This is a genomic window from Micromonospora sp. Mcm103, from assembly GCF_024519755.1.
Taxonomy (GTDB): Bacteria; Actinomycetota; Actinomycetes; order Mycobacteriales; family Micromonosporaceae; genus Micromonospora; species Micromonospora aurantiaca.
In genome coordinates this window covers 460,727-507,500 of record NZ_JALJRJ010000001.1, presented here as the reverse complement: position 1 = coordinate 507,500, position 46,774 = coordinate 460,727, and the positions used below count along the sequence as shown (strand labels likewise).

The following is a 46,774-nucleotide window of genomic DNA, read 5'->3' as shown; positions in this document are numbered from 1 at the left end:
GATCGAGAACGAGCTGGACCGGATCGACATCCTCTACGGCTTCGGCGTACGCCAGATGGGCATCGCGTACAGCCAGGCGAACATGCTCGGTTCCGGCCTCTCCGAGGACCGCGACGGCGGGCTGACGCACTTCGGCCGGCGTGCGGTGGACCGGATGAACAAGCTCGGCATCGCCATCGACATCTCGCACTCCGGCGACCAGACGTCGCTGGACGTGATCGAGGCCAGCCGGGTGCCGGTGTTCATCACCCACGCCGGTGCCCGCTCGGTCTGGAACACCCCCCGGATGAAGCCGGACGAGGTGATCCGGGCCTGTGCCGAGCGGGGTGGCGTGATCGGCATCGAGGCCGCTCCGCACACCACCCTCTCGGGCGACCACCCGCACCACTCGATCGAGTCGGTGATGGACCACTTCACCTACTGCGTGGAGTTGGTCGGCATCGACCACGTCGCGTTCGGTCCGGACACCAACTTCGGTGACCACGTCGGACTGCACGACAGCTTTACCCAGCACCTGGCGATCGGAAAGGCCCACGGCGTGGTGGACCACCCTCGGGTTCCGTACGTGAGTGGCATGGAGAACCCGGCGGAGTGCTTCAGCAACATCGTCGGGTGGTTGGTCACGCACGGTTACTCCGACGAGGAGATCGCCAAGGTCATCGGCGGCAACATCATCCGGGTTCTTCAGGAGGTTTGGTGAACAAGACAGTCAAGGGTCGGTGGCGGCTCGCTGTCGCGCTCGGCGTGGCGGCCACGCTCGGTGTCTCCGGCTGCGGCCTGAACGAGGAGACGTCCTCCTCCAGTGGTTCGTCGTCGGACTCGGTGCTGCGGATCGGCACCACCACCGACGTGAGCAACTTCAACCCGCTCCAGTCGCTGAGCAAGACGGACTCGTGGATCCTCAACGCGATGTACCCGCACCTGCTGCGGATCGACGAGAACGCGAAGAAGTCGCCGGAGCTGGCCAAGGAGTACCGCTACGAGGACGACGGCAAGACCGCCGTCTTCGTGCTGCGCGACGACTTCAAGTGGACCGACGGCAAGCCGGTGGTCGCCGAGGACGTGAAGTTCTCCGCCGAGTCGATCATGAAGTACAAGCTCGGCAACGTCGCGGCGAAGCTGACCTGGGTCGAGTCGGTCGAGGCGCCGGACGCCACCACCGTCAAGTTCAAGCTCTCCCAGCCGTACGCGCCGTTCGCCGAGGGCGTCGGCTTCTGGATGTCGGTCGTGCCGAAGCACATCTTCGAGCCGGCCGGTGACCTGTCCAAGTTCGCCAACGACTCCAACTGGGTCGGCGCCGGGCCGTTCGTCCTGGACAGCATCACCAAGGGCCAGCGCTACGTCATGAAGCGCAACGAGCACTACCCGCTCGCGCCGGGTGGCAAGGCCGCGGTGAGCCAGGTCGAGTACCGGGTCTACCCGGACGTGAACACCATGATGCTGGCGCTGCGCAACGGTGACATCGACATGATGGGCACCCCGGTGCCGGTCTCGGCGGCGAAGACCTTCGAGAACGACGACAAGATCAAGCTGAAGAAGGTCGGCGCCCTCGGCTTCGCGCACCTGACCTACAACATGAAGAACAAGTACCTCGCCGACCAGGACGTCCGGCAGGCGCTGTCGATGGCGGTCGACACCAAGGCGATCATCTCGGCCGTGCTGCAGGGCGACGGCCAGCAGATGGCCGGCCCGATCTCGCCGATCTTCTCCGAGTACGACAACACCGAGCTGCAGCCGTACCCGTTCGACCCGGCGGGCGCGAAGGCCAAGCTGAGCGCGGCCGGCTACAAGGACGCCAACAACGACGGCTTCTTCGACGAGCTGACGTTCGGCGTGGCGTGCGACCAGTCCAACGCCAACATCACCCGGGTCGTGCAGCTGTTCCGGGAGAGCGCGGCCAAGGCCGGCGTGAAGCTGGAGAACGAGTGCGTGGAGCGGAACACCTTCCTCACCCGCACCAAGAACGGCGAGTACGACATCGACGCCTCGCAGTGGGGTGTCTTCGACAACCCGATGGACCAGCTGCGCAGCACCTACCTGTCCAGCAACCCGGGTGGCATCAACTACAACCTGCTCGAGTCGGCGGAGATGGACGCGCTGATCAACGACGCGGCCGGCACCACCGACGCGGAGGCGTTCAAGACCAAGATCAAGAACATTGACAAGGTCGTGCACGAGCAGGCGTACCTGACCCCGCTGTACGTGGAGAACTTCCAGTTCGCCTACAACGCCAGCAAGTTCACCGGCTTCGTCCCGTCGCCGTCGGACCTGCTCGGCATGGTCACCGCGTACTCGCTGGCCCAGGTCACCCCGGTCAAGTAACCCACCCAACCTAGAGGGAGAGGAGGGGTCCCCCGTGGCGCGTTTCGTGCTCAGCCGGGCACTGAAGGCCGTCCTGACCGTGTGGATTGCGATCACTTCGACGTTCTTTCTGCTCCGGCTCCTGCCGGGGGACCCCACGACCCTCATGGTCGAGGGCGACATGACACCGGAGATGCAGGCGGCACTGCTCAAGACGTACGGCCTGGACCGTCCGCTGTGGGAGCAGTACGTGTCGTACCTGCGCGAGCTGGTCCAGGGCAACCTGGGCATCTCGTTCCGCCAGATCCAGCCGGTCACCGACATCATCCTCGACCGGCTGCCCTGGACGTTGCTGCTGGCCGGCAGCGCGTTCGTCCTGACCATCGCCGTCGGTATCCCGATCGGCGTGGCCGCCGCGGTCAACCGCGGCAAGTGGCTCGACCGCGCGTTGCAGGGCTTCGGGATCAGCGCGAACGCGCTGTTCGTGCCGAGCGTCGCGATCCTGCTGCTGGTCTTCTTCGGCGCCCAGCTCGGCTGGTTCCCGATCGGTGGGGCGATCGACCCGGACACCCGGGGCGCGGCGGCCTACCTGAGCCTGGCCCACCACCTGGTGCTGCCGGTGCTCTCCCTGGTCCTGGTGCAGCTCGGCCCGTACGCGCTGACCCTTCGTACCAACATGATCGAAGTCCTCGGCGAGGACTACATCCGCGCCGCGCAGGCGCGTGGTCTCTCGGCCCGGCGCCGGGTGTGGAAGCACGGCCTGCGCAACGCGATCCTGCCGGCACTGACCCTGATGGGCCTGCAACTGGGCACCCTGGTCGGCGGTGCGGTGCTGACCGAGACGGTCTTCGCCTACCCCGGGGTCGGCCGGCTGATCTACGAGGCGGTCGGGCAGCAGGACTACCCGGTGATCCAGGGTGCGTTCATCATGCTCGCCGTCACCGTGGTGATCGCCAACGCCCTGACCGACATGCTCTACGCGGTCCTCAACCCCCGGATCCGGCTGTGAACGCGCGCAGCGTCGCGGCACGTCGCCCGGATCCGTCCGCCGCCACCGAAGGGAGGGTGCCGTGAGTGCCCCCGTGCTGACCGAGCAGGCGCTGCCGCCGGCCCCGGCCGCGCCCAAGCGGTCCTTCCTCTCCGGCTACCTGCGTCAGCCCGTCGTGGCGCTGTCCGTGCTGGTGCTGCTCGTGATGGCGTTGCTGGCGATCTTCGCGCCGCTGATCGCCGACGAGCCCGCCGGCGCGGGCGCGGACGTGCTGCAACCCCCCTCCGGGGCGCACTGGTTCGGCACCGACGACCTCGGGCAGGACATCTTCGCCCAGGTGGTCTGGGGCACCCGGACCAGCATGGTGATCGGCCTGGCCGCGTCACTGCTCGCCATCGTGCTGGGCACCGCGATCGGGCTGGCCGCGGCGTACTTCCGGCCGTTCGACGCGGTCGCCACGGTGATCACCGACGTGATGCTGGCGCTGCCCACCCTGCCGCTGATGATCATGCTGGCGGCGGTGGTCAGCCCGAGCGTCACGACGCTGACCCTGATCATCGGGTTCTTCGCCTGGCCCGAGGTCGCCCGGCTGATCCGGTCGCAGGGCCTGGTGATCAGCGCGATGCCCTACATCGACGGCGCCCGGGTGCTCGGGGCCACCGGCTGGCGGATCGTCACCCGGGAGATCCTGCCCGCCGTCGTCTCGCTGATGGTGGTCAGCGTGCTGCTCACCGCCTCCCGGGCGGTGATCTCCGAGGCGGGCCTGAGCTTCCTCGGCCTCGGCGACCCGGACGCCTGGTCCTGGGGACGGATCCTGCTCAACGCCCAGCGCAGCGGCACGATCGCGATCGCCTGGTGGCAGACGCTCTTCCCGTCCCTGGCGATCTTGTTCCTGGTGCTGGCGGCGACCCTCGCCGGAACCCGGTTCAACGACACCCGCGACCCCCGTCGCAACGGAGGCTGACCATGCGACTGCCCGAGAGCTTCTACCACAGCGTCCGAAGCCGGCTCGCCGAGGCGCTCGAACAACGTGGCCTGGACGGGTTCCTGGCCACCTCGCCGGCGGAGGTCGCCTTCCTCAGCGGCTTCTTCTACATCGCCACCGAACGTCCGGTGTATCTCTGGCTGCCGCGTGCGGGGGATCCGCTGCTGGTGATCCCGCGCCTCGACGAGGAGTACGCGGCCCAGCAGGGCGTGACGGTCCCGACCCTCACCTACTTCGAGTACCCGGGCGTGGTCACCGCCGAGGAGACGCTCGCCTCGGCGTTGCCCCGCCCGGGTGGTCCGGTCCGCCGCATCGGCGTGGGCGCGGGCCTGGCGGTCGGCACGTTCCGGGCGCTGTCCCGGGCCATCGACGGGGCCACCCTGGAGACCACGGACGCGGTCGCCGCGCTGCGGCTGCGCAAGTTCCCCGAGGAGATCCCGTTCCACGAGGCCGCCGCGCGGATCTGCGACGAGATGCTGGCCGCCGGACGGGCCCTGATCGAGGAGGCGCTCGCCGCCGGAGGGCCGCTGCCGCGCGAGGACGAGATCGCCCGGCACGTGATCGGCTACGGCACCGACCGGATGTACGCCGATTACGACCTCGTCGTCTACACCACCAAGCTGGCCGGCGGGCTGGTCTACGCCGGCCCGAACTCCGCCCTGCCGCACGGCCTGCCGACCCGTCGGCGGCTCCAGCCGGGCGACACCCTGATCCTCTCCCTCGGCGCGGCGGTGGCCAGCCGGTTCGTGGAGAGCGAACGGACGTTCGTCATCGGCGAGCCCAGCGCCGAGCAGGTGCGCTACTACGAGGCCGACCGGGAGGCCCAGGAAGTGGGCACCCAGGCGATGGTCGCCGGCCGTACCTGCGCCGAGGTCAACCGGATCTGCCTGGACGTCCTGCGGGACCGAGGGCTGGGCGACTACATCCGGCACCGGCAGGGCCACGGCATCGGGTTGCAGAACCACGAGGCGCCGTGGGTCTCCGACGGGGACCACACCGTGCTCGCCCCCGGGATGCTGCTGTCCAGCGAGCCCGGCGTCTACGTGCCCGGCCACGCCGGCTACCGCATCTCCGACACGGTCCTGGTGCAGGACGACGGCCCGCGCCGGCTCACCCGGTACCCGCGTGACCTGGCATCCAACATCATCGAGGGGATCCGATGAGAATCAACGGAGCGGAACTGGTCGTCGAGGCGTTCGGCCCGGTCGACGGTCCGGCCATGATCGTGCACCACGGTGCCCCGGGCCTCGGTTCCCGCCAGGAGCCGAAGCGCTCGTTCGGCCCGTTCGCCGACCGGATGCGGGTCATCGTCTTCGACGCCCGCGGCTCCGGCGAGTCCAGCGACGACGGACCGTTCACCCACGAGCAGTGGGTGGCCGACGTGGACGCCATCCGCGCGCACTTCGGCTACGAGACGATCGTCATGGCCGGCGGTTCGTACGGCGGGTTCATCGCCATGGAGTACGCCATCGCCCACCCGGACCGGGTCTCCGCGCTGGTGCTGCGCGACACCGCCGCGGACACCGCACACGACCACCTGGCGGTGGAGCGGGCCCGCAACACCGACCGTTCGGTGATCCCGGAGTGGGTCATCGGCCGGATCGGCACCGGACGGTTCGAGAGCAACGAGCAGTTGCGCGAGTACTGGCGAGCGATCCTGCCGCTCTACGACCACCGGCACGACCCGGCCAAGGACGAGGCGCGGCTGGCCGCCACCCGGTTCCACTACCGCACCCACAACGCCGCCTTCGGGCAGAACATGCCCCGCTACGACCTGAAGCCGAAGCTGCCGTCGATCACGTGCCCGACCCTGGTGACTGTGGGCCGGCACGACTGGCGTACCCCGGTGGCCGCCTCTCAGGTCATCGCGGACCTGGTGCCCCACGGCGAGCTGGTGGTCTTCGAGTCCTCCGGCCACTCGCCGCAGCTGGAGGAGCCAGAGCGGTTCCAGCAGGTGGTGCGGGACTTCCTCAGCCGGGCCGGAGTGCTCCGATGAGCCTGCTGGAGATCGCCGACCTGCGGGTCGCGTTCCCGGGCCCGACCGGCCCGGTGAACGCGGTGAACGGGGTGTCGCTGCGTGTCGAGTCGGGCCAGACCCTTGCCATCCTCGGTGAGTCCGGCTCCGGTAAGAGCGTCACCGCGCAGGCGGTGATGGGCATCCTCGACGTCCCGCCGGCGACGGTCGCCGGCTCGGTCCAGCTGCGGGGCCGGGAGCTGCTGACCCTGCCACGCAAGCAGCGGGAGCGGGTCAGTGGCGAAGAGATCGGGATGGTCTTCCAGGACGCGATGGCCGCGCTCAACCCGGTCTTCACCGTCGGACACCAGATCGTGGAGGTGCTGCGGGTCCGGCGGGGCATGTCCCGGGCCGACGCCCGGCGCCGCGCCGTCGAACTGGTCGACCGGGTGCGGATCCCGGCGGCCAAGGACCGGATCCGGGACTACCCGCACCAGTTCTCCGGCGGCATGCGCCAGCGCATCATGATCGCGTTGGCGATCGCCCTCGAACCGGCCCTGCTGATCGCGGACGAGCCCACCACCGCCCTGGACGTGACCGTGCAGGCCCAGGTGATGGAGTTGCTCGCGGAGATCCAGCGGGACAGCGGAATGGGCCTGCTGCTGATCACACACGACCTGGGCGTGGTCGCCGAGGTCGCCGACGACGTGGCGGTGATGTACGCCGGCCGGATCGTCGAACGGGGCACCGTCGAGCAGATCTTCGCCGGTCCGGCGCACCCCTACACCGAAGGGCTGCTCAACTCGATGCCCCGGGTGGACCGGCGCGACGAGCAGCTCTACGCGATTCCCGGCGCTCCGCCCAACCCGGCTCGGCTCCCCGCCGGCTGCCCGTTCCACCTGCGTTGTCACCGGGTCACCGACGAATGCCGGATCGCCCTGCCGCCGCTGCGGGCGCTGCCGGCCGACCGGGCCAGCGCCTGTCACCACCACGAGGAGGTGCTCGATGCCACCCGCCGATGAGGTCGTGCTGCGGGTCGAGAACCTGGTCAAGCACTTCCCGCTCAAGGGGCGGGTCCCGTTCGCCTCCGGCGGCGTGGTCAAAGCCGTCGACGGTGTCTCCTTCGACCTGCGCCGGGGCGAGACGCTCGGCGTGGTGGGCGAGTCCGGCTGCGGCAAGAGCACGCTGGCCCGCATGCTCGTCGGGCTGGAGCAACCCACCTCCGGCGAGGTGCGCTTCGGCACGTCAGTGGTGCACCAGGCCAGGGGGCGGGAGCTGCGGGCCCTGCGCCGGCGGATCCAGATCGTGCTCCAGGACCCGTACACGTCGCTGAACCCCCGCCGCACGATCCGGGAGATCCTGCTCCAGCCGTTCGAGATCCACCCGGACGTGCTGGACCGCCGGCGCCGGGTCGAGCGGATCAAGGAGCTGCTCGACCTGGTCGGTCTCGACCCCGGCCTGCACCTGGACCGCTACCCGCACCAGTTCTCCGGCGGGCAGCGCCAGCGCATCGGCATCGCCCGGGCGCTCGCGCTGAACCCCGACGTGATCGTCTGCGACGAGCCCGTCTCCGCACTGGACGTGTCGGTCCAGGCGCAGGTGGTCAACCTCCTGGAGCGGCTCCAGGAGGAACTCGGCGTCGCGTACGTCTTCATCGCCCACGACCTGTCCGTGGTGCGCCACATCTCCGACCGGGTCGCCGTGATGTACCTGGGCAAGCTCGTGGAGACCGGCCCGGAGACCAACCTCTACGAGTCGCCCCGGCACCCGTACACCCGGGCGCTGCTGTCGGCCGTGCCGGTGCCGGACCCGGCCGGCCGGCGGCAGCGGCAGCGCATCTTGCTGGCCGGCGACCCGCCCAGCCCGGTCGACCCACCCTCCGGCTGCCGTTTCCGGACCCGCTGCTGGCAGGCGACCGACACCTGTGCCAGTACCGAGCCGCCGCTGGCCGCCGGGCCGCATCCGGTCGCCTGCCACTTCCCGCTGGCCGCGTGACGGCCGGCGATCGCCAAAGGAGAAGCGTCTTGCTGCAAGAACCCGCCCCCCGGTACAAGGGTCACAGGTCGTACTCGTACCTGGAACCGCACTCGGACTACCGGGTGTTCACGTTGGCCGAGGAGATCGGCCGGGTGCCGGAGCACGACCTCGGCCTGACCGACGCCCAGCGGGCGCGGGTGACGCGGCTGCTCACCGAGCACGCCGCCATCTCGCTGCACGAGCATCCGGTGGTCCTGCCCGCCGACGTCCGTGAGCTGCGGGCCTACAACCGCACCGCCCGCCAGCGCACCGGGTACGAGGGGCTGGCGCGCTCGGGCCTGACCGCCGTCTTCGACAACTTCATGGCCGGCGCCTCCTGTGTGACGAGCGAGAACGGTTGGAAGTGGAACGACCTCGTCTACGCCCTCGGGATGCGGATGAGCGACCTCTACAAGCAGGACCACGTCTTCCTGGCCACGTCCCTGGACGACATCCACGCCGCGAAGCGGGACGGCCGGCTGGCCCTGGTCGCAGGCCTGGAGTGCAGCAGTCCGATCGAGAACGAGCTGGACCGGATCGACATCCTCTACGGCTTCGGCGTACGCCAGCTCGGCATCGCGTACAGCCAGGCGAACATGCTGGGCGGGGGCCTGTCGGAGAAGCACGACGGCGGGCTGACGCACTTCGGCCGGCGTGCGGTGGACCGGATGAACAAGCTCGGCATCGCCATCGACATCTCGCACTCCGGTGACCAGACCTGCCTGGATGTGATCGAGGCCAGCCGGGTGCCGGTGTTCATCACCCACGCCGGCGCCCGCTCGGTCTGGGACACCTCCCGCATGAAGCCGGACGAGGTGATCCGGGCCTGTGCCGAGCGAGGTGGCGTGATCGGCGTCGAGGCCGCCCCGCACACCACGCTCTCGCAGGCGCACCAGCACCATTCGATCGAGTCGGTGATGGACCACTTCACCTACTGCGTCGACCTGGTCGGCATCGACCACGTCACGTTCGGCCCGGACACCATGTTCGGCGACCACGTGGGGGTGCACGACACCTACGCCGGCAACTACGCCCACGACGCCGGCAACCGTCCGCAGCACCCGCGGGTGGAGTACGTGTCCGGGCTGGAGAATCCGGGCGAGGCGTTCGGCAACATCGTGGGCTGGCTGGTGGCGCACGACTACTCCGACGACGAGATCGCCAAGGTGATCGGCGGCAACACGATCCGGGTGCTGGAGCAGGTCTGGTGACGCCGTCCCGGGTGATCGGCTGAGCGCACGCGGACGAACTACACTCCGTACGCCGACGCGGCGGCGGGCAGTGATGAGGTGAGGGCGGATGGCTCGGCGGGAGACCGCGCTACAGGCGGCGCACGGCCGGCTACGGCAGCTGATCGGCAGCGAGTTCCGGTCGGGGGAGAAGCTGCCCAACGAGCGGGACCTGGCCGAGCGTCTGGAGGTCAGTCGCGCGACCGTGCGCGAGGTGCTGGGGCAGCTCGTCGCCGAGGGGGTGGTCACCCGGACCTGGGGGATCGGCACCTTCGTGCACGACGACGCCGAACGGGTGCCGGTGTCCATCGGGGACGTCACCGCGCTGCGGGACCGGATCACCGCCTCGGGCCACCGTCCGACGCTTCAGGACGCGGCGGTCAGCCGGGCGAAGTGCCCGGCCGACTGCGCCCGCGTCCTCGGCCTGGAGCCGGACTCGCCGGTGTGGCGGGTCGACCGGCTCTTCGCCGTGGACGGGGTACCGGCGGCCTGGATCCGTGATCACCTGCCGCTGCGCTTCGACGGCCGCGACCTCGACCCGTCCGGGTTGCTCAGCATCGACCTGGACATGTTCGAGTTCCTGGCCAGCGCGACCGGCATGCCGGTGCGGCGGGCGGAGATCGAACTCTCCGCGGTGCTCGCCGACGAGGAGGCCACCGAGCGGCTCGGCGTGGCGATCGGACACCCGCTGGTCACCGCGACCCAGGTCGGTTACGGGACGGGCGGCGCGCCGCTGTTCCACGGCCACATCACGGTTCGCACCGACGTGTTGACCCTGCGGATCAGTCGCGGCGGGGAGCCGGAACCGGCCTCGCCGGCCGAGTAGACGGCGGCCCCGCGACCTCTCGGGTCGCGGGGCCGCCCCCGGCGCCGTGGGAAGGAACGCCGGAGTGTGGAGTGCCGGTCAGGCGAGCGTGCAGGGTGAGCCGTTGAGGCTGAACGAGCCGGGCCGGGCGGTGTTACCGGTGTGCGTGGCCTGGAAGCCGATGGTGGTCGAGCCGCGAGCCGGGATGACCGCGTTGTACGCGAGGTTGCGCGCGGTCACCTGACCCGAGGCGGGGGAGTAGGAGGCGTTCCAGCCCGAGGTGATGGTCTGGCCGCTGGGCAGCGTGAACGTCAGCGACCAGCCGTTCACCGCGGCGGTGCCGGTGTTGGTGATGGTGATGTTCTCGGTCAGCCCGTTGTTCCAGGCGTTCAGCTCGATGCTCACCGAGCAGGCGCCGGTGCCGGGCGGCGGGGTGGTCGGGACGGGCGTCGGCGAGAGGGTCGGACTCGGCGAGACGGTCGGGCTCGGCGACACCGTCGGGCTGGCCGTGGCGGTCGGGCTGGGCGTGCTGGTCAGGCCGAAGAACGCCACCGCGGCCGCGGCCATGCCGGCCGACGGCAGGCTGTGCCCGGCGCCCTGGATGCTGTACGCCTCGACCTGCACGGTGCCGGTGCCGTCGGCGTAGCGCCGCCGGTTCCAGCCGGACTGCGGGGTGTCGGTGGACGTGGGCGTCTGGCTGAGGCCGAACACGTTCGTCCACTGCTCGATCGTCTCCTGGAGCAGCGAGTACGGCACCAGCGTGTCGTTGGTGCCGTGCCACAACTGCACCCGGGGGCGGGGCCCGGTGTAGCCGGGGTACGCCTGGCGGACCGCGTCACCCCACTGCTGCGGGGTGCGGTTCATGTTCCCGCCGGTGCACTGGCTGGAGCCGGGGGGATAGTCGGCGGCGCCGGCGAAGCAGTTGAACGGCACGCCCATGAACGCCGCGCCGGCCTTGAAGACGTCCGGGTAGAGCGCCAGCATGTGGTTGGTCATCATGCCGCCGGACGAACTGCCGGTGGCGTAGACCCGGTCCGGGTCGGCGCCGTACTGCTGCTGGACGTAGCGGACCATCGAGATGAGCGACACCGGGTCGCTGCCGCCGCCGCGCCGCTTGGCCGCGTCGGACCAGGTGTCGAAGCAGTTGCCGAAGCCGGCCTGCTGGGTCGCGCTGGGGTAGATGACGATGAAGCCGTACCGGTCGGCCAGCCCGGCGAACTCGCTGCCGGAGTAGAAGCCGGGGCCGGAGCCGCCGCAGCCGTGCATGGCCACCACGGTGGCCGGCCGGGCCGGGCGGGTGTCCGGGACGTAGACGTGCATGCGCATCCGGCCGGGGTTGTCGCCGAAGCTGGTCACCTCGGTCAGCGACGCCGCGTACGCGGGTTGGACGGCGGGGATCACCAGGCCGGCCGCCACCAGCGACGCGGCCAGGGCCACCACCATCTTGGCTCTGATTCTCACGGAATCTCCTTCGATCGCCCTGTGCGGGCGGTGACGGGCGGGCGCGCGCCGCGCCGGCGGCCCGGACCGCCGCGGTGTCGCGTCTCGCCCATTGACGTGTCTCGCCCGGCCCGGCTCCGTCGTGTGGCACATAGTGTTCCCGCCGGACGCTGAAGTGTCAATCGATGCGCTCCGATGAGCTGCGGCGGCGTTCGTCTACAGTCGGTGCACCGTCCCTGAGCCGAGCCCGGAGCGCGCGTGGCAAACCCGTTCGACATCGAGGAGATCTACCCGGACGAGGGGCCCGCCGCGCGGCTGCCCCGGCGGCAGGCCGGCACCTCGCCGCAGAGCGTCGCGGTGACCCTGCTCGCCGACTACACGCTGCGCACCCGCGCCGACCTGCCGTCCGCGGCGATCGTCGCCCTGCTCGGCGAGGCCGGGGTGACGAGCGCCGGGGCGCGTACCGCGATCAGCCGGCTGGCCCGCCGGGGGGTGCTGGAGGGCAGCCGGCAGGGCCGCAACAGCTTCTACCGGCTCAGCCGCTCCGCCGCCGAGTACCTGTCCGCCGGCGGTAACTGGATCATCGCCTCCACGACCGACGTCCAGACGTGGGACGGATGCTGGACCGTCGTCGCCTTCTCGCTGCCGCAGGACCATGGGGCGCAACGCCGGGCGCTGCGCGGCCAGTTGCGCTGGCTCGGCTTCGCGCCGCTCTACGACGGGCTGTGGATCTCGCCGTACGAGCTGACCGCGCCCGCGCGGGCCCGGCTCGCCCCGCTCGCCCTCGGCGCGGTCACGGTGTTCCGGGGCCGGCAGGACGCGCTGGACGCGATCGGTCAGCGCGCCCCCGTGGACGCCTGGGACGTCGACGCGATCAGCGGACAGTACGAGGCGTTCCTGCGCCGGTGGACCCCGATGGTGTCGCGGCTCGGCACCGTCGACGGCGCCGCGGCCGTGCGGGCCCGGACCGAGGTGATGGACACGTACCGGCGGTTCCCCACGCTCGACCCGCGACTGCCGCTGGAACTGCTCCCCGCCGGATGGCCGCGCCGGGCCGCCCGGGACCTGTTCGCGGCCGTCTACGACGGCCTGGCCGACGCCGCCGAGACCCACGTCCGGGCGGTCGTCGCGCGGTTCGCCGAGCCGGTGCCGCCGGGCATCCGGGCGCACACCACCGCCGACATGCTCGCCGGCATTCGCGAGGAGCGGCCATGCGCGTGACCATCTCCCTCGACGAGCTGCTCGGTGACGAGGTACGGCGTGACCCGTACCCGTTCTACGCCCGGCTGCACGAGGCGGGGGAGGCGGTCGCGCTGCGGCCCGCCGACCCGCACGCGCTCGTCGTGCACGGGTACGACGCGGTCAACCGGGTGCTGCGCGACCCGGTCTTCCGGGTGCTCGGCGCCGAGTACCTGGACCGGGCCGGCGTGCGCTGGCGCGAGCACCAGGTGATCCGGATCCTCCAGTCGTCGATGCTCAACGCCGCCGAGGGCGACCATCTCCGGGTCCGGCACCTGTTCTCCCAGGCGCTCACCCCGCGCCGGGTCGCCGCGCTGGAACCGGCCATCGGGCGCATCGCCGACGACCTGTTCGACGGGCTCGCCGCCGAGGGCGCGGACGGCCGGCCGGTCGACTTCATGGCGCGCTTCGCGCTGCGGCTGCCCAGTGACGTCATCGGTGAGCTGCTGGGCGTGCCGCAGGCGGACCGGGAGTGGTTCCCGTCCCGGGTCCGCGCGTTCGACGCGGTGCTGGAGATCGGCCGCCGGTCCATGCGCGAGGTCCGGGCCGCCAACGTGGCCGCGGCGGAGCTGACCGCGTACTTCACCGGCCTGGTCGCCGCGCGCCGGGCGGCGCCGCGCGACGACTTCGTCTCGGCGCTGCTGCGCGGCCTGGACGACGAACCCGGCCGGCTGACCTCCGACGAGCTGCTGGCCAACCTCATCATCATGTACAACGCCGGGTTCCGGACCACCGCGAACCTGCTCGGCAACGGGCTGGTGCTGCTCACCGAGCGGCCGGACGCCCGGGACGCGCTGCGCGCCGATCCGTCGCTGGCCGCGTCGTACGTCGAGGAGATCCTGCGGTACGAGCCGCCTGTGCACTTCGCGGTCCGCTACGCCGCCGAGGACGCCGAGGTCGCCGGTCTCCCGGTGGCGGCCGGCCGGACCGTGGTGGTGCTGACCGGCGCCGCGAACCGGGACCCGCGCCGCTTCCCCGACCCGGACCGGTTCGATCCGTCCCGCCCCGACAACCGGCACCTGGCGTTCAGCGCCGGGCCGCACTACTGCTTCGGGGCGACGCTGGCCCGCGCCGAGGGGCGGCTGGTGCTGCCCCGGCTGCTGGACCGCTTCCCGGCGCTGGCCGCCGAGCCCGGCCCGCGCCGCGCACTGATGCTGCGCGGGTACGACCGGCTACCGGTACGGCTGACCGGTCGGGCACCTTGCCAAACCAACCCGATCGAGTAAGGTCGATGCTACGCGGAGTGTCCGCTCCGCGCCTCACACGTTCCGTTGAGCAGGTCGAGCGCGCCGCCAGGACACCGTGGAAGGGAAACACCGGACATGACCGACGAGATCCGCGCGTTCCTCCTCGCCGCACTCACCGAGATGAAGTACGACGTCTCCGACGTCGACGACGACACCGTCTTCGGGCCCGCCGGGCTCGACGTGGACTCCCTCGGCCTGGCCGAGCTGGCCGTACGCGTGGAGGACCGGTTCGGGGTCGCCTTCGACGACGACGAGGCGGAGGACCTCGCCATGATGACCGTCGGCGAGTTCAGCCGGACGGTGGCGGCGCGCATCGCACCGGCCTCGGCGCACTGACCGATGTCGGGGCACGGCACCCGGCCGCGCGGCGTCCCGGCGCCCACGCCGGCGCGGCGGGTCCGGTGAGCGTGCGCGAACCGGTCACCGTCACCGGGATCGGACTGGTCAGCCCGGTCGGCGCGACCGCCGCCGAGGTGTTCGACGCGGTCTGCGACGGCCGGTCCGGGCTCACCCGGCCGCCGGCCGGCCATCCGCTGCACGGCGTCGTCGACGTCGCCGCGTTCGCCCCGGCGATCGACCCGGCGAGCGTGCTGCCCGGCCCGGAGTCCCGCGTCGTGGACCGGTCGATCGTGATGGTGCTGCGCGCCGCCGAGGACGCGCTCGCCGGCGCCGGACTGCGGATCGGCCAGGACGTCGATCCGTACCGGGTGGCGGTCGTCGTCTCCGGCGTCGGCGGCCTGTCCACGCTGGAGGAGCAGGTGCTCGCCCGCGCCGGGCGGGGCCGGTTCGGGGTCAGCCCGTACATGCTGCCCGGCACGCTGCCGAACATGGGCGCGGCCCGCATCGCGATCAAGTTCGGCATCCACGGCTACACGTCGTCGATCGGCACGGCGTGCGCGGCCGGGGCGCAGTCGATCGGGGAGGCGCTGCGCATCCTGCGCGCCGGCGAGGCGGACGTGGTGCTCGCCGGGTGCGCCGAGGCGCCGCTGTTCCCGACGTTCGCCGACGCGTTCGGCAACGCCCGCGCGCTCGCCCGCGGCTGGGCCGACCCGGCCGCCGCGAGCCGCCCCTTCGACCGCCGCCGCAACGGGCTCGTCCTCGGCGAGGGCGCCGGGGTGTTCGTCCTGGAACGCGCCGCGCACGCCGCCGCGCGCGGTGCCCACCGCCACGCCGACGTGCTCGGCTGGGGCGCCACGAACGATGCCCACCACCCGACCACGCCCCGCCCCGACGGCGCCGGCGCGGCCCGCTGCATGCGCATGGCCGTCCGCGACGCCGGGCTGCTGCCCGGCGACATCGGGTACGTCAACGCGCACGGCACCAGCACCCGGGCCGGGGACGCCGCCGAGCTGGCCGCGCTCGCCGAGGTCTACGGCGCCGCCCCGCCACCGCTGAGTTCGACGAAGGGCGTGACCGGGCACATGCTCGGGGTCTCCGGCGTGATCGAGGCGGCGATCGCGGTCGAGGCGCTGCGCCGCGGCCTGCTGCCGCCGACCCACAACCTGGACGACCCGGAGCGCGACGGCGAGGTCGACCACATCCGCGAGAAGGCGCGGGCGGTGGCGGTGGACGCGGTGCTGTCCAACTCGTTCGGCTTCGGCGGCCACAACGTGAGCCTCGTCCTGGCCCGCCCCGCCTGAGCGGCGGCGTGCCTCAGCGGAGCGTGATCACGGTCGCGGCGTCGTACGCGGCGACGGCGACGGTGAAGTGCGGGCGCAGCATCTCGGCCACGTAGTCGAGGTCGGCGACCAGCGGCACCGGCAGCAGGGCGCGCTGGTCCGGGCCGGTCCGGGTGGCAACCAGCTCGATCCGGTCGGCCTTGAGCAGCCCCCGGGTGAGGAACGCGGGCAGGTCCTCGGGGAGCAGGCACCGCCACATGTCGACGTTGACGATCAGGTCCAGCGCACCTGCCTTGAACTGCTGGAGCACGGTGCCGAGCAGGTGGGAGTTCGTCTCGCCGACCGGCGCGTCGTGGTCGTACGTGTGCGACCCGGCGCCCAGGTCCAGTGCGGACACGCCGTTGCCGACGACCAGCGCCGCGCTCGCCGCCAGCTCCTCGCGCAACGACGCGGGCAGCACGTCCGGCCGGCCCAGCCCACCGGCCCGGTACGCCTCGATGGCCTGGCCGTAGAGCCGGATCCGGCCCAGGTGCCGGCCGAACGTGTTGAGCCCGTACAGCACCTCGACGTCGTAGCGCAGGTGCTTGCGCAGCAGGTACTTCATGTTGTCCATCGAGGCGAGCCCGTTCGACGTCTTGCGGAAGTGCGGCAGGTGGTACGAGAGCGCGTCGACGTCCAGCCGGAACAGCTCCGCCGGGGCGCCGTGCAGGTGGAACACCCGGTAGAAGAAGTCGAGGTCCTCGAAGCCCCACTTCACCATCGCCTCGTCGAAGCCGCCGACCCGCCGGAACGACTCGTGGTCCACCGACGCGTTGTGGGTCAGGCCCAGCACCCAGGGCGCGCTCGGGAAGTCGTCCGTCCGCTGCGGGAGGGCGATGTCCTCCAACCGCGGGTCGCCGCGTTCGGCGTCGAGCATCGCCGGGGCGACCGGGTCGCCCCGGCGCAGCGCGTCCGCGCCGGCCCAGTCCAGGTCGTACCGCTGCCCGAGCAGCACCCCGGGCCGCCCGGCTCGCCCGGCGTGGAAGTCGCGGTGCCGCTTCAGCAGCCCGGGATGGGCCACCGTGTCGGCGTCCAGGAACATCAGCGTGTCCGCGCGGGCCCGGGCCGCCGCCGCGTTGCGGTTGGCGCTGCGGCCCCGGTTCCGCTCGCTGCGGACGTAGTCGATCCGCAGGCGGTCCCGGTAGGCGTCCACCACCGGGCCCAGTGCCACGGCCGAGCCGTCGTCGCCGACGATCACCTCGAAGTCGCCGGTCGGCAGCGTCTGCCGGGTCAGCGACCGCAGCGTCGCGTCGAGCGCGGAGCCGTTCTCGTGCGCGGGCACCACCACGCTCAGGCCGGGCCGGTCCACGTCTCGGCCTGCTCAGCGCGGGGTGGAGTTGGCGGTGATGTAGTCGGCCAGGTCGCCGAGCGTGGCCATCCGATCCTCGTCGAGTTCCTCGACGTCGATCTGGATCTCCAGCTCGTCCTCCAGCGACAGCAGCAGTTCCAGGCCGAGCGAGGAGCTGAGGCCGAGGTCGTCCATCAGCTGGGTCTGCTCGGTGACCGGCGCGTCCGGCCGGAGCATGCGGGTCAGCAGGACGGTCAGGCGGTCGACGACCTGGTCACGGGGCGGCGCGTCGGCCGGCGCGTCGTGTTCTAGCACCGGGCGTCCCACGAGTCGATCATGCGCGTCGGCATGGAGTCATCAGAGCAGGGGACATCGGCAGGTGTCAACGGGTGCGGCGAGCGTCACCGATCGTGACCGAGGCCGACGCGGCACTCGACGGCGTACGGCCGGTCGCCGGCGAGCGCGACCGCCACCGCGTACCCGGCGGGTGTGGGCAGGTCGGCGAGCCGGTTCGGGCCGGTCGGCTCGACGCACTCGACCACGTCGACCCGGTGCACCGGCACGGCGAGGTTGGGCCACAGCCGGCCCCCGGCCGCCTTGACCGCCGCCTCCTTGCGCGCCCACAGCCGGGTGAACCGGAGTGCCCGGCCGGCCGGGTCCGGTCCGGCGGCGACGTGCCGGGCCTCCCGCGGGTCGAAGAAGCGCGCGGACGCCGACACCGGGTCACCACCCGGCGCGACGTGCTGGATGTCCACCCCGACCGGGCGGCCCTCGCTGAGCGCGACCGCCACCAGGTCGCCGGAGTACGACAGGCTCGTGTGCAGGCCGCTCCACCGGCCGGTCAGCGCCGGTTTGCCGTACCGGCCCCGGCGCCAGGTGAGCGCCGCCGGTGGCGCACCGGTGGCCCGCCCGGCCAGGACGCGCAGCGCGCCGTGCGCCACCGTGAACCGGTCCCGCAGCGCCCCGGCGCCGAGCCGGGCGGCCCGGTCCCGCTCGTCCGCGTCGAGCACCGCCCGGTACCGGGCCAGCTCGTCCGCCGGCACCGCCACCGCGACGATCCAGACCCGGACGGCGTCCCGCATGGACGGCAGCGTAACCGTGCGCCGTCACGTTGACACATACCGATGCGCGTTGCTCTGATGAGCGGGTGTTCGCGCAGACGGTCCAGGCCCAGGTTCCCGTGGCGTTCGCCGGGCCGGGCGCCGGCACCGCGCCCCTGACCTGGGGGCAGAAGGCCATCATGCAGGACATGCGGGAGACCGGCTGGACGCACAACGTCAGCGGCGCCCACCCGATGCCCCCGGGTGTCACGATCGAGCAGGTGGTGGCCGAGTTCGCCGCGTTGATGGCCCGGCACCCGGCGTTGCGGATGCGGCTCGGCGCGGGCGACGGCGGCGGCCCGTGCCAGGTCGTGTCGGGGAGCGGCGAGACGGTCCTGGACGTGGTGGACGTGCCCGACGACGCGGACCCGGCCGACGTGGCCGCGTTCGCCTACGACCTGGGCCACGCCCGCCTGCTCAGCCACTACGACCTCTACCGGGACTGGTCGGTGAGGATGGCGGTGATCCGGCACCGCGGCGCGCTGGTGCACCGGGTGCTGACTATCGACCACCTCGTGGTGGACGGCACCGCCACGTCCCTCATCCTGGCCGACCTCGGCCTGGCCGGCCGGCCGGTCCGCCGGGTAGCCGACCCGCGTACCGTGCAGATCCTCGAACTGGGCCGGCGGGAGGAGACGCCGCCGCTGCGCCGGCTCAGCGACCGGGCCGTGCGCCACTGGGCCGAACACCTGCGGGACGTCCCGCCGCTGACGTTCGGCGAGCCGGCGGCCGGTGGGCGCCGGGGCCACCGGTACTGGCACGGCCGGTTCAGCTCGCCCGCGGCGTACCTGGCGGTGCGGGCCATCGCGGCGCGGACCCGCACGGACACCTCGCGCGTGCTGCTCGCGGTCATCGCGATCGCGATCGGCCGGGCCACCGGCGTCAGCCCGCTCACCGCCAAGCTCATCGTCGGCAACCGGTTCCGGCCGGGCTTCGCCGAGGCCATCGCCCCGCTCAGCCAGAACGGCGTGCTGCGCGTCGACACCGCGGACTCCACTGTGGACGAGGTGGTGGCGCGCGCCCGCCGAGCCGCCGTCTCCGCCGGGAAGTACGCCTACTACGACCCGGCGCAGCTCGCCGAGGTCTCGGACCGGCTGGACGCCGAACGCGGGTACCCGGCCCGGATCAGCTGCCGGATCAACGACCGGCGGGTGACCACCCGGCAGGCGGCCGACGACGGGCTGCACGACGACCCGGTGACCGCCGAGCGGATCCGCCGCCGGGCCGACGAGACGTTCCTGGTCTGGGACGGCCCGCTGGACCACCTGCCCGAGCAGGTCTTCATCACCGTCGAGGACCAGCCGGAGACGGTCCACCTCCAGGTCATCTTCGACTTCGGCTGCTTCACCGAGGAGCAGGCGGAACGGCTGCTGCGCGGCGTGGAGGAGGTTGCGGTGGAGGCGGCGCTCGACCCCGCCGCGCCGACCCGGGTCGTCCCCGGGTCGGCGGGCGGCTGACCGGTCACCGGTCCCAGGTCACCGGCAGCGACTCCAGGCTGCGCACCACCAGCCCCGGCCGGAACCGCAGCTCCGCCTCGTCGACGGCGAGCCGCAGCCCCGGCAGTCGCCGCAGCAGCGCACCCAGCGCCTCCTGCAACTCCATCCGGGCCAGCGCCGCGCCCAGGCAGTGGTGCGGGCCGGCGCCGAACGCCAGGTGCGGGTTGTGCACGCGGCCCAGGTCGAGCGTGTCCGCGCCGGGGAACACCGTGGCGTCCCGGTTGGCCGACGCGATCGCCGGCAGCACGGCGGCGCCGGCCGGCAGGCGTACGCCGCCCAGCTCCACCTCCTCGGTCGTGACCCGGGGCAGCAGCACCCCGTTGTCGCCGAGCTGGATGAAGCGGGACAGCTCCTCGACCGCCCGGGCCACCGCCACCGGATCGTCGCCGCGCAGCCCGGCGAGCTGCTCGGGATGGCGGGCCAGCACCAGCAGGAACAGGTTGAGCTGGTTGGTGGTGGTCTCGTGCCCGCCCACGAAGATGCCGGCGGTGACCGACACCAGCTCCCGTTCGGTCAGGTCGTCGTGGTCGTCCCAGACCGCGATGAGCGCGCTCATCAGGTCGTCGCCGGGCTCGCGGCGCCGCTGGTCGATCAGCTCGCGGAACGCCTCCAGCGCCGCCCGCGGCGCGTCCGGGTCGGCGTCCCAGTCGCCGACGAGCGCGTCCGACCACCGGCGTACCCGCTCCCGGTCCCGCTCCGGGATGCCGAACAGCGTGCTGATCACGGAGATCGGCAGGGGACCGGAGACGTGCGTGATCAGGTCGGCGGGCGGGCCGGCCGCCTCCAGGTCGTCGATCATCCGGTCGACCAGCGCCGCGACCGTCGGGCGCAGCTCCTCCACCCGGCGGACGGTGAACGCGTGCGAGACGGCCCGGCGCATCGTGGTGTGCCGCGGCGGGTCCATCCCGATCAGCGAGTCCTCGGCGAGCGAGCCGAGTTCCCGGGTCGGGCGGTCCGGGCCGGCCGCGGCGGCCCGGCTGAACCGCTGGTCGGTGAAGACCCGGCGCACGTCGGCGTGCCGGGTGGCCAGGTACGCGCACGCCCCGTCGGGCAGCTCGACCCGGGCCACCGGGCACGACTCGCGCATCCGGGTGTAGTCCGGCGACGGGTGGTAGATCGTCGGAGCCGGCGCGAGCGGGTACGGGATGGCGGGTGGGTCCTGCGTCATCTGCGACTCCTCAGATCGGGCCGCCCCGGGCCAGAGCGGCGAGCGTCGGCACCAGGTCGGCGGGGGCGGGCATGGCGCGGACCCGGTCACGCATCAGCGCCGCCGCCCGCCGCCGGGGCCCGTCGCCGACCAGCTCGGCGACGTGGTCCCGGACCGCGTCGGCGGTGGCCCGCTCGCCCGCCAGCCACGTGCCCGCGCCGGCGACCGCCAGCCTCCCGGCGTTGAAGTGCTGGTCGCTGACCTGGGGCAGGACGAGCTGCGGCACGCCGTACGCGAGCGCGGTCATGGTGGTGCCGGCCCCGCCCTGCTGCACGAGCGCGGCGCAGGTGGGCAGCACCAGGCGTACCGCCAGCGGCCCGTCGACCAGGCGGACCCGGGCCGGCAGCGGACCCAGCCCCTCGTGCTGGCGCGGTTCGACCACCACGACGACCTCCACGTCGAGCCCGGCCACCGCGCGGATCACCCCGCCCAGGTCGAGCCGGTCGTGCAGCCCGGCACCGGCCATCATGGTGCCCGCCGTGACGCACACGCGGGGCCGGTCCGCCGGGCGGCGCAGCCAGTCCGGCACCACTGCCGGACCGTTGTACGGCACGAACCGAACCGGGCGGCCGGGGCGCCGCATCGGCACCTGCATCGGCGGCGGCACCGGGTCGAGCGTCAGGACGCCGTCCAGCGGCACGTCGGCGGCGCGCAACCCGAACCGGGCGGCCAGCGGCCCGACCACCTCGTCCGGGTCCAGGCGCAGCGTGGTCGAGGAGTCCGGCCCCCACAGGTTCAGCACACCCGGCACGCCCAGCGCGGCGGCGGCCACCGGCGCGGCCAGGTTGAACGGCTCCCAGAGGACCAGGTCCGGCCGCCAGGACCGGCCGTACGAGACCATGTCGTCGAGGACGGCGTCGGCGAACCGGACCACCCCGCCGTCGGCGGTGATCGCCGGCTCGACGGCGCCGGCCGGCGCGGAACCGGCGAGCGGGGCCACCGCGCCGATCCGGCCGGCGAACGCCTCGGCGAAGTCGACGTCCGCGCCCAGCGGTACGGCGGCGAGCCCGGCCGCGCTGATCGTGGCGGCCATCGACGGGTGACTCGCCACCCGTACCTCGTGACCGGCGGCCTGCAACGCCCAGCCGAGCGGGACCAGGCTGTAGAAATGCGACCGCCAGCCCCACGTCGACATCAGAATTCGCAGCGGCGCAGTCAAATCCCACCAATCCGCGCGGCGAAACGGCAGCCCTGGAGAACCGATGCTAGGGGATCGACACCGGTACGCGGAAGGCCGCGAACGCACGCGGCGGATATTGACGCCGGACTAACCGATGCTGGACTCTTAGCCGATGTCCGAGGTGGACCGCGATCAGCCGCCCGGCGGCCCGGTGACAGTCAATTCCGGGCTGCGTTCCTATCCGTTCGAACCGTTCACCGGTGACCTTCCCGCCGAGCTGCTGGAGATGGTCGTCGCCGAGCCGGTCAGCCGGGTTCGGCTGCCCGACGGGCGGGCGGCCTGGCTCGTGCTCGGCTACGAGCACTGCTGCACCGTCCTGGCCGACCCCCGCTTCTCCCGGCTGCCGCTGGGCGCGACGGCGACACCGGACGGCGGCGGTCACCGGGAGCTGAACATGGACGGCCCGGCGCACGCCGTGGTGCGGCGGGTGGCCGGCCGCGCGTTCACCGCCCGGCGCACGGGGACGTTCCGGCCCCGGGTGCAGCGGCTGGTGGACGAGCTGGTCGACGCCATGCTCGCCGGTCCGCGTCCGGCCGACGTGGTGGCCGGACTGGTGGCGCCGCTGCCGGTGCTCGTGGTGTGCGACGTACTCGGCGTCCCGGCCGCCGACCGGCCCCGGTTCTACGCCTGGATCGAGGGGCTCAACTCGGTCACCGCGTACGGCTCGGCCGCCGCCGCGACCGCGCAGGCCGAGCTGCGGGACTACCTGGCCGGGCAGCTGGCGCGCAAGCGGGCCGAGCCCGGCGACGACCTGCTCTCGGCCTGGGTCCGCGGCGGCGGCGCGCACGAGCTGGTCGACGCCGAACTGGTCGAGCTGGCCATGGGCGTGCTGCTGGGCGGGCTGGAGATCAATTCGACGAGCGCGGGCCTGCGCGCGTTGTTCCAGCACCCGGAGCAGCTGGCGAAGCTGCGCGCCGCGCCGGGCAAGCTCGCCGCGGCCACCGACGAGATCCTGCGCTACACGTCGGTGAGTGCCATGTTCCGGGTGCAGGTGGTTCGCGAGGACCTGGTCCTCGGCGGGGTCGCGATGCGGGCCGGCGACTGCGTGATGGCGATCCCGTGGGCCGGCAACCGCGACCCCCGGTTCTTCCCCGAGCCGAACGTCTTCGACATCGACCGCCGGCCCGGCGTACCGCACCTGACCTTCGGCTTCGGGCCGCACTTCTGCCTCGGCACGGCGCTGGGCCGGATGCAGGTGGAGCTGTCGCTCGGGGCGCTGCTGACCCGGATGCCGGCGCTGTCGCCGGCCGTGCCGCTGGCGGAGATCCCGTGGCGGCACGACCGGATGAACGGCGGCATCGCCTCCTTCCCGGTCACCTGGTGACCGGCGGTCAGTAGCTCTCCACCGCGTTGACCCGGCCCGGCCAGTAGCGCTCGCCGGGTGCCGGCACGTAGTGCTCCCACCGGGGCTCGTCGCCGGTCGGGTGGTCGCCGAGCACGGTGATCCGCTGCCCGCGCCGCAGCCCGTCGTAGTCGTTCACGGCGTAGTGCTGGGTGACCCGGTTGTCCCACACCGCGACGTCCCCGGTCCGCCACCGGTAGCGGCAGGTGAACTGGGGACTCTCGGAGAAGGTGAACAGGTGCTCCAGCAGCGCGTCGCTCTCGTTGCGGGTCAGCTGCGGGATGTGCGACGTGAACAGCCGGTTGACGTACAGCGAGCGGCGCCCGGTCTCCGGGTGCACCCGGACCACCGGGTGTTCGGCCCGGCTGGTGAACTCGGTGCCGATCCGGATGACGTGGATGGCGGTCAGCCCGTCGAGCAGGTCCCGCATCGGCGCGGAGAGCGCCTCGTAGACCCGGTACTGGTTGGTCCACATGGTGTCGCCGCCGACCTCGGGCAGCTGGATCAGGTGCAGGATCGAGGCGATCGGCGGGCTCTGGTGGAACGTCATGTCGGTGTGCCAGACGTCGACCTTGCCGCCGTCGGCGGAGTCGATGACGACGATCTCCGGGTGCCCGTCCAGCCGGGGCAGGTACGGGTGCAGCTCCACCTCGCCGAAGCGGCGGCCGAACGCGACGTGCGCCTGCGGCGTCAGCCCGGTCTGGCCGGCGAGGAAGACCACCTGGTGCTTGAGCAGCAGGTCGTGGATCAGCGCGAAGCCCTCGTCGGTGAGCGCGTTCAGGTCGATGCCGTGGACCTCGGCGCCCAGCGCGCCGGAGACGAGCCGGACCTCGGCCGCGATGGATGTGGTCATCGATGATCCCTCCGGTCTGCGCACCTCGGCTGGCCCGCGAATTGTTCCACGTCCATGAATGTCCTCACCAGCCGTCGTCGTTGACTCACCCGCCGTACGCCTGGAAGCATGCGCACCGGCGGGGGCGGCGGTGCCGGCCCGCGACGCGGGAGGAGGCGCCGGTGTCGATCGATGCCCCGATCGAGGGTGACGCGAGGGAGCGGCTCGACCGGCTCACCGACCTGGCCACCCCGTTCGCGGTGCGCACGGCGGTGACGCTGCGCGTGCCGGACCGGATCGCCGCGGGCGTCACCGGTCTGGGTGAGCTGGCCGACGCCTGCGGCGCGGACGCCGCCGCACTGGGCCGCCTGCTGCGCTACCTCGTGCACCGGGGCGTGTTCGTCGAGGTGTCGCCGGACGTGTTCGGCCTGACCGACGTCGGCGAGCTGCTCTGCGACCGCGACGGCGGCGGCCACGGCGCCTACCTGGACCTCGCCGGGCTCGGCGCGCGGATGGACCTGGCCTGGACGGGCCTGCCGCACGCGATCCGCACCGGCGGGCCCGGCTACCGGGAGGTGCACGGGCGTGACTTCTGGGCCGACCTCGACGCCCACCCGGACCACCGGGCCTACTTCGACGCGCTGATGCTCAGCCAGCAGCGGTTCACCGCGCCGGAGGTCGCCGCGCTCTACCCCTGGCACGAGGCCGGCCACGTGGTCGACGTGGCCGGCGGCGCGGGCGGGCTGCTGCGGGAGGTGCTGGGCGCCCATCCGCACCTGCGGGGCACGCTCGTCGACCGCGACGAGCCGGTGGCCACCGCCGCCGCGACGTTCGCCGCGTGCGGGCTGGCCGACCGGGCCGAGACCGTGGTCGGGGACTTCTTCGCCCCGCTGCCGCCCGGCGCCGACGTGTACGTGGTCTCCCGCGCGCTCACCGACTGGAGCGACGCCCACGCCACCGCGATCCTGCGGCGCTGCGCCGAGGCGGCCGGGACCACCGGCCGGGTGCTCGTCATCGAGGTGCTGCCGACGATGCCGCACGTGCCGCACCTGTCGCCGTACGACCTGCGGATGCTGGTGCTCGTCGGCGGCCGGGAGCGCGGGGTGCCGGAGTTCGCCGCGCTGGCCGCCGCCGCGGGGCTGACGCCCCGGCGCACCTACCACGGCACCGACGGGCTGACGCTCATGGAGTTCGCCGCCGGCGCCTGACCCGGCCGGGGCGGGTCGTACCTGTCCGGTGCCGTCCCGTGCGCCCGAACATTGACGTATATGCATCGACATGGCGGCCGTGGGTCAAACGGCGGATTTCTTGGTGCTTCGGGCAATGTGCTGAAGAATGCGGTCACGACATTTGCGGCCACCCATGTCCATGCGCATTTATCAATGGTTGTTCCCGGGAGGGCCGACCGGTAACGTCTCGCGTGGCGACTAGCCGATCCCTGGCGAAAGGGTCGACGCGTCATGACGGTTGCTGGCTCCACGCGATATCCGCCCTTCATCGACGACCTGGCCCGTAGCGAATCGGGGCGGCTGCTGCGCGCCGAACTCGGCCGGCGGTGGCCGGAGACGTCCGACCAGCTCGACGCGATCGTCCGCTACGCGCTGCTGCCGGCCGGAAAGATGCTCCGCCCGATGATGACGCTGCACGCCGCCGAGGCGGTGGGCGGATCGCCACGGGACGTCCTCGCCGCCGCGCTCGGCACCGAATACCTGCACGTCGCGACGCTCGTGCACGACGACATCATCGACGCCGACACGCTGCGCCGCGGCCGCCCGGCGGTCCCGGTCGCGTACGGCATCCCCGGCGCCATCGTGGCCGGCGACCACCTCATCTTCCACGCCTTCCGGGCGATCGTGGAGAGCGGCCGGGCCGTCCCCGCGGCCTCGGTCGTCGCCGCCGTCACCGCGCTCGCCGAGGCCGGTCAGGACCTGTGCCGGGGCCAGGCGCTGGAGGAGCGGCTCGTCGGCGACCTGGACGCGGGCGCCAGCTGGTATCCGGAGATGATCCGGCTCAAGACGGGCTCGCTGTTCCGCGCCGTGTGCCACATCGGCGCGCTGCTCGGCGGCGCCGACCCGCTGCTCTCCGCCGCGCTGGCCCGCTACGGCGAGCACCTCGGCACCGCGTTCCAGATCCGCGACGACCTGCTGTCCTACCTGTCCACCCCGGAGCAGACCGGCAAACCGGCGACGAGCGACCTCAACAACGGCCGGCCCACGCTGCCGCTGCTGCTGGCGTACGACGCGATCGGCGACGCCGCACGGGTGGAGCTGCTGGCGGTGCTGCACCGCCGCGGCGCCGGCCCCGGCGACGTCGAGTGGGTCACCGCCCTGCTCGACGACGTGGGCGCGGTCGCCGGCGCCCGGCGGCGGATGGTGGAGCACGCCGAGCGGGCCCGCGCCGAACTCGCAGCGCTCACCCCGTCCGCGAGCGCGGACGTGCTCACCGGCATCGCGGCCTGGATGACGAGCGAGATGGCGTGAGCACGGCCGGCGCCGTGCGAGCACTGCGGGCCCACGTGGAGACCTGGCGGCCCTACACCCTCTGGTACGTCGGACTGGTCGGCCTGGCCGGCGCCGCCGTGGCCGGTGGCCGGCACGACCCGTGGCTGCTGCTGTCGGCCTGGGCCGCGCCCACCGCCGGCTGGCTCGGCGGCCACTACCTCGGCGACTACTTCGACCGGGACCTCGACGCGGGCAGCAAACCGCACCGGCCGATCCCGTCCAGCCGGCTGCGCGCGGGCACGGCCCTGTGGTGCGGCAGCGCCTGTTTCGCCGCGCTCGGCGTCCTCGCCGTGCTGGACGGATGGGGCACCACGCTGGCGGCGCTGCTGGCCGGGTGCGGCATCGTCGCGTACAGCAGGTGGTTCAAGGCCCGGGGGATCGCCGGCAACCTGGTCCGCGGCGCGCTCGGCGCGGTCGCGCTCGGCTACGGCGCGCTCGCCGCCGGGATCGCGCCGGACCGCGCCTGGGCGGTGCCGGTGCTGCTCGCGCTCGTCGTCGCGTTCTGGTCGCACGACGCCATGTCCAACCTGGTCGGCGCGCTGCGCGACATCGACGGCGATCGTGCCGGCGGCTACCGCACGCTGCCGGTGGGCCGGGGCGTGCCGGTGGCCGTACGGACCGTGGTGGCGCTCTACGCCGTCACGATCGGTGCCGCGGTGACCGCCGGACTGCTGGCCGGCACGGGCACGCGGATGGCGTACCTGGCGACTGTGCTCGTCGTCCTGGCCACCGGCGTCGTCGCGCTGGCCCCGCTGGTGGCGCGCCGCGACGGGATGCCCGTCCTGGTGGCGCTGCGCGCCCACTCGGTCCTGGTCGTCGAACGGGTCGTGCTGGCCTCGGCGGCGGTCGGGCTCGGCCTCGGCGTCGCCGTGCAGCTCGCGCTCGCGTTGCCGATGGTGCTGCTGACCTGGCTGGCGCAGCGCGGCATGCGCGTCCGGCACGAACTCGGCCCGCCGGTGGCGGGCCTGACCCTCGCCACCCGCAGTCGACTGCCGCTGGAGGACGCGCCATGACCGCTGTGACCGCCGAGGCCGTCGGGAAGGCCCTCACCGACGGCGCCGAGGCGCTGCTCCGCCGCCGCCGCCCCGACGGCGCCTTCGGCGACGACCCGCCCGCCTCGGTGCTCGGCACCGCCGGCGCGGTCGCCGCGCTGCACGCCGCCGACCCGTCCGGTTGCGCCGACCTGGTCGACGCCGGAACCGCCTGGCTGCGCCGCGCGCAGCACGACGACGGCGGCTGGGGTGGCGTCGTGGGCGCCGGTACCGCCGTCGTACCCACCGCCGTGGCGGTCGCCGCGCTGGCGCTGAGCGCACCGGCGGACAGCGCCGACGCGATTGCGGCGGGCCGCGCCCGGCTGGCCGCGCTCGGCGGCGTCGACACCATCACCGACCCGGCGATCTCGCTGCTGTGCCGGCAACTGCTCACCATGGCCGGGATGACCGCCGAGGCCGGTCCGCTGCGCCGGCTGCCGCTGGAGATCGTCCTGTTCGACCGGGTACGCCGGCAGCACCTGTCGTTCCGTACCGCGCCGTTCGTCGGGCTGGCCCTGATGCAGGCCAGCATGCTGCCCGCGGGCCGGCTGCGCCGCGCCACGCTGCGCCGCGCCCGTCCGGCGGCGGTACGGCTGCTGCGGTCGATCCACGACCACGAGGGCCGCACCGGCGCGCTCAGCGAGGACCCGTGGCCGGCCGCGCTCGTCCTGCTCGGCCTGGCCCGCAGCGGCGAAGCCCCCGACATCGCCCGCGCCGTCGTCGGCTGGCTGCGCCGCGCGGTCCGCCCCGACGGGTCCTGGGACGCGGTCACCAACCTCGACCTCACCCGATCCGGGTACGCGGCGACCGGGCTGATCGCGGCCGGCTACGCCGACGACCCCCGGCTGCACGCCACCCGGGAGTTCCTCCACGCCGCCCGCAAGACGGAGGCGTTCGAGGTGCTGGACGTGCCGCCGGGCGGGTGGAGCTACTCCAACGCCCGGGGCTGGCCGGTCACGCTGGAGTCCGCCGAGATCCTCTCCGCGCTCGCCGGACTCCCCGGCGCCGGCACCGACCCGGTGCTGCGCCAGGGCCTGGCGTGGCTCGTCGGCCGCCAGGACAGCCGCGGCTCGTGGAGCCTGTGGGTCCGCGACACCCGGCTCGCCAACGACGGCCCCTGCCCGGCCATCACCAGCCAGGCGATCCTCGCGCTGCACGACGCCGGGCACCCGGACGACCACCCGGCCATCGCCCGCGCGGCGGCCTGGCTGCTGACCCGGGCCGCGCCCGACGGCACGTTCGAGAACCTCTGGTACCGCGACCACACCTCCGGCACCGCGGTGGTGGTCGCCGCGCTGTCCCGGGTCGGGCACGCCCGGCACGAGGTGGTACGCCGCGCGGCCCGGTGGCTGCGCGACACCCAGTTGCCCGACGGCTCCTGGGGCCCGGGCGACGGCAGCGGCGGCACCGTCGAGGAGACGTCCTGGGCGGTGCAGGGCCTGCTCGCGACCGGCGACCCGGACGCCGCCGGGGCGGTGGACCGGGGCGTCGCCTGGCTGGTGGCCGCCGCCGGACCGGACGGCGCCTGGCCCGCCGCCCGGGTCTGCAACTACATCCGCCACCACATGCGCTACCCGAACGCGGTGATCACCCAGGCGCTCGCGCTGCGGACGCTCGGCGAGTACCGCAGGGCCGCCGCCGCGCGGTCCGGCGCCGCACCGGGCGCGGTGGCCCGATGACCGCCGACGTGGTGGTGGCAGGCGCCGGCGCCGGCGGGCTGGCCTGCGCCCACGCGCTCGGCGCGCTCGGCCTGCGGGTGCTCGTGCTCGACCGGCAGCGCGCTCCCGCGTCGATCGCCAAGGGCGAGATCCTCCAGCCCGAGACGGTCCGCATCCTCGACTCCTGGGGCGCGCTGGACGCCCTGCGGGCCACCGGCGCGCGGCCGGTCGGGCGGCTGGCCATCCGCGACGCGTACGGCGAGCCGCTGCTCTGCCTGGACTACGCCGGCCTGCCCGGGGCGTACCGGCAGATCCTCTGCGCCGACTACGGCGACCTGCGGGCGGTGCTCGCCGACCGGCTGCCGGCCACGGTGGAGGTCCGGTGGGGCGTGCGGGTGACAGGCGTCCGGCGCGATCACGACGGGCGGATCGACGGCGTCCGGGTCGTCGCGGACGGCACCGAGCGGGACGTCGCGGCGCCGCTGGTGGTCGCGGCCGACGGCATGTCCTCGCCGCTGCGCCGCGCGGCCGGGATCGGCGTGGAACGCCGGGAGTACCCGCACGGCCTGGTCGCCTTCGACGTGGACGGCGCCGAGGTGGCCGACGAGGTGTCCGCCTACCGCACCGCCCGGGGGCTCTGCCTGGTCTACCCGCTGCCGGGCGGGCGGTGCCGCCTCTACGTGCAGGTCACACCGGACGAGTTCCGGGGGCGCGTGGACCTGGACGCGTGGTGCGGGCGGCTGCTCGCCGACGTGCCGGCGATCCGTCCGTTGGCCCCGGCCGTGCGCGCGAGCCTGCACCGGCGCCAGTTGCTCGCCGTCTACCGGCTGCGCAGCGCGCGCCTGGCCGTACCGGGGCTCGCGCTCGCCGGTGAGGCCGCCCACGCGGTGCACCCGATGGCGGCCCAGGGCGTCAACAGCTCCCTCGGTGACGCCGAGACGCTCGCCGCCTGCCTGGCCGCCGAGGGCGGCGCGCCGGAACCGGCCGCCGTGGACCGGGCACTGCGGGCCTTCGAGTCGGCCCGGCGGCGCCGGCTCGACCACGTCGCCACCGTCAGCCACAACGCCTCCCGCATGATCACCGCCGTGTCCGGACTGCCGAAGCTGCTCGGCGCGCGGATGATGCGCCGCACCGCCGCCAACCCCCGGCTGCTCGGGCTCACCGCCGGCAACCTCTCCGGCACCGACGTGCGGCCGCTGTCCGCCGTCGACCGGCTCTACCAACTGGGGCTGCTGGCCGACCGGCACGCGCACACCCCGTCCCCACCGGTCCCGTCGGAAAGTGAGCGATGATGACGCCTGCCACCGCCGTCGGGACGCAACCCCCGGCCGACCTGTCCATGAACGAGACGCCCTACCCGCCGCTACCAGGGATCCGGCGGGTGGTCGCCGACGCCGCCGCGACGCTCCAGCGCTATCCGGACCGCACGTCGTCGGCGCTCGTCGCGGCGCTGTCGGCGCGGCTCGGTGTCGGCCCCGAGGCGATCCTCGTCGGCCCCGGCTCGGCCGGGCTGTGCCAGCACCTCGTGCAGTCCCTCGGGCCGCGTCCGGACGTCGTCCACCCGGCCCTGTCGTTCGAGGGCTACCCGCTGATCATCGGCAACGCCGGCGCCCGCGCGGTGCCGGTCCCGATGGACGGGTACGACCACGACCTGCCGGCGATGGCGGACGCGGTCACCGACCGGACCCGGTGCGTGCTGCTGTGCAACCCCAACAACCCGACCGGTACGGCGCTGCGCCGCGACGACGTCGAGGCGTTCCTGGACCGCGTCCCGGCCGACGTGCCGGTGATCGTGGACGAGGCGTACCGCGAGTTCGTCACCGACCCGCGCTCACCGGACGGGATGGACCTGTACCGCGCGTACGACAACGTCTGCGTGCTGCGCACGTTCTCCAAGGCGTACGGCCTCGCCGCGCTGCGCGTCGGGTACGCCGTGGTGCCGCCCCGGCTCACCCGGGCCGCCGCGCTCACCGGGGCGGTGTTCTTCCCCTCCGCGCTCGCCCAGGCGGCCGCGGTGGCGAGCCTGACACCGGAGGTGGGCGCCGAACTGACCCGGCGGTGCACCGACCTGGTGGCGGCGCGTACCCGCCTGATCGGCGCGCTGCGCGGCCTCGGGCTCACGGTCGCGCCCAGCGAGGCCAACTTCGTGTGGCTGCCGCTGGGGGAGCGGGCCGTGCCGTTCGCCGAGCGGGCCCGGGAGGCGGGCATCCTGGTGATGGCGCTACCAGGCGCTGGGGTCCGGATCACCGTCGGCGCTCCGGAGGCGAACGAGCGGCTGTGCGCGTTCGTCCGCGCCGCGCTCGCCGACGGGCTCTGACCGGCCCGCCGGTGCCAGCGCGGCCACGCTCAGGTAGCCCAGGCCGGGCTCGTAGTCGGCCACCACCACCGGCCGGGGACGCGCCGCGTCCGCGGTGAGACGGTCCAGCAGCGCCCACCAGACCCCGGTGGACGGCTGCCGCTCCGGACCGGTGGTCACCGCGCCGCCGCCGGGGCCGGGCCACACGGCCGCGAGGTCAGCGCCGAGCACGACCGCGACATCGGTACGCCCGGCCGTCAGCTCGCGCACCTCGGCCGCCGCGAGCGCGGCCACGTCGCTCGCGCCGACGTCCGCGTGCTGGCGCAGCGCGGTAACCCGCACCCCGCGCGCGTCGCGGCTGCCGCTGCCGGTGCCGGTGCCGGTGCCGGTGCCGGTGCCGGTGCCGGTGCCGTAGAGCATGGCCACCGCCCGGTGGCGGGCCGGTACGGGCACCGGCGCGTCGTACGGCAGGACCGACTGCTCCACGGTGACCAGCAGGGCGCGGCGGCAGCCGTAGTCGCGGGCGATCCGCAGCCCGGTGAACGCCGCCGCCGAACCCTGGTCGCAGAGCGCGAACGACATCGGCGTGCCCGGGCACACGTGACTGAGGTACGCCGCGGTGGCCCGGCCGGGCAGCATGTCGTGCACGGCGAACGCCAGCACCAGCAGGTCCACCGGCTCGTCCGGCGGCACGAGCGCCGGGATCAGCTCGGCGGCCATCTCCCCGTAGGACTGTCCGAGCGCCTCCGACGGCGCGTCGAACAGGCCGTCCGGCACGCGCAGCCCGTACGGCCCGGTCAGGTCCGTCAGGTAGCCGGCGGTGCGCTCGCGCAGCACGGGATCGCCGAGCAGCGCGGCCGGGCCGGTGACCGTCTGACGGGCGGCCCGCAGCAGGCGGAGTCCGCTCTCCACGGTGACCACCGCCGCTCAGTGCTCGAACACCATGGCGGCGAACGTCGCGCCGTCCCCGGCTCCGACCGCCGCGACCAGGTAGCGGTCACCCGGCCGGAGCAGGTCGCGTTGCCGGGCGGTGCGGTAGTTGACGAACGCGTCGGCGCAGAACACGTGACCTGTCTCGGTCACGTTGTCCAGCAGCACCCGGTCCAGCGGCAGCCCGATCAGCCGGCACAGCCGCTTCCAGGTCATCAGGTTCACGTTGTGCGGCAGCACCAGCCGCAGCTCGGACAGCGCCGTCCCGGCCCGGTCCAGCGCGCGGCCGATCACCTCGGCCAGCGCCGGCCGGTACGCCCGCTGGAACCGCGCCGGGGACTCGCCGCCTGCCACGTCGAACTCGCCCCGCTGGTGGCAGGCGTACGCGAGCAGCCGGTCCCGGCCGCCGCCGGCGCTGAGCAGGCAGGCCGAGGAGCCCTCGCTGAACACCGACGTCTCCGGGATGAACTGGGCGTCGCGGGTGAACGCCTTCTCCCCGGTGAGCACCAGCGCGAGCGGCGGGCCGTCCGGCGTGTGCGGTTCGGACGCGAGCAGCCGCCCGGCCACGTCGATCGCGGCGAGCGCGCTCGCGCAGGACTGCTGGGTGAGCGTGAACGCGAGCGCGTGGCTCAGCCCGAGCGTGCGGCACACCTCGTGCAGCGGGTTGACCGGATAGGGGGTGACCACCGGGAACGCCCGCCCGTACACCACGAACCGCACCCGCTGCCGCAGCGTGGGCAGCGCGGTGAGGCCGCCCGCCGCGCGCAGCAGCAGGTCGGTCAGGGACAGCGCGGGATCGCGGCGGACCTCGGTCAGGCCGTGGAAGCGGCCGAACAGGCGGACCTGCATGTCGGTCAGGCCCAGCGGCACGGCCAGGCTCTCGACCGGCACCCGGCGCTGCGGCAGGAACACCGAGACGGCGTCGATCGCCGTCATACGCGTACCGTCACGACACGGATCAGATCAGTGACACAGGTGGATGTCAACGCGCGTGCGATCATATCGACGTGGCTCGCTTCCTGTTCGTCGTGCTGCCGGTGGAGTCCCATCTGCACGCCCCGGTCGCCATCGCCCAGGCGCTGGAGGCGGCCGGGCACGAGGTGGCCTGGGTCGGGCCGCGCAGCGACCTGCGCCCGCTGGTCGGCCCGGACGCCGTGCTGTTCCCGACCGGCAAGCGCTACTACCGGCCCGACGGCGCGTCCGGGGCGGCTTCGGTGCGCAGCCTCTGGGAGGGGCACGTGCTGCCGGCCAACCGGTTCATCCGCGACGCCGCCGACGCGGCGGTCGAGCGGTACGAGCCGGACGTGGTGGTGGCCGACCAGTACGCACTGGCCGGCGCGCTCGCCGCGCACCGCCGCGGGCTGCCGTGGGCGACGTTCTGCGTCGGCATGCTGGAGCTGACGCCGCCCACCGGGGAGATGCCCGAGTTCACCGACTGGGTACGCGCCCAGGTCCGCCGGGTGTGGGCGATGACCGACGTACCCGTGGACGAGACGATCGACCTGCGCTTCTCGCCGTACCTCGTGATCGGGCTGACCACGACGGCGCTGACCGGCCCGGCGCCACTGCCGCCGGGCTGCGTGCTCACCGGGCCGGCACTGGGACGGCGGCCGAACGCGCCCCCGTTCGCCTGGGAGGCGTGGGATCCCGGCCGCCGGCACGTGCTGGTCACCGTCGGCACGATGGCCGAGCACCTCGCCGCCGACTTCTTCCGGCGGATGACGGCGGCGACCGCGCCGCTCGCCGGCCGGGTCCAGGTGATCCTCACCGCCGGGCCGGGCCTGGTGCCCGACCCGCCGCCGCACGTGCTGGTCGCGCCCCGGGTGCCGGTGCTGGAGCTGATGCCCCGGCTCGACGCGCTGGTGTCCCACGGCGGACTGGGCACGGTGTCCGAGGCGCTGGCCCACGGCGTACCGGTGGTGGTCGCGCCGATCCGGCACGACCACCCGGCGGTCGCGCGTCAGGTGCGGCGGGCCGGCGCCGGCCTGGAGGTCGCCTTTCACTCGGCGACACCGGCGGAGCTGACCGCCGCGCTGAGCGCGGTGCTCGACGAGCCGGCGTACCGGGCCGGGGCGCGCCGGGTCGGTGAGTCGTTCGCGACGGCCGGCGGCGCGCGGGCGGCGGCGGCGCACCTCGCCGCGTTGGCACGGACGGCTCCCGACGCCTGACGCATCGACCGTTGTCCAACCGTCGGCGCGGAACTAGCCTGACCTGACGCACCCGCGCCGGCGTCGTGCCGCACGAGGAGGCTCGATGATCGAGGCCACCGGCCTACGCAAGTCCTTCCGGGTCGGACGCGGGCGCGGCGCCACCACAGTCGACGCCGTGCGCGGCGTCGACTTCGCGGTACGGCGCGGCGAGATCGTCGGGTTCCTCGGCCCGAACGGCGCCGGGAAGTCCACCACGCTGCGGATGCTCGCCACGCTGATCCGGCCCAGCGGGGGAGCGGCCACCATCGCCGGGGTCGACCTGCTGCGCGCGCCCGCGCAGGTCCGGCGGCGGATCGGCTTCGTGGCGCAGGCCAGCGGCACCTACGACGACTCCACCGCCCGGCGTGACCTGGTGCTCCAGGCCCGCATGCACGGGCTGTCCAAGTCGGTGGCGCAGGACCTGGCCGTCGGCGCGATCCGCGCGTTCCAGCTCGACGACTTCGCCGACCGCAAGATCAAGACGTACTCGGGCGGGCAGCGCCGCCGCCTCGACGTCGCGCTGGGTGTCATCCACTCGCCGCAGGTCATGTTCCTGGACGAGCCCACCGCCGGGCTCGACCCGCCCAGCCGGGTCCGGATGTGGCAGGAGGTACGACGGCTGCGCGAGGAGGGCATGACCATCTTCCTCACCACGCACTACCTGGACGAGGCCGACAGCCTCTGCGACCGGGTCTCGATCATCGACGCCGGGCGGATCGTGGCCGAGGGCACCCCGTCGGCGCTCAAACGCGAGATCTCCGGCGACGTGGTCGCCATCGACTTCGCCACCGCCGACGTCGCGGACCAGGCCGGCGGCGACCTGCCGGCCGCGACGAAGCTGCTGGCCGAGGCGCCGTACGTGCACGCGGCCGAGCCGGTCGACGGCACACTGCGGCTCTACGTGGACAGCGCCGCCACCGCCATCCCGCAGATCATGCGGGCGCTCTACGACAGGGGCATCGAGCCCGGCGCGATCGAGGCCCGCCGGCCCAGCCTCGACGACGTGTTCCTGGCCAAGACCGGCCGGTCGCTCGCCGAGTGACCGGACGCCGAGAGGAGTACGGCGTGAAGCTCGTCCGCGACACCTGGCTGATCTTCCAGCAGGAGGCCGGCCTGATGGTGCGCAACCCGGTGATGGTCGCGTTCAGCCTGGCCCAGCCGATCACCTACCTGATCCTGTTCGCACCGTTCCTCAAGGTGGTGATGGTCGACCGGGGCGCCGCGTCGTACGCCGACGCGTACCGCATCTACGTACCCGGCCTGTTCGTGGCGATGGGCCTGTTCGGCGGCCTGTTCGCCGGGTACGGGCTGCTCAGCGCGCTGCGCGCGGGCATCATCGACAGGTGCCGGGTGACGCCGGTGAGCCGGACCGGCCTGCTGCTGGGCCGGGCGCTGATGCACGTGTGCCTCAACGTGGTGCAGGCGGTGGTGGTCACGCTGGTGGCGCTGCCGTTCGGCCTGCGGGTGCACCTGGCGAACCTGCTGGTGTCGTACGCGCTGCTGTCGGTGATGGTGCTGCTCAGCACGTCGATCTCGTACGACATCGCGCTGCTGGTGCGTAACGAGAACAGCCTCGGCGTGCTGGTGAACACCGTCGGCCAGCCGGTGTCGCTGCTCGCCGGCGTGCTCATCCCGCTCGTGCTGGCGCCGATGTGGATCCAGCGGGTCGCGGTGTGGAACCCGTTCGCCTGGGCCACCGACGGCATGCGCGCGCTGTTCGCCGGCCAGATCACCCAGACCGTGGTGTGGCAGGGCGCGCTCATCATGTCCGGGCTGGCCGCCGCCAGTCTGTTCTGGTCGTCGCACCTGTTCAACCGCGAGGTCTCCTGACCGTCCGTGCATCGACCATTGTCTCAGCGTGGCGGGCGCTCTAGCCTGATCGTGTCCCCGCTCGGCGGCCGGTACGGGGCGCGGCCGTGACGCGTGTCAGCTGAGGAGGCCACTCGTTGGGTGCCGACAACTTCCGGGCGACGCTGGCGGCCGACATGGAGCTGGGCGCGGGCAACGTGCTGCTCCGGCTGGCCGAGCACGGCGCCGACATGGACATGCCCCGGGTGACGTTCGACGCCGACGTCGACGGCATCCCCGCCTGGACGCCGCTGTCGCTCGCCACGCTCACCGAGCGGGTCGCGGCCCGGGCCGCCTGGTTCCGGGCGCGCGGCGTCGGCCGGGCCGACCCGGTCGCGGTGTACGTGACCTCCGCGCCCGACGTGTTCCTCAACTTCCTGGCGCTGACCTGGCTCGGCGCGATCCCGGCGCTGATGAACGGAAACATGCCGGTCGAACTGGCGGCCGAGTTCGTCAGGCGGCTGCGCGGGGCCGGGGTGGTGGTCGACGCCGACCACGCCGCCCTGGCCGAGCACGACCTCGGCGCGCCGATCCTCGGCGACGCGGCGCAGACCGGCACCGGCGACCCGGCGCAGGCGCCGCCGCACCACCGGCACCACCCGCAGGAACCGGTGGTCATCACCCACTCCTCGGGCACCACCCGGGTGCCCGCCGCGATCGTCCACTCGCACCACGGGCTGTTCGCCGCGATCCGCGCGGTCCGGCTCACCGAGTCCCGGCCGTCCGGCGAGGTGCGGGAGATGTCCGCGCTGCCGGCCGCGCACGCCGCCGGCATCATCACGCTCAACCAGGCGCTCTGCAACGGCTACCAGCTGCTGTGCCTGTCCGCGCAGGGCGGCCCGTTCGCGCGCAGCGCCGAGACGATACTGGACGCGATCGAACGGTGGCGCCCCACCGGCGTGTTCGGCTTCGCGGTGACCTGGTCCGAGCTGGCCCGGGTCGACCTCACCACCCGCGACCTCGGCTCGGTGCGCAACTGGTTCAACACCGGTGACTGCGCGCACGAGGCGCACGTACGCCGGCTGGTCGCGGTCGGCAGCCATCCCGCGTACACCCGCGACGGCATGGTCGACGTCCCCGGCTCCAAGTTCGTCGACATGCTCGGCTCCACCGAGATGGGACACGGCGCGTTCCGGATCACCCACCGGCTCGGCAGCGACCGCTACGACCGCTGCGTCGGCAAGCCGTACCCGTTCGCCGAGATCGCCCTGCTCGACGTGGACACCGGCGAGGAGGTCCCGCCGGGGCAGGTGGGGCACGTCGGCCTCAAGTCGCCGACGCTGGCGCTCGGCTACTGGAACGACTCGGTCACCACGTACCGCACCCGGCTGGGCGGCTACTACCTGACCGGCGACCTGATGTACCGCGACGCGGCCGGCGACTACCACCACGTCGACCGGGCCAGTGACGCGGTCGACCTGGGCGGCGGCACCTGGCTGTACACCGCGCTGTCCGAGGAGCGCATCCTCCGGCACTGCCCGGACGTCCGCGACTGCACCGTCCTCGCGGCGGCGGGGGAGGACGGCACGACCGTCACCGACGTGCTGCTCCTGCTCGCCGCCGACGCCGATCCGGCGCACGACCGTACCGAACGGGTCCGGGCCGCGCTGGGGCCGGCGGTGGCCGCGACGCTGCGGCGGGTGGTGACTGTCCCCGACGACGACGTGGTCACCGGGCCGACCGGAAAGGTCCGCAAGTTCCTCATGCGACAGCGGCTGCTCGCCGGCGCCGGAGTGCCCGGCGCCGGCTGACCGGGGACATCGACGGTTGGCGCGGCCGTGCCAGAATCCAGCCGTGTCCTACCTCCCCTCGCAGCCGTACCCACCGATGCCCGGCGGCGTCAGCCCGCTGATCGCCTACCCGCACCCGATCACCCCGCCGCCCGGCTGCGGGGTGCTCGTCGTCTCGGTGAACCGCGGGCCGTACCTGATCCCGGTGCCGGTGACCAGCCGCTTCAAGATCAACCGCCAGGTGGTCGCGATCCCCGGCGAGGGGACGTGGCACGTCGCGGTGCCGGCCGGCGCGCACGACGTCAGGTACACCGACTTCATGGGCGTTCCGCTCGTCACCACGACGCTCGCGGTGCAGCCGGGGGCCGCGCACCACCTCGCGTTCCGCTTCGGCGGGTGGCGCAACCGGGTGTACGACGGCTACGGCACCGACGTCACCCGGTTCGGCCTGTGGTCCAACTACAGCGTCATGCTGGTCCTGCTGCCGGTGGTCGGTCTGGCCTGCTGCGGGGCGTTCGGGCTGGTCATCGGCGCGACTCCCTGATCCGGCCCGGCCGGCGGGCCTGGTCGCTCGGCTAGCGCAGCGACCAGGTCTGCTTCACGTTGAACACGCAGGTCCAGGCGTTCAGCGGTGCGCCCGCGGCGTGCCCGTCGACGTCCAGGCAGCGGTCGGTGGCCCGGTTGAACAGCGACCGCCGGCCCTGGCTCTCGATCCACTCCCACTTCTGCGCCGGATTGCCGCTGCACCACGCCGTCTGCACCGGTACGCCGTCGCGCTTCTCGCCCCAGGCCACGTCCAGGCAGAGGCCGCCCTCGACCCGGACGCTGCCGTCGGACGCGAACGTCCACCACTGGGAGCGCTCCTCCCGGCAGGCCCGCAGCACGACGCGTACGCCGTCCCCGCTGCCGCCGCTGGCGCACAGACCGGTCTCCTTGCCGACGAGTTGCTTCGCGCCGGCCGGGCGGACCGGCGCGGCCGGCTCATCCGGCTTCTTCGACGTGCCCGCCGCCGGCGACGACGTGGACGGGCGCGCGGCCGACGACGCCGGCGGCTTCGGCGTCCGCGTGCCGGGCGACGGGGTGCCGGAACTCGCCGGCGTGCCCCGCAGCCGGCCGTCGAGGGCGTAGAAGTCGGTGAACTCCCGGACCGTGCGCAGGAACGCCTGCGTCCCGGCGTCGAAGTCGCCGCCGGTGTGCCGCACGGCGTCGGTCCCGTCGCGGTACGCCGCCAGCGCCAGCAGGTCCGGGTCGCCGTCGAGCGCGGCCAGTTCCCGCCGCAGGGAGCAGAGCGTGGCGCCGACCGCCGGTACCGCTGCCTGCGGGTCCCACGGCGAGGCGCCGGACGGGCCGTACGCACGCCACAGCTCGGGCCGGAACTGGGCGATGCCCTTTCGGCCACCGTCGCCGAGCAGGTTCGGATCGAAACCGGAGGAGGCCATCAGCTGCGCGGCGACAGCGGCCGGGGGCACCTGCGGGCACACCGAGCCGGCCCGTACCACCAGGCGGACGTACCCGGCGGGGACCGCCTTGGGCTGCCGGCGCTCGCCCTCGCCGCTGGGTGGGCCGGTCTCGGCGAAGCCGTCCTGCCGTCCGTAGTAGGCGGCGTACCGGCCGGCCTCGTCGACGTACGGGACCGCCGCCGAGGGCACCCCCTCGGCGGCGCGTACCTCCTCGAACCCGGTGTGGAACGCGGCGAGCGACAACCGCCACGGGTCGCCGGGGACGGCAGCCGCGCGCACCTGCCCGGCCAGGTCGCACATCTGGTGGGCCAGCGCGAGGATGTTGGCCGCGCCGTCGGTGCGCGGCGCGTCCGGCCACGGCGCCCAGGTCCGCCACCGCTCGTCGTCCAGCCCGGCCAGGCCCCGGCCGCCGGACGCGGTCCGCTCGGCCCGCGCGTCCAGACCCGACTCGGCCATCAGCTGCCCGGCCAGCCGCGCCGGGGTCAGCGCGGGACAGGAGCGGGCAGCGGCCCGGATGGCGGCCAGGTGCTCGGCGGAGACGGCCCGGCCGGCCGGCTCGTCGTCGCGGGCGGTGGCGACGCTCCCGCTGAGGGCGGCGACCGCCAGGCTCAGCGCCGCCAGCCCGGCGGCGCCGGCGGCGACGACGCCGCGCGGGATCCGGCGCGGCCGCGGGCGCGCGCCGGGGGCATCGGGTGTCACAGGGCGGTCCCTCCGGTGATGACGGACGCCCTACCGGTGCGCGACGTCCTCGGTTCACCCGGCCGGAATCGGGTCCGATCCGGTCCGGCCGTCATTGAACCGAGCGTCCGGCGAGCCGTCAAATGTGGACGGTCTTGCCCGGCCCGGCCCCGTCGCGCGCGCCGGGCGGCGGTAGCGGTGTTGATCCGGAAAGGGACCGAAAAGTTTCGGGATCCCGTCGCCCTCAATGGCGGTCGGGTGGCTGTCGCCGACCGTCGACGCTGATCGGAGGCCCTTTTCGGCAGCCGTAACGGCCGTTCAGGGTCCGAGCGGGGGTTACCACAACATTTCCGGAACTTGTTGACAGGATGAACCGGGCCTCCAATACTGTGGCCATCGGCGTATCTCGATTGACGTCGATGTCCGACCACCACCCGTGGCGCGGCTGTCGCCCCGGTCCCGCCGTCCGCGGGCGGGCGAGCACCCGCGGCTCGCGCCACCGGAAGCTGGCCGCCCGCCAGCCGTCACAGGGAGGAAACCCGTCCATGAAAGACGCCCCCGTCCGTACGGGCATCCGCAGGCGCGGACGCCTCAGGATGGCCCTCGGCGGCGCCTGTGCCGTGGCGCTGATCGCCGCCGGGGCGACGGCCGTCGCGTCAGGTCCGGCCTACGCCGACACCACCGTCACGTCGAACTCCACCGGCACCAACAACGGCTACTTCTATTCCTTCTGGAAGGACAGTGGCAACGTCTCCATGACCATGGGCAACGGTGGTCAGTACAGCACCCAGTGGAGCAACATCAACAACTTCGTCGCCGGCAAGGGCTGGAACCCGGGCGGGCGCCGCACGGTCAGCTACTCCGGCAGCTTCAACCCGTCCGGCAACGCGTACCTGACGCTCTACGGCTGGACGCGCAACCCGCTCGTCGAGTACTACATCGTGGACAGCTGGGGCAGCTGGCGCCCGCCGGGCAGCGGCTACATGGGTTCGGTGTCCTCCGACGGCGGCACGTACGACATCTACCGCACCCAGCGGGTCAACGCCCCCTCGATCGAGGGCACCCGGACGTTCTACCAGTACTGGAGCGTCCGCCAGTCGAAGCGCGTGGGCGGCACCATCACCTCCGGCAACCACTTCGACGCCTGGTCGCGCTACGGCATGAACCTCGGTTCGCACGACTACCAGATCCTGGCCACCGAGGGCTACCAGAGCAGCGGCAACTCCAACATCACGATCGGCGGCACCGGCGGTGGCAACCCGACCACCCCGCCGCCGAACAACGGTGGCTGCACGGTCAGCGTCAGCCGCGCCGAGGAGTGGGGCGACCGGTTCAACGTGACCTTCTCGGTCAGCGGCACCAGCAACTGGGTGGTCAGCATCCAGACCCAGGGCGGGCAGAGCCTGCAGAACAGCTGGAACGCGTCGGTCAGCGGCACCAGCGGCACGCTCACCGCGCGCCCGAACGGCAACGGCAACAACTTCGGCATCACGCTCTACAAGAACGGCAACAGCAACACCCCGACGGCGACCTGTTCCGCCGCCTGAGCCCTCTTCCGGGGAGGGGGTGCCGCGCCTGGCGCGGCACCCCCGTTTCGTGTGCCCGGAGTGCCATGATGTGACGGCCGACACACCTGGGCAAAAACTTGATTGATTCCAAAAGACCGGACTAAGGTCGTCGCATGACGGCCGACTTCGAGACGCAGCTCCGGGCGGTCTCGTTGCGGGTGACCCGGCCCCGTCTGGCGGTGCTGTCCGCGCTGCGCGACCACCCGCACGTCGACACCGACACGGTGATCGCCCTGGTCCGCGCCGAGCAGCCCACCGTGTCCCACCAGGCGGTCTACGATGTGCTCCGGGCACTCACCGACGCCGGGCTGATCCGGCGCATCCAGCCGGCCGGCGCCACGGCCCGCTACGAGTCGCGGGTGGGAGACAACCACCACCACGTCGTGTGCCGTTCCTGCGGCGCCATCGCCGACGTCGAGTGCGCCGTCGGCCGCGCCCCCTGTCTCACCGCCTCGGACGACCACGGCTTCGTGGTGGACGAGGCGGAGGTCGTCTACTGGGGCACCTGCCCCGGCTGCGCGGCCGACCGCACCGCCCAGTGATCCGCCAGTTCGGAAGGAAGCAGATGAGCGACACCCAGGACAACCGGCCCGTCAGCCCGCAGGGCGTGGACGCCAAGGAGGCGGCCGGCTGCCCGGTCGCGCACGACTCCGTGACCGCGCACGGCAGCGAGAGCGAGAACCCGGCGATCGACTCGCCGACCCCGAAGACCGGCGGTCGTCCGCGCAGCAACCGCGACTGGTGGCCCAACCAGCTCGACCTGTCGGTGCTGCACGCCCACTCGTCCAAGGGCAACCCGCTGGGCCCGGAGTTCAGCTACGCCAAGGAGTTCGCGAAGCTCGACGTCGAGGCGCTCAAGCGGGACATCACCGAGGTGCTCACCACCTCGCAGGACTGGTGGCCGGCCGACTTCGGCCACTACGGCGGCCTGATGATCCGGATGAGCTGGCACGCCGCGGGCACCTACCGCATCGAGGACGGCCGCGGTGGCGCCGGCGACGGCGGGCAGCGGTTCGCCCCGCTGAACAGCTGGCCGGACAACGCCAACCTGGACAAGGCCCGCCGGCTGCTCTGGCCGGTCAAGCAGAAGTACGGCCAGAAGATCTCCTGGGCCGACCTGCTGGTGCTCGCCGGCAACGTGGCGCTGGAGTCGATGGGCTTCAAGACCTTCGGCTTCGGCTTCGGCCGGGAGGACGTCTGGGAGCCGGAGGAGATCTTCTGGGGTCCCGAGGACACCTGGCTGGGTGACGAGCGCTACGCCTCCGAGAAGGACATGGTGGCCGGCGTCGGCGCGACCGAGATGGGTCTGATCTACGTCAACCCGGAGGGCCCGCGCGGCAACGCCGACCCGCTCGCGGCGGCGCACTTCATCCGTGAGACGTTCCGCCGGATGGCGATGAACGACGAGGAGACCGTCGCGCTGATCGCCGGCGGCCACACGTTCGGCAAGACCCACGGCGCGGGCCCCGCCGACGCGCACGTCGGCCCCGAGCCGGAGGCCGCGCCGCTGGAGGCGCAGGGCCTGGGCTGGCTGAGCACGTACGGCGAGGGCAAGGGCGGCGACACGATCACCAGCGGCCTCGAGGTCACCTGGACCGACAAGCCGACCCAGTGGAGCAACCGGTTCTTCGAGATCCTCTTCGGCTACGAGTGGGAGCTGACCACCAGCCCCGGCGGCGCCAAGCAGTGGGTCGCCAAGGACGCCGAGGCGATCATCCCGGACGCCCACGACCCGTCGAAGAAGCACAAGCCGACGATGCTCACGACCGACCTGTCGCTGCGCGTCGACCCGGCGTACGAGAAGATCTCCCGCCGCTTCCTGGAGAACCCGGACGAGTTCGCGCTGGCGTTCGCCAAGGCCTGGTACAAGCTGCTGCACCGTGACATGGGCCCGGTCAGCCGCTTCCTCGGCCCGTGGGTGCCCGAGGCCCAGCTCTGGCAGGACCCGGTGCCGGCCGCCGCGCACGAGCTGGTGAACGACGCCGACGTCGCCGCGCTCAAGGCGAAGGTGCTGGAGTCCGGCCTCACCACCGCCCAGCTGGTCTCCACCGCCTGGGCCTCGGCCGCGAGCTACCGCTCCACCGACAAGCGAGGTGGCGCCAACGGCGCGCGGATCCGGCTGGAGCCGCAGCGCAACTGGGAGGTCAACCAGCCCGAGCAGCTCGCCACCGTGCTGGCCACCCTGGAGGGCATCCAGCAGGAGTTCAACGCCGCCGGCGGCGCCCAGATCTCGCTCGCCGACCTGATCGTGCTGGCCGGCTCGGCCGCTGTCGAGCAGGCGGCGCGGGACGCCGGCGTCGAGGTGACGGTGCCGTTCCACCCGGGTCGTACCGACGCCACCCAGGAGCAGACCGACGTCGAGTCGTTCCGCGTGATGGAGCCGCGCGCCGACGGGTTCCGCAACTACCTGCGGCCGGGCGAGAAGACCCAGCCGGAGGTGCTGCTCGTCGACCGCGCGTACATGCTGAACCTGACCGCGCCGGAGATGACCGTCCTGGTCGGCGGCCTGCGCGCGCTCGGCAACAACGTCGGCGGCGCCGCGCACGGCGTCCTCACCGACCGGCCCGGGGTGCTCACCAACGACTTCTTCGTCAACCTGCTCTCCCCGGGCACCCGGTGGAAGGCGGCGGAGTCCGAGGAGCACGTGTACGAGATCCGCGACCTGGCGACCGACCAGGTGAAGTGGACCGCCACCGCGGTCGACCTCATCTTCGGCTCCAACTCGCAGCTGCGGGCGCTCGCCGAGGTCTACGCCAGCGACGACGCGCGGGAGAAGTTCGTCCGCGACTTCGTCGCCGCCTGGACGAAGGTCATGGAGCTGGACCGCTTCGACCTGGCCTGATCCGCCACATCTGAGCGAGCCCCGGTCCGTCGCGCCGCGACGGGCCGGGGCTCGTCCGTGTCCGGGGTGCCGGGTGTCGGGGGATCAGCGGCACGCACCCGGCCCGCAAACGTTGGAAAATCTGCTCGGAAGTTGCGGTCGTCCCGCGCAGCGGTTGGTGCCGTCCCGAGTAGCGGGATCTCGGCCGAGCGCCGGCCCGCTCGCTCCAGCGTGGATCGCCGCTGGTGGTCGCGAATCCGAGCCCACTCGTGTTGCCTGCTGGTTTCGAAAACTTTGCCGCAAGCTCTTGCAAAGACTTTCATGGATGGCGCATGGTGTTCGCTACCCGGGACGGCTGCCCCACCCCCGCTCACCCTTTCGAACCCACGGAAGAGGTCCCCCAGCCATGCACTCCGCCAGGCCACACCCCCGTGGCCGCGCCGGTCGCCTGCTGCTCGCCGCCGCGCTCGTCGCGGCCGGCGGCACGGTGGCCGTCGCCGCCGCCGCCACCACCGCCCCCGCCCCCGCCCGCGCCGCCGTCGCGCTCAACGACAGCGAGGTGACCGCCAACCTCTGGGAATGGAACTGGACCTCGGTCGCCGCCGCCTGCACCGACCACCTCGGACCGGCCGGATACGGCGCGGTGCAGGTGGCACCGCCGCAGGAGTCGGTGAAGCTGCCCGCCAGCGCCGACGGCGCGTACCCCTGGTACGAGGTGTACCAACCGGTGTCGTACAAGCTGGACAGCCGGTTCGGCAACCGCCAGCAGTTCGCCGCGATGGTCACCGCGTGCCACAACGCCGGTGTGCGCGTCTACGTCGACGCGGTGGTCAACCACATGGCCGGCACGAACAACCCGGCCGGTACGCGCGGCTACGCCGGCACCGAATTCTCCGGCTACAGCTACCCGGCCGTGCCGTACGGCGCCGGTGACTTCCACCGCCCCGGCGACAACTGCCCGACCGGCGGCGCGATCAGCGACTGGAACAACGAGGCCCAGGTGACCAGCTGCGAGCTGCTGTCGCTGTCCGACCTCTACACCGAGAAGGAAGCGGTCCGCAACAAGATCGCCGGTTACCTGAACGACCTGATCGGGCTCGGCGTCGACGGCTTCCGAGTCGACGCGGTCAAGCACATCCGCAAGGACGACTTCGCGGCCGTCCTCGGCAAGCTGAACGACACCGTCGCCGAGGGCCGGCGTCCGTACGTCGCGCAGGAGATCTTCGACGGGGCGAGCAACCCGGCGTTGCAGGCCCGCGCGTACATCGGCAACGGCGACGTGCTCGACTTCGCGTACGCCAAGGGCATCCGCTCGGCGTTCCAGGGTTCGATCTCGGCGCTGGCGAACGTGCCGAACTGGAACCTCGACGCGCCCGGCGCGAACGTCTTCTCCATGGTCACCAACCACGACCTGGAGCGTGACGGCGTGGTGCTGTCGTACAAGAACGGCACCGACTACGTGCTGGCGAACTACTTCGCGCTGGCCTACCCGCACGGCAAGCCGTCGGTCTACGACAGCTTCACCTGGGCTGACCGCAACCAGTCCCCGCCGCACGACGGCACCGGCCGGGTCACCGACACGGTCTGCGGCGCCGCCTGGAACTGCCTGAGCCGCACCACCGGCGTCAAGGGCATGGTCGGCTGGGCCAACGCGGCCCGCCCGGTGAAGACCGTCTCGGACTTCACCACGGTGAACAGCAACGTGATCGGCTTCCACCGGGGCGACCGGGCGTGGATCGGCATCAACGACTCCGGTT

General features: G+C 73.1%; 41 protein-coding genes (1 of these 41 only partly in view). 31 read left to right on the top strand and 10 right to left on the bottom strand.

All coding sequences use genetic code 11. The features are described from left to right. The 10 genes from OC439_RS02325 to OC439_RS02280 all read left to right on the top strand — a co-directional run. Positions 1-700: dipeptidase (locus OC439_RS02325; protein WP_262011953.1), on the top strand; the 700-nt coding region annotated here is incomplete at its 5' end. Further along, complete coding sequence (locus tag OC439_RS02320; RefSeq protein WP_262011952.1) at positions 697-2,322, top strand: ABC transporter substrate-binding protein; 1,626 nt, start codon at positions 697-699, stop codon at positions 2,320-2,322. The genes OC439_RS02325 and OC439_RS02320, both read left to right, overlap by 4 nt. 34 nt (positions 2,323-2,356) lie before the next feature. After that, entirely contained in the window at positions 2,357-3,310 is a 954-nt protein-coding gene (locus tag OC439_RS02315; protein ID WP_194799043.1) for an ABC transporter permease, read from the top strand. Positions 3,311-3,371: 61 nt separating this feature from the next. Next, positions 3,372-4,253, top strand: coding sequence for an ABC transporter permease (locus OC439_RS02310; protein ID WP_262011951.1), 882 nt, complete (start codon positions 3,372-3,374; stop codon positions 4,251-4,253). A 2-nt stretch (positions 4,254-4,255) separates the two neighbouring features. After that, positions 4,256-5,437 (top strand): M24 family metallopeptidase, encoded by a 1,182-nt coding sequence (locus tag OC439_RS02305; protein ID WP_262011950.1) that lies wholly within the window; start codon positions 4,256-4,258, stop codon positions 5,435-5,437. Continuing rightward, the gene (locus tag OC439_RS02300) at positions 5,434-6,270 is read left to right on the top strand and encodes an alpha/beta fold hydrolase (RefSeq protein WP_262011949.1); all 837 of its coding nucleotides are present in this window, start codon (positions 5,434-5,436) and stop codon (positions 6,268-6,270) included. Before OC439_RS02305 ends, OC439_RS02300 begins: the two co-directional genes overlap by 4 nt. Next, positions 6,267-7,250 (top strand): ABC transporter ATP-binding protein, encoded by a 984-nt coding sequence (locus OC439_RS02295; protein ID WP_262011948.1) that lies wholly within the window; start codon positions 6,267-6,269, stop codon positions 7,248-7,250. The genes OC439_RS02300 and OC439_RS02295 overlap by 4 nt, the downstream gene beginning before the upstream one ends. Further along, the gene (locus OC439_RS02290) at positions 7,234-8,223 is read left to right on the top strand and encodes an ABC transporter ATP-binding protein (RefSeq protein WP_262011947.1); all 990 of its coding nucleotides are present in this window, start codon (positions 7,234-7,236) and stop codon (positions 8,221-8,223) included. Before OC439_RS02295 ends, OC439_RS02290 begins: the two co-directional genes overlap by 17 nt. 29 nt (positions 8,224-8,252) lie before the next feature. Then, on the top strand, positions 8,253-9,455 hold the full coding sequence (locus tag OC439_RS02285) for a dipeptidase (RefSeq protein ID WP_262011946.1): 1,203 nt from the start codon (positions 8,253-8,255) through the stop codon (positions 9,453-9,455). A gap of 88 nt (positions 9,456-9,543) precedes the next feature. Further along, a complete protein-coding gene (locus OC439_RS02280; RefSeq protein ID WP_194799048.1) occupies positions 9,544-10,299 on the top strand; it encodes a GntR family transcriptional regulator in 756 nt (251 codons plus the stop codon). Positions 10,300-10,377: 78 nt separating this feature from the next. Here the strand turns inward: OC439_RS02280 and OC439_RS02275 are convergent, their stop codons facing one another. After that, positions 10,378-11,739, bottom strand: coding sequence for a PHB depolymerase family esterase (locus OC439_RS02275; RefSeq protein WP_262011945.1), 1,362 nt, complete (start codon positions 11,737-11,739; stop codon positions 10,378-10,380). Positions 11,740-11,976: 237 nt separating this feature from the next. Between OC439_RS02275 and OC439_RS02270 the strand changes: the two genes are divergently transcribed. The 4 genes from OC439_RS02270 to OC439_RS02255 all read left to right on the top strand — a co-directional run bounded on the left by OC439_RS02270 (position 11,977) and on the right by OC439_RS02255 (position 15,844). Next, the gene (locus tag OC439_RS02270; RefSeq protein WP_262011944.1) at positions 11,977-12,939 is read left to right on the top strand and encodes a PaaX family transcriptional regulator C-terminal domain-containing protein; all 963 of its coding nucleotides are present in this window, start codon (positions 11,977-11,979) and stop codon (positions 12,937-12,939) included. Then, the gene (locus OC439_RS02265; RefSeq protein ID WP_262011943.1) at positions 12,930-14,183 is read left to right on the top strand and encodes a cytochrome P450; all 1,254 of its coding nucleotides are present in this window, start codon (positions 12,930-12,932) and stop codon (positions 14,181-14,183) included. Before OC439_RS02270 ends, OC439_RS02265 begins: the two co-directional genes overlap by 10 nt. A gap of 96 nt (positions 14,184-14,279) precedes the next feature. After that, positions 14,280-14,540: an acyl carrier protein gene (locus tag OC439_RS02260; protein ID WP_013286876.1), complete on the top strand. Its 261-nt coding sequence runs from the start codon at positions 14,280-14,282 to the stop codon at positions 14,538-14,540. A gap of 65 nt (positions 14,541-14,605) precedes the next feature. Next, positions 14,606-15,844 (top strand): beta-ketoacyl-[acyl-carrier-protein] synthase family protein, encoded by a 1,239-nt coding sequence (locus OC439_RS02255; RefSeq protein WP_262011942.1) that lies wholly within the window; start codon positions 14,606-14,608, stop codon positions 15,842-15,844. Between the two features lie 13 nt (positions 15,845-15,857). On the opposite strand, the gene OC439_RS02250 is transcribed toward OC439_RS02255, so the two are convergent. The 3 genes from OC439_RS02250 to OC439_RS02240 form a co-directional block, all read right to left on the bottom strand. Continuing rightward, positions 15,858-17,171, bottom strand: coding sequence for a glycosyltransferase family 2 protein (locus tag OC439_RS02250; RefSeq protein WP_262011941.1), 1,314 nt, complete (start codon positions 17,169-17,171; stop codon positions 15,858-15,860). Positions 17,172-17,183: 12 nt separating this feature from the next. Next, positions 17,184-17,477 carry a phosphopantetheine-binding protein gene (locus tag OC439_RS02245; RefSeq protein ID WP_232236583.1) on the bottom strand — a complete coding sequence of 98 codons (294 nt, stop codon included), beginning with the start codon at positions 17,475-17,477 and terminating at the stop codon, positions 17,184-17,186. Positions 17,478-17,551: 74 nt separating this feature from the next. Continuing rightward, positions 17,552-18,232, bottom strand: a complete 681-nt coding sequence (locus tag OC439_RS02240; RefSeq protein ID WP_262011940.1) for a 4'-phosphopantetheinyl transferase family protein — start codon at positions 18,230-18,232, stop codon at positions 17,552-17,554. A 65-nt stretch (positions 18,233-18,297) separates the two neighbouring features. Here OC439_RS02240 and OC439_RS02235 point away from each other — a divergent pair, with 65 nt between their 5' ends. Further along, positions 18,298-19,707, top strand: coding sequence for a condensation domain-containing protein (locus tag OC439_RS02235; RefSeq protein WP_262011939.1), 1,410 nt, complete (start codon positions 18,298-18,300; stop codon positions 19,705-19,707). A 4-nt stretch (positions 19,708-19,711) separates the two neighbouring features. Here OC439_RS02235 and OC439_RS02230 read toward each other — a convergent pair whose 3' ends face one another. Both OC439_RS02230 and OC439_RS02225 read right to left on the bottom strand, forming a co-directional pair. Beyond that, on the bottom strand, positions 19,712-20,914 hold the full coding sequence (locus tag OC439_RS02230; RefSeq protein ID WP_262011938.1) for a cytochrome P450: 1,203 nt from the start codon (positions 20,912-20,914) through the stop codon (positions 19,712-19,714). A 10-nt stretch (positions 20,915-20,924) separates the two neighbouring features. Beyond that, a complete protein-coding gene (locus OC439_RS02225) occupies positions 20,925-22,088 on the bottom strand; it encodes a nucleotide disphospho-sugar-binding domain-containing protein (RefSeq protein ID WP_262011937.1) in 1,164 nt (387 codons plus the stop codon). A 157-nt stretch (positions 22,089-22,245) separates the two neighbouring features. Here OC439_RS02225 and OC439_RS02220 point away from each other — a divergent pair, with 157 nt between their 5' ends. Further along, a complete protein-coding gene (locus tag OC439_RS02220; protein ID WP_262011936.1) occupies positions 22,246-23,457 on the top strand; it encodes a cytochrome P450 in 1,212 nt (403 codons plus the stop codon). Positions 23,458-23,464: 7 nt separating this feature from the next. Here OC439_RS02220 and OC439_RS02215 read toward each other — a convergent pair whose 3' ends face one another. Beyond that, positions 23,465-24,328, bottom strand: a complete 864-nt coding sequence (locus tag OC439_RS02215) for a TauD/TfdA dioxygenase family protein (protein WP_262011935.1) — start codon at positions 24,326-24,328, stop codon at positions 23,465-23,467. A 161-nt stretch (positions 24,329-24,489) separates the two neighbouring features. Here OC439_RS02215 and OC439_RS02210 point away from each other — a divergent pair, with 161 nt between their 5' ends. From OC439_RS02210 to OC439_RS02185, 6 genes are all read left to right on the top strand, one after another. Beyond that, complete coding sequence (locus OC439_RS02210) at positions 24,490-25,515, top strand: methyltransferase (RefSeq protein WP_262011934.1); 1,026 nt, start codon at positions 24,490-24,492, stop codon at positions 25,513-25,515. A gap of 252 nt (positions 25,516-25,767) precedes the next feature. Beyond that, on the top strand, positions 25,768-26,787 hold the full coding sequence (locus OC439_RS02205; RefSeq protein ID WP_262011933.1) for a polyprenyl synthetase family protein: 1,020 nt from the start codon (positions 25,768-25,770) through the stop codon (positions 26,785-26,787). Then, the gene (locus tag OC439_RS02200) at positions 26,784-27,821 is read left to right on the top strand and encodes a UbiA family prenyltransferase (RefSeq protein WP_262011932.1); all 1,038 of its coding nucleotides are present in this window, start codon (positions 26,784-26,786) and stop codon (positions 27,819-27,821) included. Before OC439_RS02205 ends, OC439_RS02200 begins: the two co-directional genes overlap by 4 nt. Then, a complete protein-coding gene (locus OC439_RS02195) occupies positions 27,818-29,518 on the top strand; it encodes a prenyltransferase/squalene oxidase repeat-containing protein (RefSeq protein WP_262011931.1) in 1,701 nt (566 codons plus the stop codon). Before OC439_RS02200 ends, OC439_RS02195 begins: the two co-directional genes overlap by 4 nt. Then, the gene (locus OC439_RS02190; protein WP_262011930.1) at positions 29,515-30,789 is read left to right on the top strand and encodes an FAD-dependent oxidoreductase; all 1,275 of its coding nucleotides are present in this window, start codon (positions 29,515-29,517) and stop codon (positions 30,787-30,789) included. The genes OC439_RS02195 and OC439_RS02190 overlap by 4 nt, the downstream gene beginning before the upstream one ends. Then, positions 30,789-31,814 carry a histidinol-phosphate transaminase gene (locus OC439_RS02185; RefSeq protein WP_262011929.1) on the top strand — a complete coding sequence of 342 codons (1,026 nt, stop codon included), beginning with the start codon at positions 30,789-30,791 and terminating at the stop codon, positions 31,812-31,814. The genes OC439_RS02190 and OC439_RS02185 overlap by 1 nt, the downstream gene beginning before the upstream one ends. Here OC439_RS02185 and OC439_RS02180 read toward each other — a convergent pair. Continuing rightward, positions 31,719-32,705, bottom strand: coding sequence for a 2-hydroxy-acid oxidase (locus tag OC439_RS02180; RefSeq protein ID WP_262011928.1), 987 nt, complete (start codon positions 32,703-32,705; stop codon positions 31,719-31,721). The genes OC439_RS02185 and OC439_RS02180 overlap by 96 nt on opposite strands. Before the next feature lie 15 nt (positions 32,706-32,720). Beyond that, positions 32,721-33,659, bottom strand: a complete 939-nt coding sequence (locus OC439_RS02175) for a 3-oxoacyl-[acyl-carrier-protein] synthase III C-terminal domain-containing protein (protein ID WP_262011927.1) — start codon at positions 33,657-33,659, stop codon at positions 32,721-32,723. 71 nt (positions 33,660-33,730) lie between these two features. On the opposite strand from OC439_RS02175, the gene OC439_RS02170 reads away from it, so the two are divergent. The 5 genes from OC439_RS02170 to OC439_RS02150 all read left to right on the top strand — a co-directional run bounded on the left by OC439_RS02170 (position 33,731) and on the right by OC439_RS02150 (position 39,034). Then, positions 33,731-34,891, top strand: coding sequence for a glycosyltransferase (locus tag OC439_RS02170; protein ID WP_262011926.1), 1,161 nt, complete (start codon positions 33,731-33,733; stop codon positions 34,889-34,891). A gap of 85 nt (positions 34,892-34,976) precedes the next feature. Continuing rightward, on the top strand, positions 34,977-35,954 hold the full coding sequence (locus OC439_RS02165) for an ATP-binding cassette domain-containing protein (protein ID WP_262011925.1): 978 nt from the start codon (positions 34,977-34,979) through the stop codon (positions 35,952-35,954). Positions 35,955-35,977: 23 nt separating this feature from the next. Further along, positions 35,978-36,742 (top strand): ABC transporter permease, encoded by a 765-nt coding sequence (locus OC439_RS02160; protein WP_013476421.1) that lies wholly within the window; start codon positions 35,978-35,980, stop codon positions 36,740-36,742. Positions 36,743-36,897: 155 nt separating this feature from the next. After that, the gene (locus OC439_RS02155; protein ID WP_262012003.1) at positions 36,898-38,511 is read left to right on the top strand and encodes a class I adenylate-forming enzyme family protein; all 1,614 of its coding nucleotides are present in this window, start codon (positions 36,898-36,900) and stop codon (positions 38,509-38,511) included. Between the two features lie 43 nt (positions 38,512-38,554). Then, on the top strand, positions 38,555-39,034 hold the full coding sequence (locus OC439_RS02150; RefSeq protein WP_262011924.1) for a hypothetical protein: 480 nt from the start codon (positions 38,555-38,557) through the stop codon (positions 39,032-39,034). A 31-nt stretch (positions 39,035-39,065) separates the two neighbouring features. Here the strand turns inward: OC439_RS02150 and OC439_RS02145 are convergent, their stop codons facing one another. After that, positions 39,066-40,649 carry a ricin-type beta-trefoil lectin domain protein gene (locus OC439_RS02145; protein WP_262011923.1) on the bottom strand — a complete coding sequence of 528 codons (1,584 nt, stop codon included), beginning with the start codon at positions 40,647-40,649 and terminating at the stop codon, positions 39,066-39,068. Between the two features lie 524 nt (positions 40,650-41,173). Here OC439_RS02145 and OC439_RS02140 point away from each other — a divergent pair. From OC439_RS02140 to OC439_RS02125, 4 genes are all read left to right on the top strand, one after another. After that, a complete protein-coding gene (locus OC439_RS02140) occupies positions 41,174-42,175 on the top strand; it encodes a glycoside hydrolase family 11 protein (protein ID WP_262011922.1) in 1,002 nt (333 codons plus the stop codon). Positions 42,176-42,309: 134 nt separating this feature from the next. Beyond that, positions 42,310-42,738: a Fur family transcriptional regulator gene (locus OC439_RS02135; RefSeq protein ID WP_135240611.1), complete on the top strand. Its 429-nt coding sequence runs from the start codon at positions 42,310-42,312 to the stop codon at positions 42,736-42,738. 23 nt (positions 42,739-42,761) lie between these two features. Further along, complete coding sequence (katG, locus tag OC439_RS02130) at positions 42,762-45,038, top strand: catalase/peroxidase HPI (protein ID WP_262011921.1); 2,277 nt, start codon at positions 42,762-42,764, stop codon at positions 45,036-45,038. A gap of 385 nt (positions 45,039-45,423) precedes the next feature. Beyond that, positions 45,424-46,774, top strand: the 5' portion of a protein-coding gene (locus OC439_RS02125) for a carbohydrate-binding module family 20 domain-containing protein (RefSeq protein WP_262011920.1). Its footprint extends 869 nt past the window's final position; only the first 1,351 of its 2,220 coding nucleotides appear in the window; it begins with the start codon at positions 45,424-45,426; its stop codon lies off the right edge, out of view.

Coding starts and splice junctions, on each gene's coding strand:
- OC439_RS02305 (WP_262011950.1), top strand. CDS start 4,256: ATGCGACTGCCCGAGAGCTTCTACCACAGCGTCCGAAGCCGGCTCGCC.
- OC439_RS02190 (WP_262011930.1), top strand. CDS start 29,515: ATGACCGCCGACGTGGTGGTGGCAGGCGCCGGCGCCGGCGGGCTGGCC.
- OC439_RS02165 (WP_262011925.1), top strand. CDS start 34,977: ATGATCGAGGCCACCGGCCTACGCAAGTCCTTCCGGGTCGGACGCGGG.
- OC439_RS02195 (WP_262011931.1), top strand. CDS start 27,818: ATGACCGCTGTGACCGCCGAGGCCGTCGGGAAGGCCCTCACCGACGGC.
- OC439_RS02225 (WP_262011937.1), bottom strand. CDS start 22,088: ATGTCGACGTGGGGCTGGCGGTCGCATTTCTACAGCCTGGTCCCGCTC.
- OC439_RS02220 (WP_262011936.1), top strand. CDS start 22,246: ATGTCCGAGGTGGACCGCGATCAGCCGCCCGGCGGCCCGGTGACAGTC.
- OC439_RS02215 (WP_262011935.1), bottom strand. CDS start 24,328: ATGACCACATCCATCGCGGCCGAGGTCCGGCTCGTCTCCGGCGCGCTG.
- OC439_RS02260 (WP_013286876.1), top strand. CDS start 14,280: ATGACCGACGAGATCCGCGCGTTCCTCCTCGCCGCACTCACCGAGATG.
- OC439_RS02155 (WP_262012003.1), top strand. CDS start 36,898: ATGGAGCTGGGCGCGGGCAACGTGCTGCTCCGGCTGGCCGAGCACGGC.
- OC439_RS02140 (WP_262011922.1), top strand. CDS start 41,174: ATGAAAGACGCCCCCGTCCGTACGGGCATCCGCAGGCGCGGACGCCTC.
- OC439_RS02295 (WP_262011948.1), top strand. CDS start 6,267: ATGAGCCTGCTGGAGATCGCCGACCTGCGGGTCGCGTTCCCGGGCCCG.
- OC439_RS02300 (WP_262011949.1), top strand. CDS start 5,434: ATGAGAATCAACGGAGCGGAACTGGTCGTCGAGGCGTTCGGCCCGGTC.
- OC439_RS02135 (WP_135240611.1), top strand. CDS start 42,310: ATGACGGCCGACTTCGAGACGCAGCTCCGGGCGGTCTCGTTGCGGGTG.
- OC439_RS02175 (WP_262011927.1), bottom strand. CDS start 33,659: ATGACGGCGATCGACGCCGTCTCGGTGTTCCTGCCGCAGCGCCGGGTG.
- OC439_RS02240 (WP_262011940.1), bottom strand. CDS start 18,232: ATGCGGGACGCCGTCCGGGTCTGGATCGTCGCGGTGGCGGTGCCGGCG.
- katG (WP_262011921.1), top strand. CDS start 42,762: ATGAGCGACACCCAGGACAACCGGCCCGTCAGCCCGCAGGGCGTGGAC.
- OC439_RS02290 (WP_262011947.1), top strand. CDS start 7,234: ATGCCACCCGCCGATGAGGTCGTGCTGCGGGTCGAGAACCTGGTCAAG.
- OC439_RS02280 (WP_194799048.1), top strand. CDS start 9,544: ATGGCTCGGCGGGAGACCGCGCTACAGGCGGCGCACGGCCGGCTACGG.
- OC439_RS02265 (WP_262011943.1), top strand. CDS start 12,930: ATGCGCGTGACCATCTCCCTCGACGAGCTGCTCGGTGACGAGGTACGG.
- OC439_RS02230 (WP_262011938.1), bottom strand. CDS start 20,914: ATGACGCAGGACCCACCCGCCATCCCGTACCCGCTCGCGCCGGCTCCG.
- OC439_RS02185 (WP_262011929.1), top strand. CDS start 30,789: ATGACGCCTGCCACCGCCGTCGGGACGCAACCCCCGGCCGACCTGTCC.
- OC439_RS02205 (WP_262011933.1), top strand. CDS start 25,768: ATGACGGTTGCTGGCTCCACGCGATATCCGCCCTTCATCGACGACCTG.